This window comes from Cupriavidus sp. SZY C1, from assembly GCF_032190535.1.
Lineage (GTDB): Bacteria > Pseudomonadota > Gammaproteobacteria > Burkholderiales > Burkholderiaceae > Cupriavidus > Cupriavidus pauculus_C.
Genome location: NZ_JAUANU010000007.1, coordinates 224,007 through 280,480 on the forward strand (window position 1 = coordinate 224,007; position 56,474 = coordinate 280,480).

General features: G+C 69.2%; 51 protein-coding genes and 1 tRNA gene (2 of these 52 cut by a window edge). 16 read left to right on the forward strand and 36 right to left on the reverse strand.

The window, feature by feature from the left end:
• The 8 genes from dusB to QTN24_RS13730 form a co-directional block, all read right to left on the reverse strand.
• Positions 1–566, reverse strand: the 5' portion of a protein-coding gene (dusB, locus tag QTN24_RS13695; protein ID WP_124682418.1) for a tRNA dihydrouridine synthase DusB. Its footprint begins 502 nt before the window's first position; 566 of the gene's 1,068 nt are visible here — the first part of the coding sequence; it begins with the start codon at positions 564–566; the stop codon falls past the left edge of the window.
• A 185-nt stretch (positions 567–751) separates the two neighbouring features.
• Complete coding sequence (locus QTN24_RS13700) at positions 752–2,041, reverse strand: UbiH/UbiF/VisC/COQ6 family ubiquinone biosynthesis hydroxylase (protein WP_313837721.1); 1,290 nt, start codon at positions 2,039–2,041, stop codon at positions 752–754.
• A complete protein-coding gene (locus QTN24_RS13705; protein WP_313837722.1) occupies positions 2,019–2,492 on the reverse strand; it encodes a hypothetical protein in 474 nt (157 codons plus the stop codon). Before QTN24_RS13705 ends, QTN24_RS13700 begins: the two co-directional genes overlap by 23 nt.
• Positions 2,489–3,886: an aminopeptidase P N-terminal domain-containing protein gene (locus QTN24_RS13710; protein WP_313837723.1), complete on the reverse strand. Its 1,398-nt coding sequence runs from the start codon at positions 3,884–3,886 to the stop codon at positions 2,489–2,491. The genes QTN24_RS13705 and QTN24_RS13710 overlap by 4 nt, the downstream gene beginning before the upstream one ends.
• 117 nt (positions 3,887–4,003) lie before the next feature.
• Entirely contained in the window at positions 4,004–4,714 is a 711-nt protein-coding gene (murU, locus tag QTN24_RS13715) for an N-acetylmuramate alpha-1-phosphate uridylyltransferase MurU (protein WP_124682414.1), read from the reverse strand.
• Entirely contained in the window at positions 4,711–5,034 is a 324-nt protein-coding gene (locus QTN24_RS13720) for an AzlD domain-containing protein (protein WP_313837724.1), read from the reverse strand. The genes murU and QTN24_RS13720 overlap by 4 nt, the downstream gene beginning before the upstream one ends.
• A complete protein-coding gene (locus QTN24_RS13725; RefSeq protein ID WP_253700031.1) occupies positions 5,031–5,717 on the reverse strand; it encodes an AzlC family ABC transporter permease in 687 nt (228 codons plus the stop codon). The genes QTN24_RS13720 and QTN24_RS13725 overlap by 4 nt, the downstream gene beginning before the upstream one ends.
• A gap of 87 nt (positions 5,718–5,804) precedes the next feature.
• Positions 5,805–6,863 carry an aminoglycoside phosphotransferase family protein gene (locus QTN24_RS13730; RefSeq protein ID WP_313837725.1) on the reverse strand — a complete coding sequence of 353 codons (1,059 nt, stop codon included), beginning with the start codon at positions 6,861–6,863 and terminating at the stop codon, positions 5,805–5,807.
• 180 nt (positions 6,864–7,043) lie between these two features.
• On the opposite strand from QTN24_RS13730, the gene QTN24_RS13735 reads away from it, so the two are divergent.
• The 5 genes from QTN24_RS13735 (at position 7,044) to trpS (ending at position 14,030) form a co-directional block, all read left to right on the forward strand.
• Entirely contained in the window at positions 7,044–9,524 is a 2,481-nt protein-coding gene (locus tag QTN24_RS13735) for an LPS-assembly protein LptD (protein ID WP_313837726.1), read from the forward strand.
• 9 nt (positions 9,525–9,533) lie between these two features.
• Positions 9,534–11,009, forward strand: a complete 1,476-nt coding sequence (locus QTN24_RS13740; RefSeq protein ID WP_124682409.1) for a peptidylprolyl isomerase — start codon at positions 9,534–9,536, stop codon at positions 11,007–11,009.
• Between the two features lie 18 nt (positions 11,010–11,027).
• On the forward strand, positions 11,028–12,092 hold the full coding sequence (pdxA, locus tag QTN24_RS13745; protein ID WP_124682408.1) for a 4-hydroxythreonine-4-phosphate dehydrogenase PdxA: 1,065 nt from the start codon (positions 11,028–11,030) through the stop codon (positions 12,090–12,092).
• A 3-nt stretch (positions 12,093–12,095) separates the two neighbouring features.
• Positions 12,096–12,938, forward strand: a complete 843-nt coding sequence (gene rsmA / locus QTN24_RS13750; protein ID WP_313837727.1) for a 16S rRNA (adenine(1518)-N(6)/adenine(1519)-N(6))-dimethyltransferase RsmA — start codon at positions 12,096–12,098, stop codon at positions 12,936–12,938.
• Between the two features lie 63 nt (positions 12,939–13,001).
• On the forward strand, positions 13,002–14,030 hold the full coding sequence (gene trpS / locus QTN24_RS13755) for a tryptophan--tRNA ligase (protein ID WP_124682406.1): 1,029 nt from the start codon (positions 13,002–13,004) through the stop codon (positions 14,028–14,030).
• Between the two features lie 68 nt (positions 14,031–14,098).
• Here the strand turns inward: trpS and QTN24_RS13760 are convergent, their stop codons facing one another.
• Positions 14,099–15,004 (reverse strand): DMT family transporter, encoded by a 906-nt coding sequence (locus tag QTN24_RS13760; protein WP_313837728.1) that lies wholly within the window; start codon positions 15,002–15,004, stop codon positions 14,099–14,101.
• 20 nt (positions 15,005–15,024) lie between these two features.
• Positions 15,025–15,432: a lactoylglutathione lyase gene (gene gloA / locus QTN24_RS13765; RefSeq protein WP_124682404.1), complete on the reverse strand. Its 408-nt coding sequence runs from the start codon at positions 15,430–15,432 to the stop codon at positions 15,025–15,027.
• A gap of 285 nt (positions 15,433–15,717) precedes the next feature.
• Between gloA and QTN24_RS13770 the strand changes: the two genes are divergently transcribed.
• Positions 15,718–18,450 carry an autotransporter outer membrane beta-barrel domain-containing protein gene (locus tag QTN24_RS13770; RefSeq protein ID WP_313837729.1) on the forward strand — a complete coding sequence of 911 codons (2,733 nt, stop codon included), beginning with the start codon at positions 15,718–15,720 and terminating at the stop codon, positions 18,448–18,450.
• A 35-nt stretch (positions 18,451–18,485) separates the two neighbouring features.
• Here the strand turns inward: QTN24_RS13770 and QTN24_RS13775 are convergent, their stop codons facing one another.
• The 13 genes from QTN24_RS13775 to QTN24_RS13835 form a co-directional block, all read right to left on the reverse strand.
• Positions 18,486–19,367: a SprT family zinc-dependent metalloprotease gene (locus tag QTN24_RS13775; RefSeq protein WP_313837730.1), complete on the reverse strand. Its 882-nt coding sequence runs from the start codon at positions 19,365–19,367 to the stop codon at positions 18,486–18,488.
• Positions 19,364–20,125 (reverse strand): lysophospholipid acyltransferase family protein, encoded by a 762-nt coding sequence (locus QTN24_RS13780; protein WP_124682401.1) that lies wholly within the window; start codon positions 20,123–20,125, stop codon positions 19,364–19,366. Before QTN24_RS13780 ends, QTN24_RS13775 begins: the two co-directional genes overlap by 4 nt.
• Positions 20,126–20,150: 25 nt before the next feature.
• The gene (gmhB, locus tag QTN24_RS13785) at positions 20,151–20,741 is read right to left on the reverse strand and encodes a D-glycero-beta-D-manno-heptose 1,7-bisphosphate 7-phosphatase (protein ID WP_313837731.1); all 591 of its coding nucleotides are present in this window, start codon (positions 20,739–20,741) and stop codon (positions 20,151–20,153) included.
• Positions 20,742–20,771: 30 nt separating this feature from the next.
• Positions 20,772–22,895 carry a glycine--tRNA ligase subunit beta gene (gene glyS / locus QTN24_RS13790; protein ID WP_313837732.1) on the reverse strand — a complete coding sequence of 708 codons (2,124 nt, stop codon included), beginning with the start codon at positions 22,893–22,895 and terminating at the stop codon, positions 20,772–20,774.
• Positions 22,896–22,925: 30 nt separating this feature from the next.
• Positions 22,926–23,543: a hypothetical protein gene (locus QTN24_RS13795; RefSeq protein ID WP_313837733.1), complete on the reverse strand. Its 618-nt coding sequence runs from the start codon at positions 23,541–23,543 to the stop codon at positions 22,926–22,928.
• Positions 23,540–24,493: a glycine--tRNA ligase subunit alpha gene (gene glyQ, locus QTN24_RS13800; protein WP_124682397.1), complete on the reverse strand. Its 954-nt coding sequence runs from the start codon at positions 24,491–24,493 to the stop codon at positions 23,540–23,542. Before glyQ ends, QTN24_RS13795 begins: the two co-directional genes overlap by 4 nt.
• Positions 24,494–24,940: 447 nt before the next feature.
• Positions 24,941–26,578, reverse strand: a complete 1,638-nt coding sequence (gene lnt, locus QTN24_RS13805) for an apolipoprotein N-acyltransferase (protein WP_409559023.1) — start codon at positions 26,576–26,578, stop codon at positions 24,941–24,943.
• Positions 26,575–27,462: an HlyC/CorC family transporter gene (locus tag QTN24_RS13810; RefSeq protein ID WP_124682395.1), complete on the reverse strand. Its 888-nt coding sequence runs from the start codon at positions 27,460–27,462 to the stop codon at positions 26,575–26,577. Before QTN24_RS13810 ends, lnt begins: the two co-directional genes overlap by 4 nt.
• Before the next feature lie 188 nt (positions 27,463–27,650).
• Entirely contained in the window at positions 27,651–28,406 is a 756-nt protein-coding gene (gene ybeY / locus QTN24_RS13815) for an rRNA maturation RNase YbeY (RefSeq protein WP_313837734.1), read from the reverse strand.
• Between the two features lie 2 nt (positions 28,407–28,408).
• Positions 28,409–29,404, reverse strand: a complete 996-nt coding sequence (locus QTN24_RS13820; RefSeq protein WP_124682393.1) for a PhoH family protein — start codon at positions 29,402–29,404, stop codon at positions 28,409–28,411.
• Between the two features lie 6 nt (positions 29,405–29,410).
• Positions 29,411–30,763 carry a tRNA (N6-isopentenyl adenosine(37)-C2)-methylthiotransferase MiaB gene (miaB, locus tag QTN24_RS13825; protein ID WP_124682392.1) on the reverse strand — a complete coding sequence of 451 codons (1,353 nt, stop codon included), beginning with the start codon at positions 30,761–30,763 and terminating at the stop codon, positions 29,411–29,413.
• A gap of 63 nt (positions 30,764–30,826) precedes the next feature.
• Positions 30,827–31,228 (reverse strand): hypothetical protein, encoded by a 402-nt coding sequence (locus QTN24_RS13830; RefSeq protein WP_313837735.1) that lies wholly within the window; start codon positions 31,226–31,228, stop codon positions 30,827–30,829.
• Positions 31,229–31,410: 182 nt separating this feature from the next.
• Complete coding sequence (locus tag QTN24_RS13835) at positions 31,411–33,099, reverse strand: ClcB-like voltage-gated chloride channel protein (RefSeq protein ID WP_313837736.1); 1,689 nt, start codon at positions 33,097–33,099, stop codon at positions 31,411–31,413.
• Between the two features lie 241 nt (positions 33,100–33,340).
• On the opposite strand from QTN24_RS13835, the gene QTN24_RS13840 reads away from it, so the two are divergent.
• On the forward strand, positions 33,341–34,972 hold the full coding sequence (locus QTN24_RS13840; RefSeq protein WP_313837737.1) for a DEAD/DEAH box helicase: 1,632 nt from the start codon (positions 33,341–33,343) through the stop codon (positions 34,970–34,972).
• A 24-nt stretch (positions 34,973–34,996) separates the two neighbouring features.
• The gene (locus QTN24_RS13845) at positions 34,997–36,046 is read left to right on the forward strand and encodes a serine/threonine protein kinase (protein ID WP_313837738.1); all 1,050 of its coding nucleotides are present in this window, start codon (positions 34,997–34,999) and stop codon (positions 36,044–36,046) included.
• 37 nt (positions 36,047–36,083) lie between these two features.
• Here the strand turns inward: QTN24_RS13845 and QTN24_RS13850 are convergent, their stop codons facing one another.
• A complete protein-coding gene (locus QTN24_RS13850; RefSeq protein ID WP_313837739.1) occupies positions 36,084–36,533 on the reverse strand; it encodes a universal stress protein in 450 nt (149 codons plus the stop codon).
• A 308-nt stretch (positions 36,534–36,841) separates the two neighbouring features.
• On the opposite strand from QTN24_RS13850, the gene QTN24_RS13855 reads away from it, so the two are divergent.
• On the forward strand, positions 36,842–37,294 hold the full coding sequence (locus tag QTN24_RS13855; RefSeq protein ID WP_124684975.1) for a hypothetical protein: 453 nt from the start codon (positions 36,842–36,844) through the stop codon (positions 37,292–37,294).
• Positions 37,291–37,815: a glycine zipper family protein gene (locus QTN24_RS13860; RefSeq protein ID WP_124682386.1), complete on the forward strand. Its 525-nt coding sequence runs from the start codon at positions 37,291–37,293 to the stop codon at positions 37,813–37,815. The genes QTN24_RS13855 and QTN24_RS13860 overlap by 4 nt, the downstream gene beginning before the upstream one ends.
• On the opposite strand, the gene QTN24_RS13865 is transcribed toward QTN24_RS13860, so the two are convergent.
• From QTN24_RS13865 to recA, 9 genes are all read right to left on the reverse strand, one after another.
• Complete coding sequence (locus QTN24_RS13865; RefSeq protein WP_313837740.1) at positions 37,812–39,632, reverse strand: Wzy polymerase domain-containing protein; 1,821 nt, start codon at positions 39,630–39,632, stop codon at positions 37,812–37,814. The two genes, QTN24_RS13860 and QTN24_RS13865, sit on opposite strands and share 4 nt — an antisense overlap.
• Before the next feature lie 117 nt (positions 39,633–39,749).
• Positions 39,750–40,238, reverse strand: coding sequence for a pilin (locus QTN24_RS13870; RefSeq protein WP_301337472.1), 489 nt, complete (start codon positions 40,236–40,238; stop codon positions 39,750–39,752).
• 212 nt (positions 40,239–40,450) lie between these two features.
• Positions 40,451–41,011 (reverse strand): pilin, encoded by a 561-nt coding sequence (locus tag QTN24_RS13875; protein ID WP_313837741.1) that lies wholly within the window; start codon positions 41,009–41,011, stop codon positions 40,451–40,453.
• Between the two features lie 264 nt (positions 41,012–41,275).
• Positions 41,276–41,974, reverse strand: coding sequence for a TerC family protein (locus tag QTN24_RS13880; RefSeq protein WP_124682383.1), 699 nt, complete (start codon positions 41,972–41,974; stop codon positions 41,276–41,278).
• A gap of 289 nt (positions 41,975–42,263) precedes the next feature.
• Positions 42,264–43,145 carry a succinate--CoA ligase subunit alpha gene (gene sucD, locus QTN24_RS13885; protein WP_124682382.1) on the reverse strand — a complete coding sequence of 294 codons (882 nt, stop codon included), beginning with the start codon at positions 43,143–43,145 and terminating at the stop codon, positions 42,264–42,266.
• 68 nt (positions 43,146–43,213) lie between these two features.
• Complete coding sequence (gene sucC, locus QTN24_RS13890; RefSeq protein ID WP_124682381.1) at positions 43,214–44,380, reverse strand: ADP-forming succinate--CoA ligase subunit beta; 1,167 nt, start codon at positions 44,378–44,380, stop codon at positions 43,214–43,216.
• Positions 44,381–44,467: 87 nt separating this feature from the next.
• The gene (locus QTN24_RS13895) at positions 44,468–45,139 is read right to left on the reverse strand and encodes a DUF2889 domain-containing protein (RefSeq protein ID WP_124682380.1); all 672 of its coding nucleotides are present in this window, start codon (positions 45,137–45,139) and stop codon (positions 44,468–44,470) included.
• A 340-nt stretch (positions 45,140–45,479) separates the two neighbouring features.
• A complete protein-coding gene (recX, locus tag QTN24_RS13900; protein ID WP_313837742.1) occupies positions 45,480–45,932 on the reverse strand; it encodes a recombination regulator RecX in 453 nt (150 codons plus the stop codon).
• Positions 45,933–46,109: 177 nt separating this feature from the next.
• On the reverse strand, positions 46,110–47,171 hold the full coding sequence (gene recA, locus QTN24_RS13905) for a recombinase RecA (RefSeq protein ID WP_313837743.1): 1,062 nt from the start codon (positions 47,169–47,171) through the stop codon (positions 46,110–46,112).
• A 263-nt stretch (positions 47,172–47,434) separates the two neighbouring features.
• On the opposite strand from recA, the gene QTN24_RS13910 reads away from it, so the two are divergent.
• The 5 genes from QTN24_RS13910 to QTN24_RS13930 all read left to right on the forward strand — a co-directional run bounded on the left by QTN24_RS13910 (position 47,435) and on the right by QTN24_RS13930 (position 52,342).
• The gene (locus tag QTN24_RS13910) at positions 47,435–48,124 is read left to right on the forward strand and encodes a response regulator transcription factor (protein ID WP_124682377.1); all 690 of its coding nucleotides are present in this window, start codon (positions 47,435–47,437) and stop codon (positions 48,122–48,124) included.
• A gap of 27 nt (positions 48,125–48,151) precedes the next feature.
• A complete protein-coding gene (locus QTN24_RS13915; protein WP_124682376.1) occupies positions 48,152–49,720 on the forward strand; it encodes a sensor histidine kinase in 1,569 nt (522 codons plus the stop codon).
• Entirely contained in the window at positions 49,717–50,064 is a 348-nt protein-coding gene (locus tag QTN24_RS13920) for a DUF4212 domain-containing protein (protein ID WP_313837744.1), read from the forward strand. Before QTN24_RS13915 ends, QTN24_RS13920 begins: the two co-directional genes overlap by 4 nt.
• A 315-nt stretch (positions 50,065–50,379) precedes the next feature.
• Positions 50,380–52,071 (forward strand): MFS transporter, encoded by a 1,692-nt coding sequence (locus QTN24_RS13925; protein ID WP_124682374.1) that lies wholly within the window; start codon positions 50,380–50,382, stop codon positions 52,069–52,071.
• A 194-nt stretch (positions 52,072–52,265) separates the two neighbouring features.
• Positions 52,266–52,342: transfer RNA gene (locus tag QTN24_RS13930), tRNA-Met, on the forward strand.
• A gap of 113 nt (positions 52,343–52,455) precedes the next feature.
• Here QTN24_RS13930 and panP read toward each other — a convergent pair.
• The 3 genes from panP to moaC all read right to left on the reverse strand — a co-directional run bounded on the left by panP (position 52,456) and on the right by moaC (position 55,556).
• The gene (gene panP / locus QTN24_RS13935; RefSeq protein WP_313837745.1) at positions 52,456–54,099 is read right to left on the reverse strand and encodes a pyridoxal-dependent aspartate 1-decarboxylase PanP; all 1,644 of its coding nucleotides are present in this window, start codon (positions 54,097–54,099) and stop codon (positions 52,456–52,458) included.
• A gap of 109 nt (positions 54,100–54,208) precedes the next feature.
• Entirely contained in the window at positions 54,209–54,886 is a 678-nt protein-coding gene (locus QTN24_RS13940) for a response regulator transcription factor (protein ID WP_313837746.1), read from the reverse strand.
• A gap of 193 nt (positions 54,887–55,079) precedes the next feature.
• Entirely contained in the window at positions 55,080–55,556 is a 477-nt protein-coding gene (gene moaC / locus QTN24_RS13945) for a cyclic pyranopterin monophosphate synthase MoaC (protein ID WP_313837747.1), read from the reverse strand.
• A 229-nt stretch (positions 55,557–55,785) separates the two neighbouring features.
• On the opposite strand from moaC, the gene QTN24_RS13950 reads away from it, so the two are divergent.
• Positions 55,786–56,474, forward strand: partial view of a M48 family metalloprotease gene (locus tag QTN24_RS13950; protein ID WP_313837748.1) — the 5' end (the start) only. The gene runs 1,093 nt beyond the window's last position; 689 of the gene's 1,782 nt are visible here — the first part of the coding sequence; its start codon is at positions 55,786–55,788; its stop codon lies beyond the right edge, outside the window.

Here is a 56,474-nt window from a genome sequence, read left to right on the forward strand (position 1 = left end):
GCGATGGTCTCGTACTCGGCCTCGCCGTGGTACAGGTCGGCGCGGGTGCGGCCGTGGATCGTCAGCATGCTGATGCCGGCGTCCTGGGCCATGCGCGCCACGCGCAGCGCGTTCTTGTGCTCGCGGTCCCAGCCGGTGCGGATCTTCAGCGTCACGGGCACGCGGTCGCCCACGGCGCCCACCACGGCCTCGACGATCCGCACCACGAGCGGTTCGTTCTGCAGCAGCGCCGACCCGGCCGCCACGTTGCAGACCTTCTTGGCCGGGCAGCCCATGTTGATGTCGATGATCTGCGCGCCACGGTCGACGTTGTAGCGCGCCGCCTCGGCCATCATCGACGGCTCGGCGCCGGCAATCTGCACCGAGATCGGCTCGACCTCGCCCGTGTGATTGGCGCGCCGCATGGTCTTTTCGCTTTTCCACAGCTGGGCGTTCGACGCGACCATCTCGGACACTGCGTAGCCGGCGCCGAGCTGCTTGCAGAGCTGGCGGAACGGGCGGTCCGTCACCCCGGCCATCGGGGCGACAAAGAGGTTGTTGCGGAGCGTGTGGGGACCGATCTGCACGGTGGCGGCGCGTTGCGAAAGAAGCGAAAAAGGAAAGCCCGGCTAGTGCCGGCAATCCGGCAAACGGCGCCGGGGGTCGTATGCGAGGCCGGGATTTTACCGCCAAACCGGTACGGTTGCCCAATAAATAAGCAAATATCATGGAGCGGGGGCGGCGGCACGCCCCGGCACCTTGATCCGGCCGGCTAGCGCCGGGCGCCGAACATCATCTGCCGCGCCAGCGCGTGCTTGAGCGGCGCCACGCAGGCCAGCGCCGCCAGCGACGCGCCGCGCGCATGGGCCGCCAGCGGCCCGCCCACGCCAAACACGCGCGGCAGCAGGTCGGTGATGCCGATCGTCATCGCGCGGTCCAGGCGGTGGCGGCCCGCAAAGGCCTGCAACGCCTGCGGCGTGCAGCCGGCGCGCAGGGAATCGGCCAGCGCGAAGGCGTCGCGCAGGCCCAGGTTCAGGCCCTGGCCGGCCACCGGATGTAGCGTCTGCGCCGCATTGCCGACGGCCACCACCCGGTGCTGCACCGTGACCGGTGCCGCGTTCAGGCCCAGCGGAAACGCGTGGCGCTTGCCCACCAGCGTGAAGCGGCCCATGCGCGTGCCGAACGCGCGGCCCAGTTCATCGGCAAACAGGTCGTCCGGCAGTGCCAGCCGCCGCTGCGCCTGCTCCGGCGCGCAGCACCAGACCAGCGCGTAGCCGGTGACACCATGGTCCTCGTGCGGCAGCAGCGCCAGCGGCCCCTCGTCGGTGAACCGTTCCCAGGCCCAGCCCGGCAGCGGTTGCGTGCAGGTGACGTGGCCGATGATCGCCGTCTGGCCGTAGTCGCGGCGGCGCGCCGGATCAGTGCCGCGCGACAGGCGCTGCGCCTGCTGGTGGAACAGCCCGCCTTCGGCCTGCACGGCGATGCGGGCCGCAAAGGCCACGGGCAGGCCCTCATGGTCGGCGTGCGACACGCCGGTCAGCCGGACCACGGCGCCCGGCTGGCGTGCGCGCGCATCGTCGCCGCTGCCCTGGTCGAGATCGTCGATGCGGGTCTCGAACGCGCGTTCCAGCCGGCCGGGCGCGGCGTCGGCCGCCCGCGCCAGCGCGCGTTCCAGCGCCAGGCACAGGTCGCCGTACTTGACCACGTGGCCCAGCGCGGGCACGCCGTAGTCGTCGTGATGAAGCTTCACATGGCCAAAGCGGCCGCGCTGCGACACGTGGATGTGCTCGATCGGCTGCGCCGGCACGGGCCACGCGCCAATCTGCTCCAGCAACTGGCGGCTGCCGTGCGACAGCGCGATGGCGCGCGGGTCGCGCGCGGCGCGGGCCGGCGTGGCGGCATCGATCAGCACGATGCGCCATGGCGTGGTGCGCAGCAACTGGCAGGCCAGCGCCAGCCCCACCGGGCCGCCGCCGACGACGGCCACGTCGTGCGGCTCGCCGTGGCCGGTGCCAGGGGCGCCCAGGGTACCGAGGGTGTCAGCGTTGGCCGGCTGTGTCATGGTCGGGCTCCTCGTGCGCCGGGGCGGCGTCGGCCGCCGGGGCTTCGCCGCGCTTCCAGAGGTTGGCGTCGGTGCGGGCCTTGCCCGCGGCCGCGTCGCGCATCGCGTTGTCGAGCTTCTGCTGGTGGAAGCCCGGCAGCGCCTGCAGGCGCCGCAGCAGCGCGTCGTGGTTGGCGGCGGTCATCGGCACCACGCAGCCCTGCTGGCTCTGCGCGTCGCCGGCCAGGATCAGCCACGGCGTGCCGGTCCACGGCGCGCGGTCGGACACGCGCACCACCACGCGCTCCAGCGCGTCCCACGCCAGTTCTTCGCGCTGGCCGTCCGGGCGATGCACGACCAGGCGGTCGTCATGGAGATTCACCACGAACGGCTGGTTCGGGTCCACGGGATGCACCGTGCTCCGGTGCTTCGGTACGCCCACGCCAAACAGCTTGCTCAACAACGCCTTCATCGCGCCGCTCCTCCGTTGCCGCGCATCAGTGCCTCGATCTCGTCGGCCTTCACAGGCACGCCGCGCGTGATCAGTTCGCATTCGCCCGCGCTCACCACGGCGTCATCCTCGATGCGGATGCCGATATGCCAGTAGCGCTCGGGCACGTCCTCGGCCGGCCGCACGTAGATGCCCGGCTCGATCGTCAGCACCATGCCGGGTTCCAGCGGCCGCCACGGGCGCTCGCCCTCCTGGCCGGCCGGCAGCGGGCCGGGCACGCGGTATTCGCCCACGTCGTGCACGTCCATGCCAAGCCAGTGGCCGGTGCGGTGCATGTAGAAGCGGCGGTAGCTGCCGCTGGCCAGCACGTCGTCCAGCGTGCCTTCCTTGTTGCGGTCCAGCAGGCCCGTGTCGAGCATGCCCTGCGCCAGCACCTTCACCGCGGCGTCGTGCGGCACGTTGTACGGCACGCCGGCGCGAGTCTCGGCGATGGCGGCCTCCTGCGCGGCCAGCACCAGGTCGTACAGCTCGCGCTGGGCCGGCGAGAAGCGGCCCGAGACCGGGAACGTGCGCGTGATGTCAGACGCATAGCCGTCCAGCTCGCAGCCGGCGTCGATCAGGCACAGGTCGCCGTCGCGCAGTTCGCCGGGGCCGGCGCGGTAGTGCAGCACGCAGGCATTGGCCCCGCCGGCCACGATCGAGTTGTAGGCCACGCTCTGGGCGCCATGGCGGCGGAATTCGTACAGCAGCTCGGCTTCCAGGTGGTACTCGCGCAGCCCGGCGCGCGACGCGCGCATGGCGCGCACGTGGGCCTGCGCCGAGATCTCGGCCGCGCGGCGCATCGTCGCCAGCTCGCCGGCGTCCTTGAACAGCCGCATTTCGTCGAGCAGCGTGCGCACGTCCATGGCCACCGACGGCGACGAGACGCCGGCGCGGCCCTGCATGCGCACGCCATCGAGCCAGCGGCGCACGTCGGCGTCGATGGTGGCGGTGGCGGCCAGCGGGTAGGCCAGCTGGGCGCGGTTGGCCAGCAGCGGGGGCAGCAGCTTGTCGATGTCCTCGACCGAATGGGCCTCGTCGAAGCCGAACGTCGCGCGGGCGCCTTCGGGGCCGAAGCGGAAGCCGTCCCAGATCTCGCGTTCCTCGTGCCTGGGGCGGCAGAACAGGATGCTGCGGTCGCCGCCTTCGCCCGGCGCGCCGGCCACGAGCACCAGCACGGCCTCGGGTTCGGTGAAGCCGGTCAGGTAATAGAAATAGCTGTCGTGCCGGTACGGGTAGTCGCTGTCGCGGTTGCGCATGGCTTCCGGCGCGGTGGGCACGATCGCCACGCCACCGCCGGTGGCGCGCAACTGTTGCAGCACGCGGGCACGGCGGTCGCGGCACGCGCCAAGGAGAGCGGAATCGGGTGCGGACATGAGGCAGGCCGGTGAGGGGAATGTGCCGATTCTAAACCCGCCGGCCGGCGGTGCGGGCACGCCATGCGCCGCAACGGGCGCCCAGTAGGCCGCTTGGCGGGGCGGCGGGCGCGGGCGTCAGGCCCGCAGGGCGCGGTCCAGCGCGTCCAGCTGGGCCGGCGTGCCGACGTTTTCCCAGCGGCCGTCGAAGCGCTCGCCGGTGGCGGTACCGGCCCCGATCGCAGCGCGGTAGTACGGCGACATCGCCACCTTCTGCCCCGGCGCGATGTCGCGGAACAGCCGCGTGTCGTAGAGGCCGATGTTGCCGAACGTCAGCGCCTGGCCCGGCTGGCTGGCGTCGGGCAGGTGCAGCCGGCCGTCGTCGCCGAGCACGAAGTCGCCGCGCGGATGGAAGTCGGGATTCGGCACCATCACGAGGTGCATCTGCGGCCGCGCCGCGCCGGCCATCCTGCGCGCGCGCGGCAGCAGCGACGCGTAGTCGAAATCGCAGAAGATGTCGCCGGATACGGCCAGGAAGACGTCGTCGCCCGCGCCGGCGGTCAGCAGCGGCAGCGCCTGCGCGATGCCGCCCGCCGTCTCCAGCGCCGTGCCTTCCGCCGACCAGTGCAGGCGCACGCCAAACTGGCGGCCGTCGCCCAGCGCCGCTTCGAGCCGGTCGCCCAGCCAGGCATGGTTGATGACGATATCGGACAGCCCCGCGCGGGCCAGCGCCTCGATCTGCCAGACGATCAGCGGCTTGCCGCCCACGGCCAGCAGCGGCTTGGGCGTGGTGTCGGTCAGCGGGCGCATGCGGTCGCCGCGCCCGGCGGCAAAGATCATCGCTTTCAAAGCAGGGACTCCAGGGCGATCAGCGTGGCCATGCCGCCGGCAATGGTCCAGCCGACGCTGCGCGTGCGCGCGGCGATCACGATGGCGACCAGGCCGGCCACCAGCCGCGCGTTGTAGGGGCTCAGGTACACCGCGCCGTCGCGCATCAGCAGGTCCGGCGCGATCAGCGCGGACAGCATCGCGGCCGGCACGAACTGCAACGCCGTGCGGAACCACGGCGGCAGGTGCACGCGGCCTTCGACGGCGATGAACGACAGGCGGATCAGGTAGGTGGCCAGGCCCGCGCCCAGGAACACCCAGAGCAAGGTCAGCGCACTCATGCCGCGTGCTCCTTGCCGTCGGCGCGGGGCGCGCGCTGGCCGCCACGGGGGTGCCCCCGCAGCAGCAGCATGCCCGCCGCGATGCCGCCCAGCGCCGCCACCATGATCCCGAGCTTGTGCGGCATGGCGTAGCACACCACGGCCAGCGCCGTGGCCACCAGCGCGGCGGCCACGTGGGCGCGATGCTTGAGGTTGGGCACGATGATCGCGATGAACGTCAGCGGCAGGAAGAAGTCGAGCGGCCAGTCACGCGGCACCTGGGCGCCCACCAGCACGCCGGCCAGCGTCGACACCTGCCAGCTCGTCCAGAGCGAGACGCCGGCGCCGAAGTAGAACCAGTGGCGATAGCGCGCGCGGGGGCCGGTATCGCCCAGCCGGCGCGTCATGGCGGCGAAGGCCTCGTCGGTCAGCAGGTAGGCCACCAGCGCCTTCCAGCGGCGCGGCAGCGGCGCCAGCGACGGCGCGATCGTGGCCGAATAGAGCGCGTGCCGCAGGTTGACCATCGCCACGGTGAACGCGATGACCAGCGCCGGCGTGCCGGCCGACCAGAGCTGGGTCAGGATCATCTGCGACGCGCCGCCGAAAACGATGGCGCTCATCGCGCAGGCCAGCCAGGCCGGCATGCCGGCGTTGACCGCCAGCACGCCATAGATCAGGCCGAACGGCACCACGCCGAGCAGCATCGGCGCCAGCGCGCGCACGCCGGCCCACCACTCGCCACGGCGGGTGATGGCGGGGTCTGCGGCGGAGTCAGGGGGCGTCGGCACGGTTCAGAACGTCAGGCCGGTGGGGCGCTCGGTGCCTTCCAGCGCGTCCAGCAGCCGCACCAGCTTGCGCATTTCGGAATAGCGGCCGGCCACGCTGCGCGTGTACTTGAGCACCAGCGGCAGGTTGGCCAGGTAGCCGTCCTTGCCATCGCGGTGGTACAGCCGCGCGAAGATGCCAAGCACCTTCAGGTGGCGTTGCAGGCCCATCCACTCGAAATCGCGGTAGAAATCGCCAAAATCGGCCGCCACGGGCAGGCCGGCCTTGCGGGCGCGTTCCCAGTAGCGGATCAGCCAGTCGAGCTGCTGCTCTTCTTCCCACTCGATATAGGCGTCGCGCCACAGCGACACGGCGTCGTAGGTGATCGGCCCGATCACGGCGTCCTGGAAGTCCAGGATGCCGGGGTTGGCGCCCACGCTGGCGCCTTCGGGCAGGACCATCAGGTTGCGCGAGTGATAGTCGCGGTGAACGTAGACCTGGGGCTGGGCCAGGTTGTTGGCCAGGATGGTGTCGAAGACTTCGCGCAGGTCGGCCTGTTGGCGGTCGTCCAGCGTGGCGCCGAGATGGCGGGCCACGTACCACTGCGGGAACAGGTCCAGCTCGCGCTGCAGCAGCGCGCGGTCGTAGGCCGGCAGCTCGCCGGGGCGCGTGGCGAGCTGGATGCGGACCAGCGCGGCGGCGGCGTCCTCGTACAGCGGGCGGGCGGAGGCCTCGTCCAGGCGCGACAGGTAGGTCTGGCTGCCCAGGTCGGCCAGCAGCAGGAACCCCTGGTCGAGGTCCTGCGCCAGCACGGTGGGCACCGTCACGCCGGCATCGCCGAACAGCCGGGCCACGTGGATGAACGGGCGGCAGTCCTCGTGCGCGGGCGGGGCGTCCATCACGATGGCGGTCGGATGGGCCGGATGGCCGGTGCGCACGCGGAAGTAGCGGCGGAAGCTGGCGTCGGCCGAAGCCGGCGCGCAGGAAGACGGGTCGATCGACCACGCCGCGCCGAGCCCGGCTACCCACGATTTCAGTTGTTCGATACGCGGGTCGTGGCCCGGGTCGTCATTGAGTGCTGCCATGCCGGAAAGGGAGAATACGATGCCCCGTATAATACCCGACCAGACCCGGGCGCCGGGTGGCCCCCGGGAGGGGCCTTTGTCGCCCCGCAGCCCGCTCTGGCATTGGGCTGGGGGCCGTTGGGAGCCGCCATGCGGCGTCCCGCGCCGCGCCCGCCGCCGAGCCGACCGACAACCGTTTGCATGACCGAACAACAACGACGATCGCCGCATTCAACGGCCACCCGACCGCCTGCGCGCCAGGGCCAGCCCCGGCGCGCCCTTGCGCATGCCTCGGCCTTGCGGCCGCTCGTGCTGGCCATGGCCGGCCTCTCGGTCAACGCGCACGCCCAGTACGGCGGCGCGTCGGCGATTCCCAACATCGAGATGGTGGAGCCCGTCGTCACCGAGGTGGTCGAGCCTCCGCCCCCGCCGCCCGAGGCGGGCGAACTGGTACCAAGCCTGACCGAGCCGCCGCGCCGGCCAGGTACCGCCAGCAGCAACACGCTGGGCGTGGCGCCCGCGTCGACGCCGTCGAACCCGAATGCACCGGCCTACGTGTCGGGCGACCGCATGACGGGCTACAACGAGAAGGGCGTCGAACTGGAAGGCAACGCCGAACTGCGCCGCGACGGCGGCGTGGTCAAGGGCGACAAGCTGACCTATGACCAGGACACCGACGAGGCCCATGCCACGGGCAATGTGCGGATGTCCAAGAGCGGCACGCTGGCGGTGGGCCCCGAGGCCAAGCTGCGCGTGCAGGCCAACGAAGGCTACATGCTGTCGCCGGACTACTACTTCCAGCAGACCGGCGGCTCGGGCAGCGCGGAGCGGATGGATTTCATCGATCCCGACCGCAGCACGCTCAAGAAGGCCACCTACACGACCTGCTCGCCCGACAACGCGGACTGGTACTTCAGCGCCCGCAAGCTCGACCTGGACAGCGACCGCGAAGTGGGCGTCGCCTATGGCGGCGTGCTGCACTTCTTCGGCGTGCCCGTGGCCGGCGCGCCGGCGTTCTCGTTCCCGCTGAACAGCGAGCGCCGCAGCGGCGTGCTGCCGCCGCTGTTTGGCTATAGTTCCAAGTCCGGCGCCGACATCACGGTGCCGTACTACTTCAACCTGGCACCGAACCGCGACCTGACGCTGTTCCCGCGCATCCTGTCGTCGCGCGGCCTGCAGCTCGGCGGCGACTACCGGTACCTGGGCGACGGCTACAGCGGCCGCATCCGGGCGGAAATCCTGCCCGACGACAAGAAGGCCGACCGCGACCGCTGGGCCTACTCGATCCAGCACACGCAGCGGATCATCCCCGGCATGACGGCGTTCGCCAACGTCAGCAAGGTGTCGGACGACCAGTATCCGGACGACCTGACGCGCAGCGTCTCGCAGTCCACGCTGCGCCAGTACACGCAGCAGGGCGGGGTGACCTACAACTGGGGCGACTTCACGTTCCTGGCGCAGGTCCTGAAATTCCAGACGCTGCGGCCCAGCGAGCCCTCGTACGAGCGCGAGCCGCAGCTCAATGCGAAGTACACGAAGTACGACGTAGGCGGCTTCGACATCGCCATCGACACCGACTACACGCGCTTCAAGATCCCGCTGACGTCCACGGGGTTCCAGCAGCCGGAAGGCAACCGCGCGTACTTCCAGCCGACCATCAGCTACCCGATCATCCGGCCGGGCTGGTACGTGACGCCGAAGGTCATCTTCAACGCGGCCCAGTACAACATGGACGCCGGCACGAACACGGCCGGGGCGCCCAACACGCTGAGCCGCACGATCCCGACGGTCAGCCTGGACTCGGGCATGACCTTCGAGCGCGAGGCGCCCGGCATCAGCCGGCTGTTCGGCGTGAACTACACGCAGACGCTGGAGCCGCGCCTGTTCTACGTCTACACGCCGTTCCGCGACCAGAGCCAGTTCCCGCTGTTCGATACGGCGCAGTCCGACTTCAGCTACGGCCAGATCTTCACGGAAAACCCGTTCAGCGGCGCGGACCGGATTGCCGACAACAACAAGCTGACCGCGGGCCTGACCACGCGCCTGATCGAGTCCGAGACCGGCGTGGAGCGCTTCCGCGGCACGATTGCGCAGCGCGTGGACTTCACCGGCCAGCGCGTGCAGATCAGCGGCACGCTGAACGACACCAAGCCGTCGTATTCCGACCTGCTGGCGGCCACGACGATCCAGCTTTTCCGCGGCTACTACCTGGACGCGGGCATCCAGTGGAATCCCGACGAAAACCGCGTCAACTACTCGAACGTGGCGTTCCAGTGGCGGCCGGACTCGCGCAAGCTGCTCAACATGGGCTATCGCTACCGCCGTCCGACGTCGGTCACCGACAACACGGCCATCGACCAGTTCGAGGTCTCGGGCCAGTGGCCGATCACGCAGCGCGTCTACGGTATCGGCCGCGTGGCGTACGACCAGTCGGCCAGCCAGCTTGTGGACGCGCTGGCCGGCTTCGAATACGCGGCGGACTGCTGGGTGGGCCGCTTCGTCTACCAGCGCTTCCGCAACACGACCAACGGCTATACCGGACGGGTGTTCCTGCAGGTGGAATTCCGCGGCCTGTCGAAGGTTGGCTCGAATCCGCTGGACATGCTGCGCCTGAACGTGCCGGGCTACGAGCCCGTGACCGCGCGGCCGGTGCCCACGTCCCCGTACGATCACTATGAATGACGGACCAAGATGAAACGTCAAGCTTTTTCGGTAATGTTCCGCCTGAACTCGTGGCAGCAACTGCTGCTCTCCGCGGTGCTGGTCACGCTGGCCGCACCGGCCGCCGCGCAGCTCCGCGCCCCGGGGTCCAGCGGCCGCACGCAGGGCATCTTCATGCCGGGCGGGTCGCCGTCGTCGTCCACGGTGGCGCCGAGCCAGCCGCAGCTCGGCGTGCCGCAGCCGGCGCAGAAGCGCTCGCAGCTGGTGGACGAGGTGGTGGCCATCGTCAACAACAGCGTGATCACGCGGCGCGAGCTGCTTGACCGGGCCGACGAGGTCGAGAGCCAGCTCCGCGCGTCCAACCGTCCGGTGCCCGAGCGGCCCGACCTGCTGGGCGAGGTGCTGGAGCGGCTGGTGATGGACCGCGTGCAGACGCAGGCCGCCCAGGACGCCGGCATCAAGGTGACCGACCAGGAAGTGGACCGCGCGATCGAATCGGTCGCGCAGCAGAACAAGATGTCCGCCACCGAGCTGCGCCGCCGCGTGGAAGCCAGCGGCATGACGTGGTCCAAGTACCGCGACGAACTGCGCAAGCAGGTGCAGGTGATCCGCCTGCGCGAGCGCGAGGTCGATTCGAAGGTGCAGGTCTACGACGGCGAGATCGACAACTACCTGGCCGCTCGCAGCGGGCAGTCGGCCGCCACGGGGCCCACCGAGTACAACGTGCAGCAGATCCTGGTGCGCGTGCCCGAGGACGCCTCCGAAGCCCAGAAGGCCCAGTTGAAGGCCAAGGCCCAGGGCCTGCTCAAGCAGGCGCAGGGCGGTGCCGACTTTGCCGAGCTGGCGCGGTCGAATTCCGACGCGCCCGAGGCGGCGCAGGGCGGCGCGATCGGCTTCCGCGAAATTGGCCGCCTGCCGGCGCTGTTCGCCAACGCCATCGTCGACCTGCAGCCGGGCGGCGTGGTGCCGGACGTGGTGGAATCGGCCAACGGCTTCCACGTGCTGAAGCTGGCCGCCAAGCGCACCGGCGCGCCGGCCCAGCAGGCCGCCAGCGACCGCATCACGCAGACGCAGGTGCGTCACATCCTGATCCGCACCGGCCCGAACATGCCCGAGGCCGAAGCCCGCCGGCAGATGACCACGCTGCGCGACCGCCTGACCCACGGCACCGATTTTGCCGATGCGGCGCGGCGCTACTCGCAGGACGGCTCGTCCCAGCAGGGCGGCGAGCTGGGCTGGGTGTCGCCGGGCGAACTGGTGCCCGAGTTCGAGCAGGCCATGAATCGCCTGCGTCCGGGCGAGATCTCCGAGCCCGTGGTCACGCAGTTCGGCGTGCACCTGATCCAGGTGGAAAACCGCCGCGAGACCGAGGTATCGGCCGAGAAGCAGCGCGACTTCGCCCGCCAGGAAGTCCGCGAGCAGAAGCTGCGCGCCGCCTATGATGACTGGGTGCGCCAGCTCCGCAGCGCGGCCTACGTGGAATACCGGATCAACCGCCAGCGCTGACGCGCCGGCCAGCCTGCCATGCCCGACCCTGCACCCGCTCCCCTCGCGCTAGCCATCACGACCGGCGAACCCGCCGGCATCGGCCCCGACATCACGATCGGTGCCCTGCTGCAGCTCGTGGGCACCGGCAACGGCATGGGGCAGGGTCACTACCGGTTCCATGTGATCGGGGACGCGCGCCTGCTGGCGCAGCGTGCCCAGGCGCTGGGCGTGGCGCACGCGTGGCAGCGGCGTATCGCCGACGGCCAGGTGGTGGTGGAAGACGTCGCGCTGGGCGTGCCCTGCGCGCCCGGCCAGCTCGACGCGCGCAACGGCCGCTACGTGCTGGCGCTGCTCGATGCCGCCATCGACGGGCTGCGCGATGGCCGCTATGCCGCCATGGTCACCGCGCCGGTGCAGAAGAGCACGATCAACGACGCCGGCGTGCCGTTCACGGGCCATACCGAATACCTGGCCGAGCGGGCCGCCGTGCCGCGCGTGGTGATGATGCTGGCCGGCCCGCAGCCCGCGCATGACAACGCGATGCTGCGCGTGGCGCTGGCCACCACGCACCTGCCGCTGCGCGCGGTGCCCGACGCGCTGGCCGTGCCGATGCTGCTGGAAACGCTGACCATCGTCGACCACGACCTGCGGCGCCACTTCGGCATCGCGCGGCCGCGCATCCTGGTGACCGGGCTCAACCCGCATGCCGGCGAGTCCGGCCACATGGGCCGCGAGGAAATCGACATCATCTCGCCCGCGCTGGCACTGGCCGTCGACGCCGGCATCGACGCGCGCGGCCCCTATCCCGCCGACACGCTGTTCCAGCCGCGCCACCTGCGCGATGCCGACTGCGTGCTGGCGATGTACCATGACCAGGGACTGGCGCCGCTCAAGTACGGCACCTTCGGCCACGGCGTCAATGTCACGCTGGGCCTGCCCTTTATCCGCACATCGGTGGATCACGGCACCGCGCTCGACCTGGCCGGCAGCGGCCGGGCCGAGCACGGCAGCATGATCGAGGCCATCCGGTGCGCCACTTTGATGGCTGGCCACGCCAGCGGACGCCACGGCAACGGCGCGTCCGCCAACGGCCGCCACTGACCTATGCGTTCAAACGTGCACCAGGGCCATGTGGCCCGCAAACGATTCGGGCAGAACTTCCTGGTCGACGACGGCATCATCTACGGCATCGTCAACGCGATCGACCCGCAGCCGGACGACGTCGTCGTCGAGATCGGCCCGGGCCTGGGCGCGCTGACCAACCCGCTGCTCGAACGCCTGCCCGCCATGCAGGTGGTGGAACTCGACCGCGACCTCGTCGAGCGCCTGCGCAACCGCTACACCGACCGCCTGACCGTCCATGCCGGCGACGCGCTGGCATTCGATTTCGGGCAGCTCAAGCAGGCCGGCCGCGCGCTGCGCATCGTCGGCAACCTGCCGTACAACATCTCCAGCCCGCTGCTGTTCCACCTGATGGATTTTGCCGATGTGGTGCGCGACCAGCACTTCATGCTGCAGAAGGAGGTGGTCGAGCGCATGGTGGCCGAGCCCGGCAGCAAGGCGTTCGGCCGGCTGTCGATCATGCTGCAGGTGCGCTACCACATGGAACACGTGCTCGACGTGCCGCCCGCGTCGTTCAACCCGCCGCCCAAGGTCGATTCGGCCGTGGTGCGCATGATCCCGTGGCCGCGCGGCGAGGACGGCGCGCTGCAATCGCCGTACCCGGCCTGCGACCCCGAAGTGCTTGGCGACGTGGTGACGGCGGCGTTCTCGCAGCGCCGCAAGGTGCTGCGCAACACGCTGTCGTTCCTGCGCGACCAGGTCGACTTCGACGCGCTCGGGTTCGACCTGGGCCGCCGCGCCGAGGAAGTGCCGGTTTCCGAGTACGTCGAGCTGGCGCGCATCGTCGGCAAGGGCGCCGCGCCGCCCGCCCGCGGCGTGGCCTGAGGCCGGCCGCCGCCCACAGCATTCCCAGAACCCCCGAACATTCCCGAAGCTTTCGCGACGCTCATGACCGAACCGACCAAGACCGACCCGCGTCCCGTCATCCTGACCGGCGACCGCCCGACCGGCCCGCTGCACCTGGGCCACTACGTGGGCTCCCTGAAGAGCCGCGTGGCCCTGCAGGAAACGCATCGCCAGTACGTGCTGCTGGCCGACACGCAGGCGATGACCGACAACGCCCACGATCCGGACAAGGTGCGCCGCAACGTGCTGGAAGTGGCGCTGGACTACCTGGCCGTCGGCATCGACCCGGCCAAGACCACGATCACGGTGCAGTCGCACCTGCCGGCGCTGGCCGAGCTGACGCTGATGTACCTGAACTTCGTCACGGTGTCGCGCCTGGAGCGCAACCCGACGATCAAGGAAGAGATCCAGGCGCGCGGCTTTGGCCGTGACATCCCGGCCGGCTTCCTGTGCTACCCGGCGTCGCAGGCCGCCGACATCACCGGCTTCAAGGCCGTGCTGGTGCCGGTGGGCGAGGACCAGGCGCCGCTGATCGAGCAGACCAACGAGATCGTGCGCCGCATCAACCACCAGGTGGGCCGCGACGTGCTGCCCGAGGCCGCCGCGCTGATTCCCAAGCACGGCCGCCTGCCGGGCGTCGACGGCAAGGCGAAGATGAGCAAGTCGCAGGGCAACGCCATCCCGCTGGGGGCGTCGCCGGACCAGATCCGCGAGGCCGTGCACAAGATGTACACCGACCCGAACCACCTGAAGGTGTCGGACCCCGGCCAGGTGGAGGGCAACGTCGTGTTCACGTACCTGGATGCGTTCGATCCCAACGTCGAGGAAGTGCAGGCGCTCAAGGATCACTACCAGCGCGGCGGCCTGGGCGACATGGTGCTCAAGCGCCGGGTGGAAGGCATCCTGCAGGAAATGCTGCGCCCGATCCGCGAGCGCCGCGAGGCGCTGGCGAAGGACCCGGGCTACGTGTTCGACATCCTGCGCAAGGGTACCGAGGTCAGCCGCGAACTGACCCAGCAGACGCTGGACGAAGTGCGCGGCGCGCTGGGCATGTTCTCGTTCCCGCGCTAAACCCGTCCGTTACCGTCCCTCCGCCGACTGGCGGAGGGGCCGGCCACCCCCCCTCCCAGCCGCGGGCGTCAGCCGCGCCGGTTCACCAGCACGATTCCCGCCAGCACCAGCACCGCCGCCACGGCGAAGCGCAGGCCGACCTGGTCGTGCATCAGCAGCACGCCGAATGCCACGCCGAACAGCGGCGTCAGGAACGAGAAGACCGACAGCCGCGACGCCAGGTACTGGCGCAGCAGCCAGAACCAGATCAGGTAGCTGGCAAAGGCGATCAGCACAGACTGGTAGAACAGGCTGGCCACCACGAAGCCGGTGACTTCCACGCGGTGGACCTGCCCGGCCGCCAGCGCCATCGCCAGCAGCAGCACCGCCGACACCGCCAGCTGGTACAGCAGCGTCTTGCTGGCCGGCGCGTGGGACAGCTTGCTGCCGCGCACGAGGATCGTCGTGGCGGCCCAGAGCGCGCCGGCCAGCACGCCCAGCGCGTCGCCGAACAGCGTGCCGCCCTGCGCCGACGGCGAGACGATGCCATCGGCAAATGCCAGCACCATGCCGACGAAGGCCAGCACCACGCCGGCCCACTGGGCGCGCTGCAGGTGCTCGCCGGCGACGAACAGGTGCAGGCCCAGCGCCGTGAAGATCGGCGCGGTGTACAGGAACACCGCCATGCGCGACGCGGTGGTGTGTCCCAGCCCGACGAAGATGCAGAAGAACTCGGCGCCGAACAGCAGCCCGGCGCCGATGCCCGCGCGCAGCGTGCCGTCGCGCTCCCAAAGCGGGGTGCCGCGCCAGGCGGCGAACGCAAAGACCAGCAGCGCGGCGATGGCGGAGCGGACGCCGGCCTGCAGCACGGCGCCCATCAAGGGGGCGGTGACCTTGATCACCACCTGCTGGAGTCCCCATGCGGCGCACAGCAGCACCATCAGGCCGATGGCCGTGCTGTCCAGCGGGCGCCTTGTTATCGTTTGTGTACCCATCGCGGCGTGGCGTCCGCCGCTTACGGGCGCGCCGCGTCGCGCGTGGAATTGCGCTCGATCAGCTCGATCTTGTAGCCGTCCGGGTCCTCCACAAACGCGATCACGGTGGTGCCGCCCTTGACCGGGCCGGCCTCGCGCGTGACCTTGCCGCCGGCGGCGCGGATACGCTCGCACGCCTCGGCGGCGTTCGGGGTCTCCAGCGCAATATGGCCGTAGGCCGTGCCCAGGTCGTACTGATCCACGCCGTAGTTGTAGGTCAGCTCCAGCACCGCGGTCTCGCTCTCGGGGCCGTAGCCGACAAAGGCCAGGCGGTACTTGTACTCGGGGTTGTCGCTTTCGCGCAGCAGCTGCATGCCCAGCACGCGCGTGTAGAAGTCGATCGAGCGCTGGTAGTCGCCAACGCGCAGCATGGTGTGAAGGAGTCGCATAGGGGGCCTTGGGTTGTTATGGCTGCGGAATCCGCCATTTTAGTCCCGTCGGCCGACATCCGCCGAGGACGCTAAATTCCCCTTGCGACAAATTTCAGGACGCCACGCCGGGGGCCGGGGCCGGCAAGTTGCTACAGTGAAGCTACCTGCACCGCATGTGCGGGGTCGCCTACGCCGTCTTGACGGCGCGGCAGCGCCGAAGATCGCGGCAGCGACTTTCCCTGACAGGAGAGACACTGTATGACGCGATGTTTCCGACGCAGCGCCTTCAAGGCGCGAATCTGCATGCTCGCAGTCTGCGCCGCCGGCGAAGCGCACGCGGCGGCTTGTCCGCCCCCCGCGTCCGGCGCCACGTCGTATGTCGCGGATGGCTGCGACGGCACCGTCGCCGGCGGAACGTTCGACACCGGCGCCACGGCCAACGCGCTGGTATTCCAGGCGGTCAACAACGGCAGCATCACGACCACGGCCCCGGTGACGCTGCGCGCCGGGGGCGACGGCGCGACGGGGGCGTATGCCAGCGCGGGCGGCGCCATCCGCCTCGACGCGCCCGGCAGCACGCTGAGCTTGTCGGGCGCCGATGCGCGCGGCGTGCATGCGGCGGGCACGGGCGCCGTGGTGTCGGGCCAGGCCGCCATCACCACCACCGGCGCCAGCGCCCACGCGGCGCTGGCCACCGACGGCGGCCTTGTGCAGTTGCGCGATTCGGTGCTGGCGACGCAGGGCCAGGACGCGGCCGGCATCGCCGTCTCGTCCGGGCGCGTCGAACTGCTCGGCGCCAGCGCCATCACCACCACGGGGCTGGCCGCGCCGGGCGTGGTCCAGACCGGCACGCTCGGCTCGGTCCTGGTCGATGGACAGGCGGGCCGGGCGAGCATCCGCACCACGGGCCGCGAAGCGCCGGGCGTGGCGGTGCTGTCGCCCGGCAACATCCATCTGCGCAACGTCGACGTGTTGTCCGAGAACGATCGCTCGTACGGGCTGTTTGCCTCGGGCGTCGGGGCCAGCGTGACCACGGAGAACACCACCGTGCAGTCGCTGGGCCGGATTGCAAGCGCGGTGGAAGTGCTGGACGGCGCCAGCGCGCGGCTGGTGGGCGGCAGCGTGGCGGCGGCCGCGGCGGTGGCCGACGGCATCTCGGTGCTCGGCCCGGGCAGCCGCGTCGACGCCGACGGCACCACGGTCACCGTGAGCGGCCTCTACGCCTACGGCATCCGCGTGCGCGACGGCAGCACGTTCACGCTGTCCAACGGCGCGATCGAAGCCACTGGGCTCTATGGCGTCGGCGTGGTGGCGCTGGGCATCAACGCGCCCACCACGCAGACCGTCACGCTGTCCAACACGCGGCTGAGCACGCTGCTGGGCCCGGCCCTCACGGTCAGCGGCGGCAATGGCGTGATCACGCTGACGGACGCCACGGTCTCGGGCGCGCAGATCTGGCTGGATGTCGAGGGCGACCGGCAGTTCGAGACGCGCGCCGACGTGACGGCCAGCCGGTCCACGCTACGTGGCACGGCCATCCTGATCGATGGCATCGAGGGGGTGCTGCCCACCACGTCGAATGTCACGCTGCGCGACCGCTCCACCTGGTGGGTGACCGGCCACTCGCGGCTGACCCGGCTGGACAACGTCGACAGCACCGTGGCGTTCACCCCGCCGGTCGACGGCATCTTCCCGACGCTGACCGTGCGCGACTACGCCGGCAGCGGCGGCACGCTGGTGCTGTCGGCCGCGCTGGGCGGCGACGGCTCGCCCGCGAACCGGCTGGTGGTGAATGGCGGCACGGCCAGCGGCGCCACGGCGCTGCGCGTGGTCAACGCCGGCGGCGCCGGGGCGCTGACCAGCGAAGGCATCCGCGTCGTGGAAGTGACCGGCGGCGGCAGCGCGCCGGCCGGCACGTTCGCGCTGGCCGGGCGCGCGGTGGCCGGCCCCTACGAATACCGGCTCTATCGTGGCGGCGTGCGGCAGCCCGACGACGGCAACTGGTACCTGCGCTCGCAGCAGATGCCGGACCCGCCCACGCCACCCGATCCCCCCGTCCCGCCGATCCCGCCTTCGCCCCCCGCGCCGCCCGATCCGCCACGGCCGCTCTACCGGCCCGAAGTGCCGGCCTACATCGCCAACGAACACGCCGCCGCCACGTTGTTCCAGCACAGCCTGCACGACCGCATGGGGCAGTTGCAGTTCTCGGGCGCGCCGGCCGCCTGGCTCAGGCTGGCCGGCAAGACCGGCGAGAGCGGCAGCCGCGGCCACGACTACAGCGCGCGGGCCGATACCGTCGTGCTGCAGGGCGGCGGCGACATCGCGCGCGGGTCGTTGTTCGGCGCGGCGGACCGCCTGCACCTGGGCGCCATGCTGGGCTACGGACACGTGCAGACCGACGGCCTTGCCGCCGGCAACAGCGCGCGGGCCAAGGGCGAGGTGAACGGCTACGGCGTGGGCCTCTATGCCACGTGGTTCGGCCAGGCGACGACGGACCTGGGCCCGTACGTCGACACGTGGTTCCAGTACGCGTGGTTCGACAGCAACGTCCGGGGCGACCAGCTGCCGAAGGTGGACTACCGCAGCCAGGCGTGGAATGCGTCGGTCGAAGCGGGCTGGGCGCTGCCGCTGGGCGCCACGCCATGGCGCGTGGAGCCCCAGGCCCAGGCGGTGTGGGTGCGCCATCGCGGCGTCAGCGTGAACGAACCGGGCGGCACGCAGGTGACGGGCGGCGATACCAAGGGCGTGGTGACGCGGCTTGGCATGCGGGTCTTCCGCACGCTGGAGCGCGACGATGGCGGCCGGCTGCAGCCGTATGCCACGCTGAACTGGTGGCACGACCGCGCGAGTACGTCGATCGGGTTCAGCGACACGGTGCTCGGGCAGCTGTTCCCGCGCGACCGCTACGAGGTCAAGCTCGGCCTGGCCGCCCGGATGGGGCGCGGCTGGACCAGCTGGGGCAACGTGGGCGGGCAGTGGGGCAGCCAGGGCTACCGGCAGTACGCGCTGCGGCTGGGCGCGCGGTATGCGTGGTGAGGGTGGAAGGGGTGGGCGGGGCAGGGCGCCCCGCCTCAGAACGTCGGCAGCAGTTCGGGCGGGTGCGCGCGCAGTTGGGCGCGGGCGTCGCGGAACTCGGGGAAGATCGATGCCACGGTTTCCCAGAAGCGCGGGCCGTGGTTCATCTCCTTGAGGTGGGCCAGCTCGTGCGCGGCCACGTAGTCGATCATCGACAGCGGAAAATGCATGAGCCGCCAGTTCAGCCGGATCTTGCCGTCGGCGGTGCAGCTACCCCACCGCGTGGCGGCGGACGTCAGCGCAAAGCCGGTATGGCGCACGCCGAGCTTGTCGGCGTAGATGTCCAGCCGCTGCGCCAGCAGCCGGCGCGCCTGGTTCTGCAACCAGCCCTGCACGCGGTCCTTGACCTGCTGCTCGTCGGCGTGGGCGGGCAGGGCCAGATGCAGCACGCGGGTGTCCGCGTCGAACATCAGCACGCCGGCCGGCGATTCCAGCCGCAGCGTCAGCGGCTGGCCCAGGAACGGCAGCTCGGCGCCGTCGCGCCACTGCACGGTCGGCAGCACGCGCCGCGTCTCGCGGTGGCGCCATTCGCCTAGCTTGGTGAAGATCCAGCGCTGTTTCTCGAAGATGGCGGCCTCGACGTCGGCCTGCGTCACCCAGCGCGGCGCCGTGATCGACAGGCCGCGGTCATCTACGGTGAAGCCGATGGTCCGCCGCGACGAGCGCTTGAGCGAATAGTGCAGCGTGCGTTCCCCCACCTGGAGCCGGCGGCCGTTGGGCAGCGCGGGCGGCCACGGCTCGGCCGGCGGGGCCGCGTCGGGCGCGGGCGCCAGGCCATCCACCGGTACCGGGGGCACGGCGGCCGCTGGCGGCGTGGCATCGGCCAGCGGCAGTTCCAGCTGGGCGCCGGGGTCGGCGGTGGGTCGCAGCAGCTTCATGCGGTGGCCTGGCTCCCGGCGCGGCGGTAGCTTTCCGGGTCGATGCGGCGCATCTCGGTCTCGATCCAGGCCTGCACCTCCTGGTTCAACTGGTCGGCCGTCTTGTTGGCCGACGGGATCGCGTCGCCGATCGAAATCGTCACGGTGCCCGGATGCTTCAGGAATGTGTTGCGCGGCCAGTGGCGGCCCGAATTGACCGCCATCGGGAACACCCACGCGCCGGTTTCCACGGCCAGCCGGGCGCCGCCGCTCTTGTAGCGCGGATGCTCCATGCCGGACGGCGTGCGGGTGCCCTCCGGGAACATGATGATCCAGGCGCCCTCGTTGAGCCGCTCGCGGCCCTGCCGGGCGGCCGACGCAAACGCGCGCGAGCCGTCCTTGCGGTTGATGTGAACCATCTTGAGCATGCCCAGCGCCCAGCCGAAGAACGGCACGAACAGCAGCTCGCGCTTGAACACGAAGCACAGCGGCTTGGGCATCAGCGCCACGTAGGCCACCGTTTCCCAGGCCGACTGGTGCTTGGACAGCAGCACCACGGGCTTGTCCAGCATCGCCAGCATCTTGTCCATGCCCTCGATGCGGTAGTCGATGCCGCAGATCAGCCGCGCGGCGCCGATCACCAGGCGCGGCCAGCCGCGCACGAAGCGGAAGCGGTTTTCCGCGTTCATGAACGGGAAGACGATGAAGCAGGCGCACGCGTAGGGCGGCGTCAGGACGATCAGGTACAGCGCGAACAGCAGGGAGCGGATAAAGGTCATCGGGGGGCGACGATGGGTCGTGATGTCAGGGGGCGGGCGATGCGTGCGCCACGGTCTTGTGCGTGCCTTCGGCGATCAGCCAGCAGGCAAACGCCGCCAGGTCGTCGTGCACGCGGGTGCCGGCCGGCAGGCCGCCCTTTTCCAGCGTGCGCAGGCCCTTGCCGGTGCGCACCAGGTGCGGCACGCAGCCCACGGCCACGCCGGCTTCCAGGTCGCGCAGCGAATCGCCGACGGTCGGCACGTGGCGCAGTTCGATGCCAAAGCGCTCGCCAATCTGCTCGTACAGGCCGGACTTCGGCTTGCGGCAGTCGCAGTTGTCGGCCGCCGTGTGCGGGCAGAAGAACACCGCCTCCACCCGGCCGCCAAGGTTGGCCAGCGCCTTGTACATCTTCTCGTGCATCGCGTTCAGCGCGCTCATCTCGAACAGCCCCCGCCCGATGCCGGACTGGTTGCTGGCGATCACCACGCGGTAGCCGGCCTGGTTCAGCATGGCGATGGCTTCCAGGCTGCCGGCGATCGGCACCCATTCGTCGGGCGTCTTGATGAACTGGTCGCTGTCCAGGTTGACCACGCCGTCGCGGTCCAGGATCACGAACTTGGGCAGGGACTGTGGCATGGCTGCTCTCCGATGCGTGCCGGCCGCGGCTTACGCCGCCAGCTTGGAAATGTCCGCCACGCGGTTGGCCAGGCCGTGCAGCGTGGCCAGCAGCGCCAGGCGGTTGGCGCGCAGCTTCGCGTCGTCGGCCATCACCATCACGTCGTTGAAGAAGCGGTCGACGGCGTCGCGCAGTTGCGCCAGGTCGCGCAGCGCGGCCGTGAAATCGCCGCCGGCGAACGCGGCTTCCACGCCCGGGCGCACGCGCTCGATGGCGGCGTGCAGCGCGCCCTCGGCGGGCTCCTGGAACAGCGCCGTGTCGACGGAGCCGATCGCCTCGTCGGTCTTCTTCAGGATGTTCGTGATGCGCTTGTTGGCGGCGGCCAGCGCCTCGGCCTCGGGCAGCGCGGCAAACGTGCGCACGGCCTCCATGCGGGCCAGCACGTCGTGCAGCGACTGCGGGCGCAGGCTGACCACGGCTTCCACCTCGTTCGTGGTGTAGCCCTTGTCCTTCAGGTAGCCGCGCACGCGGTCATAGAGGAAGTCGGCAATCGCCTCGCGCGCCGGCTTGACGGCGGCGATGCCCGCGAACGCCTGCTCGGTCAGCGCCAGCAGCGTGTCCAGCGGCACCGCCAGCGGCTTTTCGATCAGCATGCGCAGGATGCCCAGCGCGTGGCGGCGCAGCGCGAAGGGGTCCTTCTCGCCGGTCGGCTGCAGGCCGATGCCCCAGATGCCCACCAGCGTTTCGAGCTTGTCGGCCAGCGCCACGGCCGTGCTGACGTTGCCCGCGGGCAGCGCGTCGCCGGCAAAGCGCGGGCGGTAGTGTTCGGAGCACGCCAGCGCCACGTCCTCGGCCTCGTCGTCGTGGCGGGCGTAGTAGGTGCCCATCGTGCCCTGCAGCTCGGGAAACTCGCCAACCATGTCGGTCAGCAGGTCGGCCTTCGCCAGCTCGGCGCCGCGCATGGCGGCGGCCTTGTCGACGCTGGCCCCGGCGGCGTTCATGGCGTCGGCCACGTGGCCGGCAATCTGCTGCAGCCGCTGCACGCGGTCGAGCTGGCTGCCGATCTTGTTGTGGTAGACCACGTTGGCCAGCTGCGGCACGCGGGACGCCAGCGACTTCTTGCGGTCCTGGTCGAAGAAGAACTTGGCGTCGGCCAGGCGCGGGCGCACCACGCGCTCGTTGCCCGAGATGATCGACTCCGGCGTGTCCGTGGCCAGGTTCGACACGATCAGGAAGCGGTTGCGCAGGTGCCCGGCGGCGTCGGTCAGCGCAAAGTACTTCTGGTTGGTCTGCATCGTCAGGATCAGGCACTCCTGCGGCACGGCCAGGAACGCCTGCTCGAAGTGGCACGGGTAGACCACGGGCCATTCGACCAGCGAGTTGACCTCGTCGAGCAGCGCATCGGGCATCACCACCTGGTCGGCGCCCGCTTCCTTGAGCAGCGCGGTGCGGATGCGCTCGCGGCGGTCGGCATAGCCGGCCACCACGCGGCCGCGCGATTCCAGCAGGCCGGCGTACTCGGCAGCGTGCGGAATCTCGATCGTGCCCTGCGACAGGAAGCGGTGGCCCTGCGTCACGTTACCGGCCGGCAGGCCCAGCACCGACACCGGCACCACTTCGGCCCCGTACAGCGCGATCAGGCTGTGCGCCGGGCGCACGAAATGCACGGTCTCGCCGTCCGGGCGCTGGTAGCTCATCACCTTCGGGATGGGCAGCTTGCCCAGCGTGTCGTCCAGCGCGGCCTGCAGGCCGTCGGCCAGCACCGCGCCCTTGGCGGTATAGCGATAGAAGAACGCCTCGGCCTTGCCGTCGGATGCGCGCTCCAGCGTCTGCCAGTCGATCTCGGCCACGCCGACGGACTTGGCCAGCGCGGCCAGCTTCTTGCCCAGCGGGGCGGTGGGGGCGCCATTGGCGTCCAGCGCCACGGTCAACGGCAGCACCTTTTCGCGCTGCTCGCGGTCCGGCGCGGTGCGGCGCACGCCGGTCACCAGCGCGGCCAGGCGGCGCGGCGTGGCAAACGGCGTCACGGCGGCGCCGGCTTCGAGCAGGTCCCGCGCGCCGAGGCCGTCGAACAGGCCCTGGGCGAAGGCGTCGCCCAGGCGGGCCAGCGCCTTCGGCGGCAGTTCTTCGGTGAACAGTTCGATCAGCAGCGAATCGGTCATGGGTTGCGACATGAATCTATCCAACAGGTATGGGCGCGCGCGTCAGCAGCGCGGCGCGAGATTGGGTTCCACGCCAGACAGCAGCCACAGGCCGTTCTGCTGGCGGAATTGCAGCGTGGTGTAGGCGCATTGCGCGGCCACGCCGGACGCGCCGCGCGCGCCGGCCGCCGGAAAGCGCGCGTCGATGCGGTGCGAGCGGCGGTCGTAGCGGATCTCGTCGATGCGCCCGCCCACCCAGAAGTCGATCTTCGCCGGGAGCTGGGTGGCCGAGTAGTAGGTGCGCACGGTGCGGCGCGAGCGGCCGGCGCGCTCTTGCCATTCCACCCACTGCAGCGGGTAGCGGATGGCGCTCTCGTAGGCGCGCAGCGGCACGCGGTGCCAGCCGAGGTCGCGCGAGCCCGAGAGGTCGCACGAGAACGAGCGCACGAGCTGCGTCCACTGGTCGATCGACGTCAGCGACGGCCGCCAGTGCCGCGTGATGGCCTGCTGCAGCGCCTGGGCGTCGGCCTCGCAGATGTTGGCCAGCTCCGCCGGCAGGTACAGGGCCTGCGGGGAGGGCGCGGGGACGGCGCGGGCGGCGGCAACGGCGCCGGTGGGCGACAGCGCCACCGGCAGGGCGAACGCGGCCAGCGCCAGGGCGCCGCGCACGCGGGCCGTCATGCGCGGGCCCCGTTGTTGCACATCGGGAAGCCCAGCGCCTGGCGCGAGTCGAAATACGCCTGCGCCACGGCGCGCGACAGGTTGCGGATGCGGCCGATGTAGGCGGCCCGCTCGGTCACCGAGATCGCGCCGCGCGCGTCCAGCAGGTTGAACGTGTGGGCGGCCTTGAGCACCTGCTCGTAGGCCGGCAGCGCCAGGCGGGTGTCGGTGGTCTTCGGCGTGCCGTCGTCGTTCTTCTCGCCGGTATCGCCCATCAGCCGCCGGGCCTCGCTCTCATGCTCGGCGAAGTGGCGGAACAGGATGTCGGTGTTGCTGTGCTCGAAGTTGTAGGTGGACTGTTCCACCTCGTTCTGATGGTAGACGTCGCCGTAGGTCAGGCGGCGCGTGACGCCGTTCTCTTCCCACTCGGTCCAGACCAGGTCGTAGACGTTTTCCACCTTCTGCAGGTACATCGCCAGGCGCTCGATGCCGTAGGTGATCTCGCCCGTGATCGGCTTGCAGTCGATGCCGCCCACCTGCTGGAAGTAGGTGAACTGGGTCACTTCCATGCCGTTGAGCCAGACTTCCCAGCCCAGGCCCCAGGCGCCGAGCGTGGGGTTTTCCCAGTCGTCCTCGACAAAGCGGATGTCGTTCTGCTTCAGGTCCAGGCCCAGCGCCTCCAGCGAGCCCAGGTAGAGCTCCAGGATGTTCTCGGGCGCGGGCTTGAGCACCACCTGGTACTGGTAGTAGTGCTGCAGCCGGTTCGGATTCTCGCCATAACGGCCGTCCTTGGGGCGGCGCGACGGCTGCACGTAGGCGGCGCGCCACGGCTCGGGGCCGATCGCGCGCAGGAACGTGTGCACGTGCGACGTGCCGGCGCCGACCTCCAGATCGATCGGTTGCAGCAACGCGCAACCCTGCCGGTCCCAGTAGGCCTGCAGGGTGAGAATCATTTGTTGGAAGGTCAGCATAGGAATACGAAAAGGAAAGCCGGCGGGCAAGTGCGCGAACCGTCTCGCGCGGAGTTTGCCAAACCTTGGATTCTATCGGGTTTTTGCCCCCGTTCCGCTGGGCCGGGGCAGGAAAAGCAGGCCGGACGGCACGGATCGTGCATGGGACGGCCATGTAGGGCGGGCGCAACGGGTCGGGTAAATCCTGACAGGGGATTCAGAACCGTCTGATAGTTGCCGATACCGTTTTTGTATACAGTGGTCGCACGCAGTCACCGCAATACAAACCAGATGACTGCCAGGCCGGACCGGCTGCCCCGCAACGCTTCAGCGGGCCAGGCGGGACGGGCTCGAAACAACAACTTCAAGGGGATTGGTCATGTCGCTGCTTTCTCGCAAACCTTACCTCGTCGCCATCGCCGTGATGGCGGCCGCCGCCGCCGTGTCGATGGCTACCTCGCTGGTCGGCTAGGCCCCGCGCCGGCGCTGCGCCCGCAGCGCCAGCAGCAGCACCAGCACGCTGCCGGCCAGCGCCGGCACGTTGCCCCAGCGGATATACGGCGTCAGGCCCTGCATGCCCTGCACGTCGGCCGCAAGCGTGCCCGCTTCGAACGTCGGCAACCTCGCCTGGACCCTGCCGTCCGGCCGCACCACGGCCGTCATGCCCGTATTGGTCGCCCGCAGCATCGGCCTGCGCATTTCCAGCGCGCGCATGCGCGAGATCTGCAGGTGCTGGTCCAGCGCGATCGTGTCGCCGAACCAGGCCAGGTTGGTCACGTTCGCCAGCAGGTTGGCCGGCGTGGCCTGTTGCCGCAGCGTGGTGGCGATTTCCTCGCCGAACAGATCCTCGTAGCAGATGTTGGGCGCCACGTGGATGCCGCGCACCGGCACGGCGGGCTGGTCCAGCGTGCCGCGCCGGAAGTCGCCGAGCGGCATCTTCATCATGTCCACGAACCAGCGGAATCCGAACGGGATGAACTCGCCGAACGGCACCAGATGGTGCTTGTTGTAGCGGTACAGCTCGTGCTGCTCGGGGCCGATGGCGAACACACTGTTGGTGAAATCCACCGGCGAATCGGCGCCGGCCGCGCCAAACACCACGGTCGTGCCGGTCTGCTCCATATAGGTGCGGACCGCCTTGGCGATGTCCAGCGGCAGGTCCTGCAGGATCACCGGGAACGCGGTTTCCGGCGTGACCACGAGGTCGGCCGGCGCGGCGGTGATCATGTCGCGGTACAGCTCCAGCGAGCGCTGGATGCCGACCGGCTCGAACTTGATGTCCTGCGCCACATTGCCCTGCAGCAGCCGGACGCTGATCGGTTGGCCGATGGGTGTCGTATAAGCCACGCGCGACAGCGCCAGGCCGCCGCCGAGCGTCACGACGCCCAGCCCGGCCGCCCACGCCACCGTGCGCGTCGCGCCGGGTGCCGACCGCCGCAGCGCTGCCCGGACGGCCGCCACCAGCAGGGCCGCCGCCGAAGCGGCCAGGAACGCGATGCCATAGACGCCGATCACCGGCGCGAAGCCCGCCAGCGGGCCATCGGTGTGCGGATAGCCGCTGCCGAGCCACGGGAAGCCCGTGAACACGACGCCGCGCAGCCATTCCGAGAGCGCCCACGCCGCGCCAAACGCCAGCGCCGCCAGCACGCCATCGCGGCCGCGCCGGGTCAGCCAGTGCCAGGTGCCGGCCGCCAGCGCGGGCCAGATCGACAGATAGCCGGCGAACAGCACCACGGCCAGCGCGGCCATCCATGCCGGCATCTCGCCGTAGACATGCATGCTGATGTAGAGCCACCAGATGCCGGACAGGAACCAGCCCATGCCGAACGCGTAGGCCGTCGCCGCCGCCGCGCGGGGGCGCGGTGCATCGGCAACCAGCGCCACCAGCCCGGCCAGCGACAGGATCTGCAGCCACCACCAGTCATGCGGGGCGAACGCCTGGGTATGCGCCACGCCCAGCACGGCGGCCAGCAGCAGGCGCGACAGCGCGCCGCGGGCCACGGCGGGCCGGGCGCCGGCAGGCATGGAAGAAGGGGAAGCAGGGTTGCCGATCGTCGGATCGGCGCGATGGGTACCCACGGCGTCGGGCGCGCCGGCGCGCTTCATGCGTCGGCCACGCCGTCGGTCTCCGCCGGGGCCTCGCGCCGCACCTGCAGCAGGTGTACCTGCCGCGCGTCGGCCCGCAGCACCTCGAACCGGATCGGCGGCAATGTGATGATTTCGCCACGATGCGGCACGTGGCCCACGTGGTTGGTCAGCAGGCCGCCCACGGTATCGACGTCCTCGTTCGAGAACGCCGTGCCGAATGCCTCGTTGAAATGCTCGATCTCGGTCAGCCCGCGCACGCGCCAGGCGCCGTCGCTGGTCGGCAGGATCATGTCCTGGTCCTCGTCGAGGTCGAACTCGTCCTCGATGTCGCCAACGATCTGCTCCAGCACGTCCTCGATCGTCACCAGCCCGGCCACGCCGCCGTACTCGTCCACGACGATCGCAATATGGTTGCGATTGATCCGGAATTCACGCAGCAGGATGTTCAGCCGCTTCGACTCGGGGATGAACACGGCCGGCCGCAGCGTCTCGCGCAGGTCGAACTCCGCGTCGGTGTAGTAGCGCAGCAGGTCCTTGGCCAGCAGGATGCCGATGATGTTGTCGCGGTTGCCCTCGTACACCGGAAACCGCGAGTGCGCGGTCTGTTGCATGAACGGGATGAACGTTTCTGGCGCATCGGCGATGTTGACCGCGTCCATCTGGGCCCGGGGCACCATGATGTCGCGCGCGGTCAGCTCCGACACCTGGAACACGCCCTCGATCATCGAGAGCGAATCGGCATCGATCAGGTTGCGCTCATGCGCGTCCTGCAGCACTTCGAGAAGTTCGGCGCGGGTGTCCGGCTCGGGAGAGATGAAATCCGAAAGGCGTTCGAGAAGGGATCGGGGCCGATCCGGCTGCTTGAAGTGGGCAGCCTTCGAACTGGGATAGGGGTCGTTCATGTCGCGGCGAGCGCGTGGTGGAGATCGTCTGAAGCATACACTAAAAGGCTTGCAGCCCCGTGACGGGGGGATGACGGGTGGCGGGGGCGGCGCTTTGCCCGCCCGTGCGACCGGCGGACCTGACGGCTCTCAGGAAACTCGCCAGGCGGTCAAGGGCTGACGCCTCGGCCCCAGACCGCCGCCCTGCCTCAGATTTCCCGGACCGGTTCGTACGGGTTGTCGAAACCCAGCGCCTGCAGCGTCTCGGTCTCGATGGCTTCCATTTCCTCGGCTTCGGCGTCGTCCTCGTGCTCGTAGCCCTGGGCGTGGAGCACGCCGTGGACGATCAGGTGGGCATAGTGGGCCTGCAGCGGCTTCTTCTGCTGGCGGGCCTCGGCCTCGACGACGGGGCAGCACAGCACGATGTCGCCGGTGACCGGATCGTCGTCGGTTTCCGCGTAGGCGAAGGTCAGCACGTTGGTGGCGTAGTCCTTGCCGCGATAGGTGCGGTTCAGCGCGCGGCCTTCTTCCTCGTCGACGAAGCGGACGGTCAGCGCGGCGTCGGCGTAGAGCGCCGATTTCACCCACTTTTCGATCGGCTTGCGGCCGGGTACGCCGGCGCGCTGGCGCGTGCCGTCGCCGAACTGGATGTCCAGTTCCACCTCGGGCGGCATGGCGGGCGTGCCGGTGGTGGTGACCAGCGGCGTGGCGGTGACGGCCACCGACAGCGCGTCGGCGTTGTCGGGCCGGACCAGCAGGCCGGCCTGCTGGCGCGGGTCGGTGTGCTCGGCCAGCAGCGCGACCACGCCGTCGTGGGCCTGCGACAGGTCCAGCGTCAGGCTGCGGCCGTCGGCAAGCTGCAGGCGCAGTGCATGGGCCGACGCCTTGCGGGCGCGGCCGTCGGCGTCGAACAGGACGACGCGCATGGCGTCGGAGGGGCGGGTGGCGGGAGACTTCTTGGTCAAGTTCAGGCGTCCTTGTGCTGGGCGTGATATTCGTCGTAGGCCTCGACGATGCGCGCCACCAGCGGATGGCGCACCACGTCGACGCTGGTGAATCGGGTAAAGGCCACGCCGCGCACGTCGCGCAGCACGTGCTGCGATTCCACCAGGCCGCTCTTCTGGCCGCGCGGCAGGTCGATCTGCGTCGTGTCGCCGGTGATCACGGCCTTGGAGCCGAAGCCGATCCGCGTAAGGAACATCTTCATCTGCTCCGGCGTGGTGTTCTGGGCCTCGTCCAGGATGATGAACGCGTGGTTCAGCGTGCGGCCGCGCATGTAGGCCAGCGGGGCGATCTCGATCATCTGGCGCTCGAACATCTTCTGCGTGCGGTCAAAGCCGAGCAGGTCGTAGAGCGCGTCGTAGAGCGGGCGCAGGTACGGGTCCACCTTCTGCGCCAGATCGCCGGGCAGGAAGCCCAGCCGCTCGCCCGCCTCCACGGCCGGGCGGGTCAGCACGATCCGCTTGACCACGTCGCGCTCCAGCGCGTCCACGGCGCAGGCCACGGCCAGGTAGGTCTTGCCCGTACCGGCCGGGCCGATGCCGAGCGTCAGGTCGTGCGACAGGATCGCGCGCAGGTATTCGCGCTGCGTGGCCGTGCGGCCCTGCAGGCCCGTGCGCCGCGTGTGCAGCACCGGGGAATCGTCCTCGGGGCTCTCCGGGCCCGCGTCGCCGTTGCCGGGCAGGTAGGCGCCATGGGCCGACACCTGGCGCGATTCCACCAGGCCGAGCTGCACGTCGTCCACCGACAGCGCGACCCGGGCATTGTTGTAGAACCGCTCCAGCGCCAGCGCGGCGTCCTGCGCGCGCTCGCCGCGCACGGTCATGCGATGGCCGCGGCGCTGGATCGTCACGTCGAGCGCCTGTTCGATCTGGCGCAGGTTTTCATCGAGCGGCCCGCACAGGTTCTGCAGGCGCGTGTTGTCGTCCTTGGGGGCGACGAATTCCGCGGAAGGGATCTTCATGGTTGCTTATTGGCGCACGACGATGTCGCCGCGCAGCGAGTGCGGGAACGCCTGCGTGATGTTCACGTCGACCATCTGGCCGACCAGGCGGTCGCGCTGGGCCTGGGGCACGCCCGGCAGCGCGAAGTTGACCACCCGGTTGTTCTCGGTGCGGCCGTGGAGCTCGGTGGGGTCCTTGCGCGCGGGGCCTTCCACGAGGATGCGCTGCACCGTGCCGACCATGCCCTGGCTGATGCGCACGACGTTTTCCTCGATGGCGGCCTGCAGCACCTGCAGGCGGCGCAGCTTGACGTCGTGCGGCGTGTCGTCGTGCAGGTTGGCGGCGGGCGTGCCGGGCCGGGGGCTGAAGATGAACGAGAACGACGTGTCGTAGCCGATCTCGTGGACCATCGCCATCAGCTTGTCGAAGTCCGCATCGGTCTCGCCGGGGAAGCCGACGATGAAGTCCGACGACATCGACATGTCGGGCCGGATCGTGCGCAGGCGGCGGATGATGCTCTTGTATTCGAGCACGCTGTAGCCGCGCTTCATCGCCATCAGCACGCGGTCCGACGCATGCTGCACGGGCAGGTGCAGGTGGTTCACGAGCTTGTCGCAGCGCGCGTACAGATCCACCAGCCGCGAGGTGAATTCCTTCGGGTGGCTGGTCGTGTAGCGGATGCGCTCGATGCCGGGAATCTCGGCCACGTATTCGATTAGCAGCGCGAAGTCCGCGATCTCGCTGGTGCCGCCCATCGTGCCGCGGTAGGCGTTCACGTTCTGGCCCAGCAGCGTCACCTCGCGCACGCCCTGGTCGGCCAGCCCGGCCACCTCGGCCAGCACGTCCTCGAACGGGCGCGACACTTCCTCGCCGCGCGTGTAGGGCACCACGCAGTAGCTGCAGTACTTCGAGCAGCCTTCCATGATCGACACGAATGCGCTGGGGCCGTCCACGCGGGCCGGGGGCAGGTGGTCGAACTTCTCGATCTCGGGGAACGAGATGTCGACCTGCGACAGGCCGGTGGACTGGCGGCGGTGGATCAGGTCGGGCAGCCGGTGCAGCGTCTGCGGGCCGAACACCACATCGACGTACGGCGCGCGCGAGACGATGGCGGCGCCTTCCTGGCTGGCCACGCAGCCGCCCACGCCGATCACCAGGCCGGGCTTGGCGGCCTTCAGGGCCTTCATGCGGCCCAGTTCGGAGAACACCTTCTCCTGGGCCTTCTCGCGGATTGAGCAGGTGTTGAACAGGATGACGTCGGCGTCCTCGACGTTGTCCGTGGGCTCCATGCCCTGCGTGGCGTTCAGCACGTCCACCATCTTGTCCGAGTCGTACTCGTTCATCTGGCAGCCGTACGTTTTGACAAATACCTTCTTCATGGTGCCGGTCTCAGTGTTATACCTGGGGGCATCGGGGGCACGACAGGTCGATTCGAAAAGGGGTCAGTGCGCGGCCTTCCACGCCTTCACCTCGGCGTCGGTCAGGACCCACGCGGTCAGAAGCTGGCCGTAGAGGTCGAGCTTGTATCGCACATTGAGCTTCCTGCCCGCCACCGCGCCGGCGTTCAGCAGCACGGTGTCGGTGCTGAAGATCCGCAGGCCGGGCGCCACGCCGACGGTCTTGCCGTCCAGCCTGGCACGCATCGGCTCGGTGGCCGACGGCGGGGCCAGTTCCATGCGCGCCAGCGGGGCATCCGCCGGGATCACGCGCACCGGCGCGCCGGGCATCTGGCCTGGCACCGGCGGGGCCGTGGTCTGGACTTCCTGCGCCAGGGCAGGGATGGCGGACAGCAGCAGCGCGGCGATGCACGCCAGGCGCGGCGCACGCGAATATGGCTTGGACATGAAAGCTCCCGACAAGAAAAACAGCGATCTCTTTTATTGGAATACCGCCGGCGCCGGACGCCATCACGCTTGCAGCCCATCGCGCAGGCAGGGTAGCCCGCCATTTTACCCGTTTGCGCCGCGCGCTGGGGAACGGCGCGGCGCGTCAATGTGGCGTGTACCGTACATTGGCCGCACGGGATTCAGAACAGGCAGGACGCTTCCTGCAGCACGCGCTGCTTCGACACGGTACCCATCAGCTCGCGGCTGGCCGCGTCGCGCACCAGCGGGATGCGGTTGATGCCGTGCTCCGAGAAGATGGCCAGCGCATCGCGCAGCCGCGAGTCCGGCGTGAGCGACGGGAAGGCGAGGTCGCCCAGCGACAGCAGCGTGGCGTCGGGCGCCTCGCGCTGGGCGCGCTGGACGGCGTGGATCGAGATCGCGCCAAGCAGCCGGCCGGTGGCATCGACGAGATAAAGGTAGCGCGTGCCGGTCTCGGCGAACTTGTCGGCCGCCTGGGCCACGGTGGCGGCCGGGTCGATCACGGTATGCGTGGGGTCGCAGAGCCCGGCCAACCGCAGCCCCCGGGCGCGCTCGACGGCGGCAGAAGCCTGCGCGCGCTCCACCACCACGCTGTAGAGCGACAGCGTCTGGCAGCGCGACGCCGTGTAGTAGGCCGCCACCGCGCCGATCATCAGCGGCAGCAGCAGCGTGGGCGCCAGCGTCATCTCGAAGACCATCAGTATCGACATCAGCGGCGCCTGGCTGGTGGCGGCCAGGAACGCGGTCATGCCGACCAGCGGCAGCACCGGCGTGGCCGTGCCGCCCGGCACCGCCAGCGCCACAAGCTGCCCCAGCGCCGCGCCGACGAACATCGACGGCGTGAACACCCCGCCCACCGCGCCGGAGCCCATGCTGACCACGGTGGCGACGAGTTTGGCCAGCAGCACGCCCCAGACCGCCACGGACAGCGGCTCGTTGCGCAGGATGGTCTGGATCGTGTAGTAGCCGTTGCCGACCACCTCGGGTACCACCACCGCCAGCAGCCCCACCAGCAACCCGCCCAGCGCCAGCCGCGCCACGGGGCCGCCCGGCACGTGTTGGAAGCCGTTGCGGGCCAGCGTATTGGCCCGCATGAAGACGGCGCCGGACACACCCGCGATCAGGCCGATGCCGGCCGCCGCCAGCAGCAGGTGCGGCTGCTGGAGCAGGTCTGGCCCGATATGCAGGCCCGTGTAGAGCGGTTCCAGCCCGCCGTGCCACTGGCTGACCATCGTGCCGGCCACCGAGGCCAGCAGCAGCGGCATCAGGCGCTGTACCGCCAGTGCGCCGAACACCACTTCGGCGACGAACACGGCGGCGGAAAGCGGAGTGTGATAGGCGGTGGCCAGCCCGGCGGCGGCCCCGCAGGCGGTCAGCATGCGGCGCATGTTGCTGTCGCCGGTGGCCTGGTCGGCGCGCCCGGACGGAAAGACCGACCCGGTCAGCGCGGCAAGCTGGATCATCGCGCCTTCCTTGCCGACCGAGCTGCCCGAGACGATCGAGCAGAACGACGACAGCGCGCGCAGCAGCGTGATCCGCACCGGCAGCCGACCGGTGCCGCGCGCCACGGCTTCCATGTATTCGCTGGGCAGCGTCTCGGTGCGCGCGAAATGCTGCGCGGCCACCAGCAGCGCGCCGGCCAGCGCGCCGCCCACAGCGGGAATCAGCACGCGCCACGCCACGGCCAGCCCGGCAAAGACCAGCACGATGTCGGCGTCCTTGCCGAACATCACCAGCCCGCTGGCTTCCAGCGCGTCCTTGAACAGCGTGGTCACGATGCCCGCCAGCAGGCCGACCGGAATGGCCGCGAAAAGGGTGACTTCCTGGTCTTCGATGAAACGGAACCGCATGGCGATGGGAAGGGGCTGGGGCGCGCCGGCACCGGGTGGCCGCATGATAGCGCAGCGCCACCCGGCCACCGATGGCAGGGCGCCGGTTTCCACAGACTGGTACACTACGGGCCTTTCCTAGCCCGGGAACGGGGGCAATCGACCCATCCCGCCGGCCTGGTTCCCAGGCACGGTCATCTACCCGAGCCGCTCCACGATTGGCGCACACCTGCTGCGCGAAGGGCGGCCGAAGCGTCTTTTCATGTCTTTTTCCGAACTCGGCTTGTCCGACAAGCTGGTGCGTGCCGTGGCCGAACAGGGCTACACCACGCCGACCCCGATCCAGGCGCAAGCCATTCCCGCAATCCTGAAAGGTGGCGATCTCCTTGCCGGCGCACAGACCGGCACCGGCAAGACGGCCGGCTTCACGCTGCCGATGTTGCAGTTGCTGGCCGATTCCGCGGCCCGCAATCCCGCCCCGCGCGGCGCCCGCCCCCAGGTGCGCGCGCTGGTGCTGACGCCCACGCGCGAACTGGCCGCCCAGGTCGAGGAAAGCGTGCGCAACTATGGCAAATACCTGAAGCTGCGCTCGATGGTGATGTTCGGCGGCGTCGGCATCAATCCGCAGATCGACGCGCTCAAGCGCGGCGTGGACATCGTGGTGGCCACTCCCGGCCGCCTGCTGGACCACGTGGCCCAGCGCACGATCGACCTCGCGCACGTGGAACTGCTGGTGCTTGATGAAGCCGACCGCATGCTCGACATGGGCTTCATCCACGACATCCGCAAGATCCTGAACGTGCTGCCGGCCAAGCGGCAGAACCTGCTGTTCTCGGCCACGTTCTCGGACGATATCCGCGCGCTGGCCGACCGCCTGCTGAACAACCCGGCGTCGATCGAGGTGGCCCGCCGCAACACCACGGCCGAGACCGTGGCGCAGCGCGTGTTCCCGGTGGACCGCGAACGCAAGCGCGAACTGCTGGCCCACCTGGTGCGCCAGCACGACTGGCACCAGGTGCTGGTCTTCACGCGCACCAAGCACGGCGCCAACCGCCTGGCGGAACAGCTCACCAAGGACGGCCTGTCCGCGCTGGCGATCCACGGCAACAAGAGCCAGTCGGCCCGCACGCGCGCGCTGAGCGAGTTCAAGGCCGGCACGCTGCGGCTGCTGGTGGCCACCGACATCGCCGCGCGCGGCATCGACATCGACCAGCTCCCGCACGTGGTGAATTTCGACCTGCCGAACGTGCCCGAGGACTACGTGCACCGCATCGGCCGCACGGGCCGCGCGGGCGCCGAGGGCGAGGCGATCTCGCTGGTCTGCGTCGACGAGCACGCGCTGCTGCGCGACATCGAGCGCCTGATCAAGCGCCAGATCGAGCAGGTGGTGCTGCCCGGGTTTGAAGTGGACCCGTCGATCGCGGCCGAGCCGATCCAGAAGGGCCGCCAGCAACGGGGCGGCGCCGGCCAAGGCCAGGGCCGGGGCGCCCAGCCGCGCGGCAATGCCGGTGGCAACGCTGGCGCCGGTGAGCGCCGCGCGCCACGTGCGCCGCAGGGCCGCGACGGACAACGCCAGCCGCAGGCTGCCCAGCCGGCGCGCCAGGGCGCGAACGGCGGCGGCAATGGTGCGAATGGTGGCAATGGTGGTAATGGCAACGGCAACGGCGGCGCCCGTGGTGGCGCGCGCAATACCGGTGCCAATGGTGGCAACGGTGCCGGCAAGCCGGCCGGCCAGCGTCCGCAGGAACCGCGCGGCCAGCAGCAACGTCCGCAGCAGGCGCGTCCGCAACAGGCGCGCCCCGCACAGGACGCCGCTGGCGCACCGCCGGCCCGCAATCGCCGTCCCGCGCCGCAGGCGGCGCTGCTCGGCGGCAGCCGCAAGCCGGCGCCCTGAGTCCCACGACAAGGCGACCTGCCGATGACCGCACCGGCCCCCCGATCCCCCGCCGATGACGTCCCGTACGCCGGGCTGACGCCCGAGTGCATCCTGGACGCGCTGGAGTCGGCGGGGTTCTATCCCGATGGCCGGCTGTTGGCGCTGAACAGCTACGAGAACCGGGTCTGGCAAGTCGGCATCGAGGACGCCTCGCCGGTCGTCGTCAAGTTCTACCGGCCCGGCCGCTGGAGCGACGCGGCGATCCTGGAGGAACACGCGTTCGTCCAGCAACTGGCCGACGCCGAAATCCCGGCGGTGCCGGCGCTGGCCGCCAGCGTGGCCGGGCAGCCGGCCAGCACGCTGCTGTCGCACGCGGGGTTCCGCTTCGCGGTGTTCCCGCGCTGTGGCGGCCGCGAGCCGCCGCTGGACCAGGCGGCCGCGCGCACCTGGCTTGGCCGTTTCATCGGCCGCATCCACGCCTGCGGCGCCGCCACGCCGTACCAGGCGCGCCCGGCGCTGGACATCGACACCTTCGGCGTGGCGTCGCGCAACTACCTGATCGAGCACGATTGCATTCCGGCCGAACTGCTGGCGCCGTGGCGCGCCGCCGTGGACCTGGCGCTGGATGCCGTGCGCCGCTGCTACGAGCGGGCCGGCGACGTGCGGCGGCTGCGCCTGCATGGCGATTGCCATCGCGGCAACGTCCTGTGGATCGACGAGGCCGACGCGCGCGGCCGGGGCACGCCGGGGCCGCATTTCGTCGACTTCGACGACAGCCGCATGGGCCCGGCCGTGCAGGACATCTGGATGTTGCTGGAAGGGGACCGCGCCGCGATGTGCGCCCAGCTGGCCGACATCGTGGCGGGTTACGAGGATTTCGCCGAGTTCGACACGCGCGAACTGTGGCTGGTGGAGGCGCTGCGCACGCTGCGGCTGCTGCACTACAGCGCCTGGCTGGCCAGCCGCTGGGGCGATCCGGCGTTTCCGGCGGCATTCCCGTGGTTCGGCACTGCCCGCTACTGGCAGGACCGCATCCTCGAACTGCGCGAGCAGATCGCGCTGATGGACGAACCGCCGCTCTGGTCGGCCTGACCCCGGCTGGCCCGGGGCCCATCTGGCAATGGCCGCGTCAGGCGGCCGGCGTCTCCGCCTTCACCATCACCACCGGGCAATTGGCCTGCGCCAAGACCCGGCCGGCTACCGACCCCAGCACCGCATCGAAGAACGTACCCCGGCCGTGGGTACCCATGACGATCGCGCCCGCATTCACCGACTGGGCGTAACCGAGGATCTTCTCGGGCGGGTAGCCGTGCAGCGCGTGGCGCTCGAACGGCACGTTGGCGGCCTGCAGGATCGCGCAGACCGATGCCATCGCCTTTTCGCTGGCTTCGTTGTGCCAGGCGTCGATCGTTTCCTTGCTCACGAACGCGCGCACCTGCCCGGTCACGTCGGGCGATACGTGCACCACGTGCACGGTGAATCCGGTCTGCAGCAGCTTGCCGTCCGCGAGAAAGCGTGCCGCGGCATCGCTGAAGGCAGAACCGTCGGTGGCAAGCACGATATTGGACGTCGAGGGCATGGCGCAATCTCCTTGGAAAGACATCGGGCGCGGGTGGCGCACGAAGATCATCTTGGCACGCAAAAGGTGCGCATACCGTAACGTAGATCAAATCGTGTCCAAATTTTTAAGGATTTCACGATTGTCATTCGCTTGTTAGTCTGAAGGCATCCGCCCGTAATAAAGGTAACGCTGCATTTCGGAATGACCCGAAAGGCCCCTCGTTCGCACGGTTTGATATTCAATACAAGGCAGCCACGGGCGTCGGCCGGTCAGCCGGACGCGGCGATCGGGCGTTGAAAGACAGGCAGCAACTTGGGATGCAGATCATGAAAGGGCGCAAGCTCTGCCAGATCGTTCTGGCATTGGCCGCGGTGAGCGCGGCGGGGTACAGCACGACATCGCTGGCCGGCGGATACCACCACACCCGCGCGCGCGTGGGGGTCGGGGTCTACGTCGGGCCCGGCTGGGGCTACGGCCCGGGCTGGGGGCCGGGGTGGGGTCCCGGCTGGTATCCGTATGGTCCGTACTACTACCCCGGCTACTACCCGGCGCCCGCCGTGGTGGCCGTGCCGGCGCCTAATCCGCCGCAGTACATCGAACAGGGCAGCGACGGCAACCCGACGCTGACCGACGGATCGTCGCCCAACGCCTGGTGGTACCACTGCACGCAGCCCGAGGGCTACTACCCGTACGTGCGCGAATGCCCGGGCGGCTGGCAGCGCGAGCAGCCGCGCGCCCCGTCCTCGGCCGTTCCGGCCACGCCTGGAGTCACATCATGAGAACGCGATCGATCTGCCTGCTTGCGGCCGCATCGCTGGGCCTGGGCGCCTGCGCGGTGATGCCTTCCGGGCCGAGCGTGATGGCGCTGCCCGGCACCAACAAGTCGTTCGACCAGTTCCGCGGCGACGACTACAACTGCCGGCAATACGCGTTCGCGCAGATCGGCGGCACGTCGCCGCAGCAGAACGCCAACGCGGCGGCCGTCGGAAGTGCCGCAATCGGTACCGCGCTGGGCGCGGCGGCCGGTGCGGCGTTCGGTGGCGGCGAGGGTGCCGCCGTGGGCGCGGGCGTCGGCCTGCTGACCGGCTCCGCCGTCGGGGCCGGCAATTCGTACAACGCCGGCTATGGCTCGCAGCGCGCGTACGACGCCGCCTACGTCCAGTGCATGTATGCGAGCGGCAACCGCGTGCCCGTGTACGGCCAGATGGTCACCTCGCAGCCGCCCGTGCGCGCGGCGGTGCCGCCGGCCAACTATCAGCCTTACTACCCGCCGCCCCCGCCGCCCGGCTATACGCGCTAGTAGCTGCCCGGCGCGGCCCGGCCGTGGCCGCGCTGCTCGCGCACGCGGACCCACGTGCAGAAATCGCGCGGCCGGCGGTCGGCACCCAGCGCCTCGCAGTCGCGCGATAGCGCCGCAAACTGTGCCGCCTCGTCGCCCTGGTAGTAGAAGCGCAGACGCTCCATCCAGAGCCGCGCGCGGGCCTGATCGCCAGTCAGTGCCAGCAGCCAGGCGCTGCGCCGGATCAGGTTCGGCGTCGGCAGCAGGTGCAGCGCGTCCAGATGCGCCGGCAGCAGGCTCGCGGCGCTGTCGGGCGTGATTGTCGTGTGCTCGGCGATGTCGGCTGCCGCATGTTGCCGGAACCAGAAGCGCGGCAGCGGCAGCGACACGCGGTGCTCGTCGCTGGCGTACTCGCGCGCCTCCACGCGCTTGTAGTCCTGCCAGAGCGTGGCCAGCACGCCCGCGGACACGATCACGAATGCCACGCAGGTCACCGTGGCCACGCCGCGCGGCCACGGCCGGCCGACCCCGGCCGGTTCCAGCCACGCCAGCAGAAAGCAGAACGGCAGGAAGAAATAGAGGTAGTGCAGCGGGTATTCGAGCATGGAGTGGGCGGCCAGCATCGCCAGCCAGACCAGCAGCAGCGTCGTCGCACCCCGTTCCACCGTGGCGCCGCGCCAGAGCCGGTCGCGCACCACGCGCCAGAGCCACGCGGCCAGTATGACGACGACGCCGACGGCGCCCACGCCGCCAACCTTGGCCATCAGGTCCAGCAGCGCGTTGTGGGCATGCAGCGACATCTCGGCCACCACCTGCACCTGCGCCGCCTGCTGGAACTGCGCCCAGCCAAATTCGCCATAGCCGACGCCCAGCCACGGATGGGCGCGGAACATCGCCAGCGCCTGGCTCCAGAGCGCGCCCCGGTACGACATCTGGTTGCCGGACTGCAGTTGCGAGACGGTGTCGAACAGGCGCCAGTCGAACGCCTTGCCGGCCAGCTTGATGCCCGGCTCCATCGCCACGATGCCGACGACGAGGATGACCGCGGCCGCCACAAGCCCCGGCGTCCGGTGCATCGGGCTGGCACCACGCGGCGTACCGCGCGCCATCGCGGCCGCCAGCAGCGCGTACAGCGCCGCCAGCCCCACGTGGACGATCAGCCCCGTACGCGAGCCCGACAGCACGATGCCGCTTTCGAGCAGCAGCGTCGCGGTCAGCCACGCGGGAAACTGCAGCCAGCCGCGCGTGGCGAGCCAGATGGCCGCGGCCAGCGCCAGTCCGTTGACCGTGGCCTGGTGGTTCGGCTGGTTGAGGTTGCCCCAGAGGCGGCGATTCGCATCGTAGAAGTATTCGGACACCAGCCCCAGCGTCTGGTCCTCCAGATGGAAGACCTGGATCCACTGCGCCAGCGTGCCAAGCAGCCCGGCGACGATGAAGGCGATGGCCAGCGCATCGACAATGCTCGCGCGCCGGTCGGCGGACATCGACCGGCCGGTCCGCCACGCCCCGATCATCACGGCCACGCCGAGCGCCAGCACCAGTTGCGTGGTCAGGCGGCTGCCGGTGACGTCCGGCATGCCGGACGCGGCCTGCAGCAGCGTGGTCAGCAGCAGCCAGGCCGGGAAGGCCGCCACCCAGGGGAAGGCCCGGGCCGGCATGGCACCCGGAGCATCGGCAGATCGCAGCGCCAGCACGGCGACAAGCGCCACGCCAAGCGCGCCGGCCGTCCATTCGCCGAAGAAGGTGGCCAGGGGCAGCGTATGCCGGGAGATCAGCAGGGGAAGCGTGAAGGCGACGACGATGGCCGTCGCCGGGAGCGTGGCTCTGTGGACCGGCATGCGCACGGGGGCTCAAAAAGGGCGAAGGCGCCATGATAGCGTGGCAGCCACCGCCCGGGCGTCAGCCCCGCCTGGCCAGGCGGCCTGGCGGGGCGCCTTCGCCGGCTCCCCCGGGGATCACCGGCCGGCGGACACGTACGAGCAGCTCTGCGGCAGGAAGCGCTGCTCGGCGCTCGACGTGCAGTTCCACGTGATGGCGCCCTGGTCGGCGTTGTCCATCCGCAGCGTCAGCGTGTGGCCGGCGATGGCCTTGGACACGTCGGTGGTCCGGAAGGTGCTGACAATCGTGCAGTTGCCCTTGTCGTTCGGCGTGCCGCCCACGGTCACGCGTGCCACGTACTTGCCCGAGATGTTGTTGGCCGCCGGGATGCCATGGGAAGCCTGCTCGGCGTTATCGGGACAGATCCCGCCCTGCGAAAACGTTTCGGTGACGGCCGCCTTCTGGCCCGCTGCCAGGTTGAGCGCCTCGGAGACCTGCGCCCGAGCGATGTAGTCCTGGTACTGCGGAATTGCGATGGCCGCGAGGATGCCGACGATGGCCACGACGATCATCAGTTCGATCAGCGTGAAGCCGGCCTGGCGCATACGGGTTTGGATTCGGTGCATTGGCATGGTGACCCCTTGACGACGTTGTTTATGTGAGCCGCCATCTTGAGCGGGGCGGGGGCGGGACGAAATTGATGCACGGCAACTCGGCTGCCAATGTCGCAATCGCGTGTAAGTACGCCATGGCTGCTGCAATCCCGCCCCTCGTCCCGTTCCGAGGCGGCGGATCAGACAATGCTGATCCGCCGCGTTGCCGGGCTAGTGGCCCGTCGTCACTTGCCGCGCGCCTGCGAGAGTTGCGTGCATGCCTTGGGCAGGTACTTCTTGTCGGCCGACGACTCGCACTTCCACGTGACCGAGCCCTTGTCCGCGTTGCCCATCGTCAGCTTCACGTGCCGGCCCGTGAGCCCCCTGGCGATGCCGTCGTCCTTGAAGTTGGCCGTGATCGTGCAGCCGCCGGCCTCGGTGGCCGTGCCGCCCACCTGGACGTTCTTGACGTAGCTGCCGGAGATCGACGTGGCACCGGGAATGCCGTCCACCGCGCCGCTGGCGTTGTTGGGACAGCTCCCCGCGTACGAGAACGCCTCGGTGACGGCCGCCTTCTGGCCGGACGCGAGGTTGATGCCTTCGGAGAACTGCGAGCGCGCCACGTAGTCCTGGTACTGCGGGATGGCGATGCCGGCCAGGATGCCGATGATCGCCACGACGATCATGAGCTCGATCAGCGAGAAGCCGCGCTGCGCGGCATGGCGGCGGCCCCGGCCCTGGACGTGGACGTGGCGGTGGACGTGGCCCTGGACGTGGCTGTGGACTGCGTTGGAACTGGTTTGCATGGTGACCCCTTTCGTTGACGTTCTGGATGGAAAGTGCTGCGGCGCGCGGCATGCCGTCGGGGCGTGCGTGGCGTCGCGGGGTCATGATCGGAAGAACGGGGGTGGAGGCCCAATGACCTCGGACAATTCCCACAGGCTTGTGGGAATTGTTTGGAAATCCGCAGGAGTCCGTGGCGGGCATGCCGCGGCACGGGTGTTGTAAAAACAAAACGGGCGACCCGTCGTGGGTCGCCCGTTCAGGCGTGATGCGGTGCGCGGCGAGACTCAGGCGGTCTTGGCGGCGCCCCGTTTCTGCAGCAGCTTGCCCACCAGCACCACCAGCGCGGCTCCGGCGATGCCGAAGATCAGGTGGGCGTGCGGCACGTGCACCTGGAACCATTCGGCGTCCACCGGATCGCTGATCAGCATCTCGCCGGCCAGGTAGCCCAGCAGGGCGGCGCCCAGCACGATGATGATCGGGAAGCGCTCCATCACCTTCAACAGCAGCGTGCTGCCGAAGACGATCAGCGGAATCGACAGGCCCAGGCCGATGATCAGCAGCATGAGCTGGCTGCCCTCGGGGCCCTTCTGCGCGGCGGCGGCCACGGCCACCACGTTGTCCAGCGACATGACCAGGTCGGCAATCAGGATCGTGCGGATCGCGGCCCAGATGTTGTCCTTGGCGTCATGCCCTTCCTCGCCGTCGTCGCCCGTCAGCAGTTGCACGCCGATGTAGACCAGCAGGATGGCGCCCACGATCTTCAGGTACGGCAGGCTCAGCAGCTTCACGGCGGCCACGGTCAGCACCACGCGCATGATGATGGCGGCGGCGCTGCCCCAGAAAATGGCCTTCTTCTGCTGGGCGGGGGGCAGGTTGCGCGATGCGAGCGCGATCACCACGGCGTTATCGCCCGACAGGACGATGTTCGTCAGGATGATCGACCCCAGCGCAATCCAGAACGTGCTGCTGGACAACAATTCCACGGCAAGACTCCTCGAAATTCAAAGTTATGTTCCGGGCCCGCTGCGTGTTGCCAACTGCGGACTTTCGGATGTCTGAACGACCAGACATGAGATTTATCGCAGAAACCTTACGATTCGGTTTCAACGTGGCGCCGCCGCCCTCCGGATATACCCTAGGCGGTGCATCGCCAGAACGACATTGCCCCCGCCGGTGAAGACGGGGGCAATGCGCAGCGGCCAGAAGCCGCGAGGACTGCATTGCCACGCGGGACGCCCGCCGGGCGGGCCCCACATGGCTGCTGGGTGCTGCTTACAGCATGCCCTTCAGCAGGCGGCCCATTTCCGACGGGTTCTTGGTCACCTTGATACCGCAGGATTCCATGATTTCCAGCTTGGCCTGGGCCGTGTCGGCACCGCCCGAGATCAGCGCGCCGGCGTGGCCCATGCGCTTGCCCGGAGGCGCGGTCACGCCAGCGATGAAGCCCACCACCGGCTTCTTCATGTTTTCCTTGATCCAGTAGGCCGCGTTGGCCTCGTCCGGACCGCCGATCTCGCCGATCATGACCACGGCGTCCGTATCCGGATCGTCGTTGAACATCTTCATCACGTCGATGTGCTTCAGGCCGTTGATCGGGTCGCCACCGATGCCGACGGCCGACGACTGGCCCAGGCCCAGCGCGGTCAGCTGGCCCACGGCTTCGTACGTCAGCGTGCCCGAGCGCGACACCACGCCGATGCGGCCCTTCTTGTGGATGTGGCCCGGCATGATGCCGATCTTGATTTCGTCCGGCGTGATCAGGCCCGGGCAGTTCGGTCCCAGCAGCAGCGTCTTCTTGTTCTGCTTACGCATCTTGTCCTTGACTTCCATCATGTCGCGGACGGGGATGCCTTCGGTAATGCAGACCACCAGGTCCAGGTCGGCGTCGACGGCTTCCCAGATCGCGGCAGCGGCGCCGGCGGGCGGCACGTAGATCACCGACACGGTGGCGCCGGTCTGTTCCTTGGCGTCCTTGACGCTGGCGTAGATGGGAATGCCTTCGAAGTCCTCGCCGGCCTTCTTCGGGTTCACGCCGGCAACAAACGCGTTCTTGCCGTTGGCATAGTCGCGGCAGCCACGGGTGTGGAACTGGCCCGTCTTGCCGGTGATGCCCTGGGTGATGACCTTCGTGTCCTTGTTGATCAGAATGCTCATTTGCTAGTCCTTTTAGTCGTCCCGCCCGGCCCGTCGCTCACGTCGGCCTGGCGGCAACGCAGTTGTCCTTACTTGCCGGCGGCAGCGGCCACGACCTTCTGGGCAGCTTCTTCCATCGTGTCGGCCGAAATGATCGGCAGACCGGATTCGGCCAGCATCTTCTTGCCCAGGTCCTCGTTCGTGCCCTTCATGCGGACGACCAGCGGCACGCCCAGCTGCACGGCCTTCGACGCCGAGATCACGCCTTCGGCGATCACGTCGCAGCGCATGATGCCGCCGAAGATGTTCACCAGGATGGCTTCCACGTTCGGGTTCTTCAGCATCAGCTTGAAGGCTTCGGTCACCTTCTCGGTGGTGGCACCGCCGCCCACGTCCAGGAAGTTGGCCGGCTCGCCGCCGAACAGCTTGATCGTGTCCATCGTGGCCATGGCCAGGCCGGCGCCGTTCACCAGGCAGCCGATGTTGCCGTCCAGCGAGATGTAGGCCAGGTCGAACTTCGAGGCTTCGATTTCGTTGGCGTCTTCCTCGTCCAGGTCACGGTACGCGACGATTTCCGGGTGGCGGAACAGGGCGTTGGAGTCGAAGTTGAACTTGGCGTCCAGCGCGATGACCTTGCCGTCGCCGGTCAGGATCAGCGGGTTGATTTCGGCCAGCGAGGCGTCGGTTTCCCAGAACGCCTTGTACAGGCCCTGCAGCGCCTGGCGGGCTTGGGCGATGCTGGCGTCGGGCACGCCGATCTTGCGGGCGATGTCATCGGCGTCCGAATCCTTCAGGCCCTCGGCCGGGTCGACCAGCAGCGTGTGGATCTTTTCCGGGGTGTGGGCAGCCACTTCCTCGATGTCCATGCCGCCTTCGCTCGACGCCATCAGCGCCACCTTCTGCGACACGCGGTCCACCACCAGCGACACGTACAGTTCCTTCTTGATGTCGGCGCCTTCCTCGATCAGCAGGCGGTTGACCTTCTTGCCTTCCGGACCGGTCTGGTGCGTGACGAGCGTCATGCCCAGGATGTTCGTGGCGTAGGTCTTGACGTCCTCGATGCTCTTGGCCACCTTCACGCCGCCGCCCTTGCCGCGGCCGCCTGCGTGGATCTGTGCCTTGACGACCCACACCGGGCCGCCGAGCTGTTCAGCCGCCTTCAGGGCCTCTTCGACCGAGAAAGCCGGGATGCCGCGCGGAACCGGCACATTGTATTTGCGCAGGATTTCCTTGCCTTGGTACTCATGGATATTCATGCGTGTTTCCTTTCGGGTAGGCGTAAAGGGATGGGAAAAAAGGTGGAATCGAAGGGCTTTCGCCTGTTCCTGGGCCGACCGTGACGGTCAGCCCGACGTACCGTTGGGCCGGTGGGCCAGGGTGTCCTCGCCACCTGATGCCGGAGCATCGGCGCGTGACGCGGGCTGGGGGGGCGACGCCGCGGCGCCGGCTCTCGGTTTCGGCTGGTGACCATACCAGCGCGGGTAAAACTGGCGAACCACCTCGCCCTCGAAGTGCAGGGCGTGGCAGCCATGAAGCTGCATCGGCGGTTCGGGATTGGGGTCGTCGGCGCCGTCGCGGATCTTGAACACGTCGCCCGCGAAGGCCTGGATGGCGGTGGTCGGCAGCACGCCGGCCAGTTCGGTCAGATGGCTGCAGCCGGCCACGCTGCCAAGCCGGTCGCGCACGGCCTTGCGGAAGCCGCGCATCAGGTTCAGCCCGATCAACTGGCGGTAGGCCGGGCCGATCGTGTCGCAGTGTGTCGGATAGGGCACCCAGTCCGAGCACGCCTCGGCATCGACGATATTGAGCCGCAGGTCGATCGTCACACGCAGCCACAGGTCGTGCAGCGGCTGGCCTTCCGGACGGATGCGGTTGCCGGCCAGCTCGATGTCGCGCGGCTTGGTATCCGTCAGGCGCGCCTCGATGTCCCAGAGGCCGTCTTCCCGCAAATAGGCCTCGGCCGTGATGGCACGGCGATGACGCAAGGCGCGGTTGACGGGCGGGGAAAGCGGCATGACGGCGGGGCTGAGGCGGCAGGCTGATGTGTGGCGGTATTCGGGGGCAAGGCTCGACGCGCCCTCCGCGCCCGCTGATCTGCCGACAGTCCGGACCGTGCCGGACGGCCGCCTGGGCCGGAGAACTCGTGGAGTTTAACATGCCGCGATGCTTTGACCGGGAACATCCTGCCGAACGCCTTGTCGGCCGGGGATTGTTGCAGGGGCATCGGCGGCCAAGCCGCGCCGGACAAGGGCTGGCGGCAAATCCGACAGCGCGCCGCTGCGTTGCATCAGTGGTACGACAACTGGGTTGACGGCGCGCCCAATACCCCTTATGCGTACGGTGGTATGCAGCCGGCTACGCCTCGTCCTCGGCGCCGCGGATGATCTTGCCGACGACGGCGCGCGAGAAGCCGCGCGCGACCATGAACCGGATCTGCTTGGCCCGCGCCTCGGGCGAATCGGGCGGCGTGCCAAAGCGCTTGCGCCAGACTTCCGTCGCGCGCGCCAGTTCGCTGTCGCGCAGCTTTTCCTGCAGGTCGCGCAACTGGTCGTTGCCTAGCTGGTGGGTCTTGGCTTCCTGCATCACGCGGGCCGCGCCGTAGCGGCTGGCCCGGCGATGAACGAGGCTGTCGACAAAGCGTTCGTTGGACAGCCAGTTCTCACGCTCCAGCGCGTCGAGCAGCGCCTCCAGTTGCTCGGGCGATTCGGCATGCGGCGCCAGCTTGCGCGCCAGTTCGACGCGGCTGTGCTCGCGTCGCGACAGATAGCCGACGGCGCGGGCCTTCAGGGACAGGGGAGGGCGGGGCATGGGCCGGACTGGGAGGTGGGGAAAGGCCAGCGAGGGCCGGTGTCGACAGGTACGGTGCGATAGACCGATTAACCGATAGACCGATTGACCCATTAACCGATGGACCGATCGACCGTCAGAAACGACAAAGCCGCCGCAGGGGCTGCGACGGCTTCGGCCACCGGACCCGCGTGGCGATCAGTTGTCGACTTCAGCCGGTGCAGCCAGCACCGGGTTGGTCAGCGCCACGCCCAGCGCGGCACGGACCTTGTTCTCGATTTCCGAGGCGATGTCCGGGTTCTCGCGCAGGAATTCGCGGGCGTTGTCCTTGCCCTGGCCGATCTTCTCGCCGTTGTAGCTGTACCAGGCGCCCGACTTTTCGACGATCTTGGCGTCCACGCCAAGGTCGATGATCTCGCCCTGGCGCGAGATGCCCTGGCCGTAGAGGATGTCGAAGAACGCCTCGCGGAACGGCGGCGAGACCTTGTTCTTGACCACCTTGACCTTGGTCTCGTTGCCGACCACCTCGTCGCCCTTCTTGATCGAGCCGATGCGGCGGATGTCCAGGCGCACCGACGCGTAGAACTTCAGCGCGTTGCCGCCGGTCGTCGTTTCGGGTGATCCAAACATCACGCCGATCTTCATGCGGATCTGGTTGATGAAGATGACCAGGCAGTTGGTGCGCTTGATCGTGCCGGTCAGCTTGCGCAGCGCCTGGCTCATCAGGCGGGCCTGCAGGCCGGGCAGGGAATCGCCCATCTCGCCTTCGATTTCGGCCTTCGGCACCAGCGCGGCCACCGAGTCGATCACGATCATGTCGATCGAACCCGAGCGCACCAGTGCGTCGGTGATCTCCAGCGCCTGCTCGCCCGTGTCCGGCTGCGAGATCAGCAGGTTGCCCACGTCCACGCCCAGCTTGCTGGCGTACTGCACGTCCAGCGCGTGTTCCGCGTCGATGAACGCGCAGGTGCCGCCCAGCTTCTGCATCTCGGCCACCACCTGCAGCGTCAGCGTGGTCTTGCCCGACGATTCCGGACCGTAGATCTCGACCACGCGGCCGCGCGGCAGGCCGCCGACGCCCAGCGCGATGTCCAGCCCCAGCGAGCCGGTGGACACCACCTGGATATCCTGTTCCACGTCGCCATCGCCCAGGCGCATGATCGAGCCCTTGCCGAACTGCTTTTCGATCTGGGAGAGCGCGGCGGCAAGCGCCTTCTGCTTCTCAGCGCTCACGCCGGCGCCGGCCTTCTTGTCGTCCATGGTCGTCCTTCGGTTCAATTGATGGCAATTGGTGTATAAATAGGCCGCATGCGGCGCGGCGCCCCGTTTTTAAGCCTTTTCCGGTGGATTTCGGAGGCTTCGGCGCCTGGCCCGACCCCTGCGCAGGCCCCTTGCGGGACCACTCGCGCGGAATGACGGGTACTGTATAAAAAAACAGTATGCTTGGCAAGCCCCACCGGTACCGCAACCGGTGCGATGGCGATGCCGGCCACGAAAAAAGCTGGACAAGGGTGGAGACAACCATGCGGATTCTGATCGCCGAAGATGACGACGTGCTGGCAGACGGCCTGACACGGTCGCTGCGCCAGTCGGGCTATGCCGTCGACCACGTCGCCAATGGCGTGGAAGCCGATTCGGCGCTGTCCACGCAGACCTTCGACCTGCTGATCCTGGACCTGGGCCTGCCGCGCATGCCCGGGCTGGAAGTGCTCAAGCGGCTGCGCGCGCGCGGCGCGATGCTGCCCGTGCTGATCCTGACCGCGGCCGACGGCGTCGACGAGCGCGTCAAGGGGCTGGACCTGGGTGCCGACGACTACATGGCCAAGCCATTCGCGCTGTCCGAACTGGAAGCCCGCGTGCGGGCGCTGGTGCGGCGCGGCGCGGGCGGCGGCGCCACGCTGATGCGCCATGGCCCGCTGGCGTTCGATCAGGTGGGCCGCATCGCCTTCCTGAACGACCAGATGCTGGACCTTTCCGCCCGCGAGATCGGCCTGCTTGAGATTCTGCTCACGCGCAGCGGCCGGCTGGTGTCCAAGGAGCAACTGGTGGACCACCTGTGCGAATGGGGCGAGGAAGTCAGCAACAACGCGATCGAGGTGTACGTGCACCGGCTGCGCAAGAAGATCGAGGTGGGCGGCATCCGCATTGCCACGGTGCGCGGGCTGGGCTACTGCCTGGAGAAGTTCCAGCCGGCCATGGCCACCCATGGCTGACGCCGTGCCGCACGCCATGCCCCGCCGATGAGCCTGCTGCGCCTGCCCTGGCGACGCCCCGCCACGCCGGGCGCCGCCCGTCCCGATACCGCGCGGCCCACGCTTGCCGATGCCGCGGCCGAGGACACGGCGCTGGCCGACGCGCTGCCCCACCTGGAAGAATCCTCCGCCCATCCCGCCCCGCGCTCGCTGTTCGGCGAGATCCTGGACTGGATGCTGGCGCCGCTGCTGCTGCTGTGGCCGATGAGCATCGCGGTCACGTACCTGGTGGCCAAATCCATCGCCAACGGGCCGTTCGACCGCGCGCTGGAGGCCAGCGCCATCGTGCTGTCCCAGCAGGTGCGCGAGGTGAACGGGCGCGTGACGCTGCAACTGCCGCTGTCGGCCCGCGAGATCCTGCGCGCCGACGAGACCGACAATATCTATTACCAGGTGGTGGGGCGGCGCGGCGAATACGTGGCCGGCGACCACGACCTGCCGCTGCCGTCCGAGGAAGAGCAGGGCCATGCCGGGCTGGTGTCGATGCGCGACGACCGCGTGGCCGGCAACGACGTGCGCGTGGCCTACACCTACGTCGACCTGAAGAACGTGGGCGGCAACCAGCCGGTGCTGGTGCAGGTGGCCGAGACGCTGGACAAGCGCGCGCGGCTGGCCAACGAGATCATCAAGGGCGTGATCCTGCCGCAGTTCGTGATCCTGCCGCTGGCCGTGGTGCTGGTCTGGTTCGGCCTGACGCGCGGGCTGGCGCCGCTCACGGCCATCCAGCAGCGCATCCGCGCCCGCAATCCCGGCGATACGAGTCCGATCGACGAGCGCGCGGCGCCGCAGGAAATCACGCCGCTGGTGGCGTCGTTCAACGGGCTGCTGGCGCAGCTCGACCAGTCGGTGCAGACGCAGAAGCGCTTCATTGCCGACGCCGCGCACCAGATGAAGACGCCGCTGGCCGGGCTGCGCATGCAGGCCGAGCTGGCGCAGCGCGAGCAGTCGCCGGAGGAGTTGCGGCGCTCGCTGGCGCAGATCGCCGGCAGCTCGGAGCGCACGGCGCACCTGGTGACGCAGCTGCTGTCGCTGGCGCGCATGGAGAACCTGGCCGGCGCGGGCGGCATGGTGCCGCTGGACCTGTGCGCGCTGGCGCGCGACGTGGTCAAGGACTGGCTGCCGCAGGCGTGGGCGCGGCATATCGACCTGGGGCTGGAAGCCGACGACCATCCCGTGCTGATCACCGGCAACCGGCTGATGCTGACCGAAATGCTGAACAACCTCGTCGACAACGCCATCCGCTATACGCCGGCCGGCGGCCATGCCACGGTGCGGGTGGGGACCGATGCGTTCGAGCCGTTCGCATACCTGGACGTCGAGGACACCGGCCCCGGCATCGCGCCGGCCGACCGCGAGCGGGTGATGGAGCGCTTCTATCGCGTGCTGGGCACCAATACGGAAGGCAGCGGGCTGGGGCTGGCCATCGTGCGCGAGATCGTGCAGCAGCATGGCGGCGAGGTGTCGATCGACGACAACGTCTACCAGACGTCGCCGCGCATGGCCGGCGCGCGCTTTCGCATCACGCTACGACGCACGCCCGCGGAAGGTGACGCATGAAGCGCACCCCGCGTGACCGCATGACGCCGCAGGAGCGGCGCGCCTGGTATCACAACGTGCGCTGGATCGGCGGGCTGCTGGCCGTGTGGTTCCTGGCGACGTTCGGCGTAAGCTGGTTCGCCCGCGAGCTGCGGTTCGATTTCCTGGGGTGGCCGTTCTCGTTCTGGATGGCCGCGCAGGGCTCGCTGATCCTCTATGTCGCGATCGCCGCGCTCTATGCCTGGCGCATGAACCGCGCCGACGACGAGGCCCACGCGGCCGAACAGGCGCTGGCCGGTGCAGGCGCCCAGCCTGCCGCCGAACCTGACAGGCCGGCGCATCCGCCCGGTCCGGGCACCATCTAAGGGTTTCCTCTCGGCCGCCGCCGGCCGCGTCCGTTTGCTGCGGCACAACAACCGCGCAACCCTTGCGCCATGCGCCATCCCGGCCGGGCGCGCTGCGGCGCACCATGGCAGGTGCCGTCCCGTGCCCTGCGCCGGCTAGCGTATACCCCGACCGAAACCGGCCGCGCCGGCGTGGATCTGTCAGAACGCAGTAAGTTTCGCCTCCCACAATCGTTGCAACCTTGCCGTAATGGGCCGGTCCGTGCACACGGCGGCCCCGGGGACAGGGACCCTTGAAGATTTTCGACGGAAGAACGGAAACGGAGGAGACAACAAATGGCAAACGCGCAAAACGTGGGGTCGGTACCGGCCGCCCACAATGCGCCGATGACGAAGGAAGAGAAGAAGGTGATCCTGGCCTCTTCCCTCGGCACGGTGTTCGAGTGGTACGACTTTTACCTGTACGGTTCGCTGGCGGCGGTCATCGCCAAGCAGTTCTTCGCGGGCCTGGACCCGACCTCGGCATTCATCTTCGCGCTGCTGGCGTTCGCCGCGGGCTTCATCGTGCGGCCGTTCGGCGCGCTGGTGTTTGGCCGGCTCGGTGACATGATCGGGCGCAAGTACACGTTCCTGGTCACCATCCTGATCATGGGCCTGTCGACGTTCATCGTCGGCCTGCTGCCCGGCTACGCAACCATCGGCTGGGCCGCGCCGATCATCCTGATCCTGCTGCGCATGCTGCAGGGCCTGGCGCTGGGCGGCGAGTACGGCGGCGCGGCCACCTACGTGGCCGAGCACGCGCCGCACGGCAAGCGTGGCGCCTACACGGCGTGGATCCAGACCACGGCCACGATGGGCCTGTTCCTGTCGCTGATCGTGATCCTGCTGGTGCGCGAGGCCACGGGCCCGAACTTCGACGTGTGGGGCTGGCGCATTCCGTTCCTGCTGTCGATCCTGCTGCTGGCCATGTCGGTGTACATCCGCCTGTCGATGAGCGAGTCGCCGGCGTTCCAGAAGATGAAGGCCGAGGGCAAGACGTCGAAGGCGCCGCTGACCGAGGCATTCGGCCAATGGCGCAACCTGAAGATCGTGATCCTGGCGCTGGTGGGCCTGACCGCCGGCCAGGCCGTGGTCTGGTACACGGGCCAGTTCTACTCGCTGTTCTTCCTCACGCAGGTGCTGAAGGTGGACGCCAAGACGGCCAACCTGCTGATCGCCGGCGCGCTGGTGATCGGCACGCCGTTCTTCATCTTCTTCGGCTCGCTGTCGGACAAGATCGGCCGCAAGTGGATCATCATGGTGGGCTGCGCGCTGGCCGTGCTGACCTACTTCCCGCTGTTCAAGGCGCTGACGCACTACGCCAACCCGGCGCTCGAACGTGCCCAGCAGTCGGCCCAGATCGTGGTCACGGCCGACCCGGCCACCTGCTCGTTCCAGGGCAGCCCGATTGCCCGCGAGATCGACTTCCGCAGCTCGTGCGACATCGTCAAGCGCACGCTGGCCCAGGCATCGGCCAGCTACGAGGTGGTGAACGCGCCGGCCGGCACGGTGGCCTCGGTCAAGATCGGCGACAAGGAGATCAAGGCCTTCGACGCCAACGTGGCCAAGGGCGCCTTCGACGACGCCAGCAAGAAGCAGATTGCCGACTTCAAGAAGGCGGTGGGTGCCGAGATGACGTCGCACGGCTACCCGACCAAGGCCGACCCGGCACAGATGAACACGATCATGGTGCTGGTGATCCTGGTCATCCTGGTGATCTACGTGACGATGGTCTACGGCCCGATCGCGGCCATGCTGGTCGAGATGTTCCCGACCCGCATCCGCTACTCGTCGATGTCCCTGCCGTACCACATCGGCAACGGCTGGTTCGGCGGCCTGCTGCCAACCATCTCGTTCGCGCTGGTGGCCCAGAACGGCAACATCTACTACGGCCTCTGGTACCCGATCGTGATCGCCGCGATGACCTTCGTGCTGGGTGCGCTGTTCATCCGCGAGACCAAGGACATCGACATCTACGCCAACGACTGAACGGCCGTGGCAACGCATGCGCCGGCGGCTGGCCGCCGGTAACCGCGCTCAGGATGGCTGGCCTACCGGCCAGCCGCTCCTTCCTGGCAGACCCCATGGTCTGCCATTTTTTTGGGCAACCGCCGAAGCTTGCAGAAAGCTGTCACAAAGGTGTTGACAGCCCGGAAAGCGTAGGTATAATTGCGGTCTTCGTTGGCGAATTAGCTCAGTCGGTTAGAGCGACGGAATCATAATCCGCAGGTCCGGGGTTCGAGTCCCTGATTCGCCACCATCTATATGAAAACGCCGCAGTCCTTCACGGGACTGCGGCGTTTTGCTTTGGGGCGCCGGCTTGGGCCGCGCGAGGCCCCGCCGCAACGGCGGGGCGGCCCTGGGCAACGGTCCTCAGAGCAGGGCCATCAGCGGCGCCAGCATCGGGCTGCGCGCGGCCAGCGCGCGTTGCTCGTCCAGGATGTCCTGCAGGATCGCGTGCGTGGTGTCCGGGTTGGCCAGCACCACGCGGAACACCGCGATGGCCCGCCCGTCCCACTGCGATGACGTGAGCTGCGTCCGCGACACGAACGACCGGCCCGCATCGCGCTGCATCTCCTGGATGCTGATGGTCAACGCGTCCAGCGCCGCCTGGATGCGCTCGCGCTGCGCCGCCGGCGTGGCTGCCGATGCCAGCGCGGCGCGCACCGGCGCGGGCACGTAGCGGTAGGTCAGGATGCAGAGCTGCGGCCGGCTGTCGAGCTCGAAGTCCGGCTGCCGGTCGATCAGGTCCGCGAAGAACCGGGCGTTGTCGATGCCGGTGTCGATCAGCCGGGCCAGCCCCTTGCGCCCGAGCAAGTGCAGGTTCGCATAGAGCATCACCGCCGCCGCGCCGCGCGACCCTTCGAGCGTATGGCGCCCCAGGTCAACCGAACCCTTCCGCACGATGTAGTTGGCGTGCTGCACGATTTCCTGCGTCCACGCCGGGTCGCGGAACAGCACCATCCCGGCGCCCATCGGCACGTAGAACTGCTTGTGCGCGTCGATGACGACCGAATCGGCGCGCTCGATGCCGGCAAATCGCCAGCGCTCGCGCGCCGACAGCAGCGTGGCGCCTCCCCATGCGGCATCGACGTGGAAATGGCAGCCGGCCTCCTGCGCGACATCGGCGATGGCGTCGAGCGGGTCCACCGCGCCGGTCTCGGTCGTCCCGGCGATGCCGACGATGGTCATCGGCCGGATATTGCGTTGCTGAAGATCGCGCAGCGCGGCGCGCAGCGCATCGACGCGCATGCGCCCGTCGGCGTCCACCGCCACCGGCACAAGGTTGTCGCGGCCGATGCCGAGCACGTCGGCCGCCTTGCGCAGCGAATAATGGCCGCGCTCCGATACCACGATCGCCAGCCCGTCATAACCATAGTGGCGCAGCGCCGCCGCCAGCCCCGCGCGATGGATGCCGGCAAAATCGTCCCGCGCGCGCAGCACCTGGTTACGGCTGGCCCACAGCGCGGCCAGGTTGGCCGTGGTGCCGCCCGCACCGAACGCGCCCAGCGAGTGCTCGGGGTCGTGCAGCCATCGGCCGTAAAAGCCGGCGTCCTGCCCGAAGACTAGCTTGTGCATCATGCCGATGACCTGCCGCTCCAGCCCCGTGAGCGCGCCCGACGTCTCCAGCTTCACCACGTTCTGGTTCAGCGCCGCCACGATCTTGGCCAGCGACGGCATGAACGACGGCAGCGACGACGTCATATGGCCGACAAACGTCGGCGCCGCCACGGGCATGACGTGGCGGAAGACATCGTGAAGCAGGTGGTCGGCATGCGCCTGCGGCGCGGTGGGGTCCTCGGGCAGGTCCACCGACGCGAACCGCGCCTCGCGCGTGGCGCAGGCGCCCACGGGATCGAAGTCCGCGCTGGCGAAGAATTCGGCCGGATGGTCGGCAATGCGCCGCTCAAGGTCTTCGAACGCGCCCCGGTCGGCGTCGAACCAGTGCAGCGGGCAGTCGGCCTGCCGGGATGGGTCTTGGGGGTTGTCTGACGTTTCCGTCTGCGGCGCCTTCATTTGCAATGCCCAGTCAGTTCCGTGCCGCGCCCGGTGCGGCTCGGATGTGGCTGGATTATGCCGGATAAGGCCGGCGGCAGGCCGTCACACCCGCCCCGGCCTGCTGCCGCTAGGGCGCCAGCCCGCCGTGGCCCCGCACGCGCGGCAGCGGCGGCGGCACTACCTCGGGCGGCGCCAGCCGGTGGATCCGCGCAAACTCGGCCAGGTCGATCAGCGAACTGAGACCCAGCTTGGCCATGATGCTGGCCTTGTGCGAACTGACGGTCTTGTTGCTGATGTTCAGCACCATCGACACCGACTTGTTCGAGTGCCCGGCCGCCAGGAACCGCAGCACCGTCAGCTCGCGCCGGCTCAGCAGCGTGCGCGGATCGGCCGGATTCGTGGCCGCGCGCCGGAACGTGGGCAGCGCCTTCAGCGGAAAGGCGGCGTACCCACCCATCAGCGCCCGTACCGCATCGACCAGCCCGCCCAGCCCGTTGTTCTTGTCGATGAATCCATGCGCGCCGGCCAGCAGCGCCCGCTCGGCCGCCCGCCGCTGCGCGGAAACCACCAGCACGCGGGTTTCCGGCCAGCTCGATACCACTTCCTCCAGCACGGCGTCGCCGGGCACATCGTCGAGCTGGAGGTCCGTGACCACAAGGTCGGCGGCACGCTCGCGCAGCGCCAGCAGGGCAGTGGACCCGCCAGGGGCCAGGCGGACTTCCCGGAACCCGGCCTGCGCCGTCAGCGCGCCATGGACGGCCTCGCGGATGGCGGCGTGGGGATCGATAACGAGGGCATTCGGCATATCGGATCTCGCAGAGTGAACGACAGGCCAGAGCTTAGAAGTCTGGCAGACGGTGCGGATACCGAAGGGTCCGAATTTGCATGCAGAAACGGCCGAAAAACCTTGGGGAAATTTCTGCTGTTGCGAGGTTGTGTCGGGGGGTGGGGTGGGGCGGATGTCTGGCGCGATGGACGCCAGGAATCTGGCGGAAATGCTATGCCGCCACCCAATCCCCCGACTTCCCCCCATGCTTCTCCAGCAGCTTCACATTCCCGATCACCATCCCCCGATCCACCGCCTTGCACATGTCGTAGATCGTCAGCAGGGCCACCTGTACGCCCGTCAGCGCTTCCATTTCCACGCCGGTCTGGCCGTGGGTTTCGGTGCGGACGATGCAGGCGATGGTGGCGCTGGGTGCGTCCAGCGCGAAGTCGACGGCCACGCGGGTCAGGCCGATGGGGTGGCAGAGCGGGATCAGGTCGGCGGTGCGCTTGGTGGCCATGATGGCGGCCACGCGGGCGATGCCCAGGACGTCGCCCTTCTTGGCCGTGCCGTCGCGGACCAGCGCGAAGGTGTCCGGCAGCATCGTGATGGTGCCGGTGGCCACGGCCACGCGGTGGGTGTTGGCCTTGTTGCCGACGTCGACCATGTGGGCCTGGCCGGCGGTGTCGAAATGGGTAAGCTGACTCATGGGCGAGGCGCGTAGGACGCAAGCAGGAAAAAGGGGGCCGAGATCGGATCGGAAAAGGAGTCGAAACAGGGGCCGAAAACGCCGGCCGGGTGCCGTGGGCCACGCCGGGACTTGCCCGATGGGAACGCCACCCGGAGGCCGCTATCATAGCAACATGCCAAAGATTTCATGGCCTCGCCGCCTGCCCGACCGGTCGAGCGCCCGCGCCGTCTCTCCCGCCATGCCAGCCATGCGTGCGTCACATCCGACGCGCGCGCTGGCGGCTGCGCTCGTGCTGACGATGTCGGCGCCGGCCTGGCCGCAGGGCGCGGCGTCGGCGCCGCAGCCGGCCCGGCCCGGCGCGGCAGCGGCCGCCAATGCGCGGCTGGCTGCCGCCGGGGTGTCGCCGGCGCAGGGTGGCGCGCCGCTGCCGGCGCCCAAGCTGAACAACGCGCTGAATGGCCAGGTCGATGGCGGCGTCAGCGACCAGGTCTACGACAACCTCAACCGCAGCGTGCGGGCCGGCCAGAAATCGGAATTCGGCCTGCGCAGCGGCAATACCGTGGTGGAAAGCGCCGGGCTGCAGTTGCCGGACCTGGGCGATCCGTCCACGGCGTCGCTGTCGCCGGACATGGAAAAGCGGCTCGGCGACCGCATCATGCGCAGCATCCGGCGCGACCCCGACTACGTGTCGGACCCCCTGCTCAACGATTACCTGAACGCGCTCGGCTACCGGCTGGTGCAGGCCGCGCGGCGGCTGAACGTGGCCGGGTCGAACGGTTCGGGCACCTTCGCCACGGGTTTCGAGATGTTCGGCGTGCGCGACCGGTCGATCAACGCGTTCGCCATGCCGGGCGGCTATATCGGCGTGCACACGGGGCTGCTGGTGCAGTCCGATACCGAGTCGGAACTGGCCTCGGTGCTGGGCCACGAAATCGG

Bases quoted from the DNA above. Each gene is read 5' to 3' on its own strand.
- panP (WP_313837745.1), bottom strand. From the start codon at position 54,099: ATGAAGGCGCCGCAGACGGAAACGTCAGACAACCCCCAAGACCCATCC.
- QTN24_RS13910 (WP_124682377.1), top strand. From the start codon at position 47,435: ATGCGGATTCTGATCGCCGAAGATGACGACGTGCTGGCAGACGGCCTG.
- QTN24_RS13940 (WP_313837746.1), bottom strand. From the start codon at position 54,886: ATGCCGAATGCCCTCGTTATCGATCCCCACGCCGCCATCCGCGAGGCC.
- glyS (WP_313837732.1), bottom strand. From the start codon at position 22,895: ATGTCGCAACCCATGACCGATTCGCTGCTGATCGAACTGTTCACCGAA.
- QTN24_RS13725 (WP_253700031.1), bottom strand. From the start codon at position 5,717: ATGCTGCTCGGCGTGGTGCCGTTCGGCCTGATCTATGGCGTGCTGGCG.
- trpS (WP_124682406.1), top strand. From the start codon at position 13,002: ATGACCGAACCGACCAAGACCGACCCGCGTCCCGTCATCCTGACCGGC.
- QTN24_RS13920 (WP_313837744.1), top strand. From the start codon at position 49,717: ATGAAGCGCACCCCGCGTGACCGCATGACGCCGCAGGAGCGGCGCGCC.
- moaC (WP_313837747.1), bottom strand. From the start codon at position 55,556: ATGAGTCAGCTTACCCATTTCGACACCGCCGGCCAGGCCCACATGGTC.
- QTN24_RS13860 (WP_124682386.1), top strand. From the start codon at position 37,291: ATGAGAACGCGATCGATCTGCCTGCTTGCGGCCGCATCGCTGGGCCTG.
- QTN24_RS13740 (WP_124682409.1), top strand. From the start codon at position 9,534: ATGAAACGTCAAGCTTTTTCGGTAATGTTCCGCCTGAACTCGTGGCAG.
- miaB (WP_124682392.1), bottom strand. From the start codon at position 30,763: ATGAAGAAGGTATTTGTCAAAACGTACGGCTGCCAGATGAACGAGTAC.
- QTN24_RS13705 (WP_313837722.1), bottom strand. From the start codon at position 2,492: ATGAAGGCGTTGTTGAGCAAGCTGTTTGGCGTGGGCGTACCGAAGCAC.
- QTN24_RS13760 (WP_313837728.1), bottom strand. From the start codon at position 15,004: ATGGGTACACAAACGATAACAAGGCGCCCGCTGGACAGCACGGCCATC.
- sucD (WP_124682382.1), bottom strand. From the start codon at position 43,145: ATGAGCATTCTGATCAACAAGGACACGAAGGTCATCACCCAGGGCATC.
- gmhB (WP_313837731.1), bottom strand. From the start codon at position 20,741: ATGCCACAGTCCCTGCCCAAGTTCGTGATCCTGGACCGCGACGGCGTG.
- QTN24_RS13700 (WP_313837721.1), bottom strand. From the start codon at position 2,041: ATGACACAGCCGGCCAACGCTGACACCCTCGGTACCCTGGGCGCCCCT.
- QTN24_RS13775 (WP_313837730.1), bottom strand. From the start codon at position 19,367: ATGAAGCTGCTGCGACCCACCGCCGACCCCGGCGCCCAGCTGGAACTG.
- gloA (WP_124682404.1), bottom strand. From the start codon at position 15,432: ATGCGACTCCTTCACACCATGCTGCGCGTTGGCGACTACCAGCGCTCG.
- QTN24_RS13810 (WP_124682395.1), bottom strand. From the start codon at position 27,462: ATGAACGACCCCTATCCCAGTTCGAAGGCTGCCCACTTCAAGCAGCCG.
- QTN24_RS13820 (WP_124682393.1), bottom strand. From the start codon at position 29,404: ATGAAGATCCCTTCCGCGGAATTCGTCGCCCCCAAGGACGACAACACG.
- QTN24_RS13735 (WP_313837726.1), top strand. From the start codon at position 7,044: ATGACCGAACAACAACGACGATCGCCGCATTCAACGGCCACCCGACCG.
- recA (WP_313837743.1), bottom strand. From the start codon at position 47,171: ATGGACGACAAGAAGGCCGGCGCCGGCGTGAGCGCTGAGAAGCAGAAG.
- glyQ (WP_124682397.1), bottom strand. From the start codon at position 24,493: ATGCTGACCTTCCAACAAATGATTCTCACCCTGCAGGCCTACTGGGAC.
- rsmA (WP_313837727.1), top strand. From the start codon at position 12,096: ATGCGTTCAAACGTGCACCAGGGCCATGTGGCCCGCAAACGATTCGGG.
- QTN24_RS13845 (WP_313837738.1), top strand. From the start codon at position 34,997: ATGACCGCACCGGCCCCCCGATCCCCCGCCGATGACGTCCCGTACGCC.
- recX (WP_313837742.1), bottom strand. From the start codon at position 45,932: ATGCCCCGCCCTCCCCTGTCCCTGAAGGCCCGCGCCGTCGGCTATCTG.
- QTN24_RS13915 (WP_124682376.1), top strand. From the start codon at position 48,152: ATGAGCCTGCTGCGCCTGCCCTGGCGACGCCCCGCCACGCCGGGCGCC.
- QTN24_RS13925 (WP_124682374.1), top strand. From the start codon at position 50,380: ATGGCAAACGCGCAAAACGTGGGGTCGGTACCGGCCGCCCACAATGCG.
- QTN24_RS13830 (WP_313837735.1), bottom strand. From the start codon at position 31,228: ATGTCCAAGCCATATTCGCGTGCGCCGCGCCTGGCGTGCATCGCCGCG.
- QTN24_RS13895 (WP_124682380.1), bottom strand. From the start codon at position 45,139: ATGCCGCTTTCCCCGCCCGTCAACCGCGCCTTGCGTCATCGCCGTGCC.
- QTN24_RS13730 (WP_313837725.1), bottom strand. From the start codon at position 6,863: ATGGCAGCACTCAATGACGACCCGGGCCACGACCCGCGTATCGAACAA.
- QTN24_RS13870 (WP_301337472.1), bottom strand. From the start codon at position 40,238: ATGCACCGAATCCAAACCCGTATGCGCCAGGCCGGCTTCACGCTGATC.
- QTN24_RS13850 (WP_313837739.1), bottom strand. From the start codon at position 36,533: ATGCCCTCGACGTCCAATATCGTGCTTGCCACCGACGGTTCTGCCTTC.
- QTN24_RS13840 (WP_313837737.1), top strand. From the start codon at position 33,341: ATGTCTTTTTCCGAACTCGGCTTGTCCGACAAGCTGGTGCGTGCCGTG.
- QTN24_RS13865 (WP_313837740.1), bottom strand. From the start codon at position 39,632: ATGCCGGTCCACAGAGCCACGCTCCCGGCGACGGCCATCGTCGTCGCC.
- sucC (WP_124682381.1), bottom strand. From the start codon at position 44,380: ATGAATATCCATGAGTACCAAGGCAAGGAAATCCTGCGCAAATACAAT.
- QTN24_RS13795 (WP_313837733.1), bottom strand. From the start codon at position 23,543: ATGACGGCCCGCGTGCGCGGCGCCCTGGCGCTGGCCGCGTTCGCCCTG.
- QTN24_RS13720 (WP_313837724.1), bottom strand. From the start codon at position 5,034: ATGAGTGCGCTGACCTTGCTCTGGGTGTTCCTGGGCGCGGGCCTGGCC.
- pdxA (WP_124682408.1), top strand. From the start codon at position 11,028: ATGCCCGACCCTGCACCCGCTCCCCTCGCGCTAGCCATCACGACCGGC.
- QTN24_RS13875 (WP_313837741.1), bottom strand. From the start codon at position 41,011: ATGCAAACCAGTTCCAACGCAGTCCACAGCCACGTCCAGGGCCACGTC.
- QTN24_RS13780 (WP_124682401.1), bottom strand. From the start codon at position 20,125: ATGACCTTTATCCGCTCCCTGCTGTTCGCGCTGTACCTGATCGTCCTG.
- QTN24_RS13770 (WP_313837729.1), top strand. From the start codon at position 15,718: ATGCTCGCAGTCTGCGCCGCCGGCGAAGCGCACGCGGCGGCTTGTCCG.
- QTN24_RS13835 (WP_313837736.1), bottom strand. From the start codon at position 33,099: ATGCGGTTCCGTTTCATCGAAGACCAGGAAGTCACCCTTTTCGCGGCC.
- lnt (WP_409559023.1), bottom strand. From the start codon at position 26,578: ATGAAGCGCGCCGGCGCGCCCGACGCCGTGGGTACCCATCGCGCCGAT.
- QTN24_RS13710 (WP_313837723.1), bottom strand. From the start codon at position 3,886: ATGTCCGCACCCGATTCCGCTCTCCTTGGCGCGTGCCGCGACCGCCGT.
- QTN24_RS13855 (WP_124684975.1), top strand. From the start codon at position 36,842: ATGAAAGGGCGCAAGCTCTGCCAGATCGTTCTGGCATTGGCCGCGGTG.